General features: G+C 64.5%; 58 protein-coding genes, 3 tRNA genes and 1 pseudogene (1 of these 62 only partly in view). 20 read left to right on the top strand and 42 right to left on the bottom strand.

Going from position 1 to position 53229, the window contains the following annotated elements:
* Window positions 1-323, top strand: a pseudogene (locus C4301_RS00755) (S8 family peptidase); its annotated part reaches 109 nt to the left of the window's first position; the annotation flags it as partial.
* Window positions 324-461: 138 nt separating this feature from the next.
* Here C4301_RS00755 and phnE read toward each other — a convergent pair.
* From phnE to C4301_RS00740, 3 genes are read right to left on the bottom strand one after another with little or no spacing between them, the layout of a single operon-like run.
* Entirely contained in the window at window positions 462-2075 is a 1614-nt protein-coding gene (gene phnE, locus C4301_RS00750; protein WP_352413214.1) for a phosphonate ABC transporter, permease protein PhnE, read from the bottom strand.
* The gene (gene phnC / locus C4301_RS00745) at window positions 2072-2830 is read right to left on the bottom strand and encodes a phosphonate ABC transporter ATP-binding protein (RefSeq protein ID WP_352413213.1); all 759 of its coding nucleotides are present in this window, start codon (window positions 2828-2830) and stop codon (window positions 2072-2074) included. The genes phnE and phnC overlap by 4 nt, the downstream gene beginning before the upstream one ends.
* Before the next feature lie 54 nt (window positions 2831-2884).
* On the bottom strand, window positions 2885-3754 hold the full coding sequence (locus C4301_RS00740; protein WP_352413212.1) for a phosphate/phosphite/phosphonate ABC transporter substrate-binding protein: 870 nt from the start codon (window positions 3752-3754) through the stop codon (window positions 2885-2887).
* A 151-nt stretch (window positions 3755-3905) separates the two neighbouring features.
* On the opposite strand from C4301_RS00740, the gene C4301_RS00735 reads away from it, so the two are divergent.
* Complete coding sequence (locus tag C4301_RS00735; RefSeq protein WP_352413211.1) at window positions 3906-5009, top strand: trans-sulfuration enzyme family protein; 1104 nt, start codon at window positions 3906-3908, stop codon at window positions 5007-5009.
* Window positions 5010-5044: 35 nt separating this feature from the next.
* Here C4301_RS00735 and fba read toward each other — a convergent pair whose 3' ends face one another.
* Genes fba through glpX form a run of 7 tightly spaced genes read right to left on the bottom strand, consistent with a single transcriptional unit; the run spans window position 5045 to window position 11363 of the window.
* Window positions 5045-5968, bottom strand: coding sequence for a class II fructose-1,6-bisphosphate aldolase (gene fba, locus C4301_RS00730; RefSeq protein WP_352413210.1), 924 nt, complete (start codon window positions 5966-5968; stop codon window positions 5045-5047).
* On the bottom strand, window positions 5949-6623 hold the full coding sequence (gene rpe, locus C4301_RS00725; RefSeq protein ID WP_352413209.1) for a ribulose-phosphate 3-epimerase: 675 nt from the start codon (window positions 6621-6623) through the stop codon (window positions 5949-5951). The genes fba and rpe overlap by 20 nt, the downstream gene beginning before the upstream one ends.
* Window positions 6616-7581, bottom strand: coding sequence for a phosphoribulokinase (locus C4301_RS00720; protein ID WP_352413208.1), 966 nt, complete (start codon window positions 7579-7581; stop codon window positions 6616-6618). The genes rpe and C4301_RS00720 overlap by 8 nt, the downstream gene beginning before the upstream one ends.
* Window positions 7571-8473 (bottom strand): CbbX protein, encoded by a 903-nt coding sequence (cbbX, locus tag C4301_RS00715; protein WP_352413207.1) that lies wholly within the window; start codon window positions 8471-8473, stop codon window positions 7571-7573. The genes C4301_RS00720 and cbbX overlap by 11 nt, the downstream gene beginning before the upstream one ends.
* Window positions 8474-8476: 3 nt before the next feature.
* The gene (locus tag C4301_RS00710; RefSeq protein WP_352413206.1) at window positions 8477-8908 is read right to left on the bottom strand and encodes a ribulose bisphosphate carboxylase small subunit; all 432 of its coding nucleotides are present in this window, start codon (window positions 8906-8908) and stop codon (window positions 8477-8479) included.
* A gap of 13 nt (window positions 8909-8921) precedes the next feature.
* Window positions 8922-10361, bottom strand: coding sequence for a ribulose-bisphosphate carboxylase large subunit (locus tag C4301_RS00705; RefSeq protein ID WP_352413205.1), 1440 nt, complete (start codon window positions 10359-10361; stop codon window positions 8922-8924).
* An 18-nt stretch (window positions 10362-10379) separates the two neighbouring features.
* Window positions 10380-11363, bottom strand: coding sequence for a class II fructose-bisphosphatase (gene glpX, locus C4301_RS00700; protein WP_352413204.1), 984 nt, complete (start codon window positions 11361-11363; stop codon window positions 10380-10382).
* A gap of 64 nt (window positions 11364-11427) precedes the next feature.
* Here glpX and C4301_RS00695 point away from each other — a divergent pair, with 64 nt between their 5' ends.
* The gene (locus C4301_RS00695) at window positions 11428-12330 is read left to right on the top strand and encodes a LysR family transcriptional regulator (RefSeq protein WP_352413203.1); all 903 of its coding nucleotides are present in this window, start codon (window positions 11428-11430) and stop codon (window positions 12328-12330) included.
* A 45-nt stretch (window positions 12331-12375) separates the two neighbouring features.
* Here the strand turns inward: C4301_RS00695 and C4301_RS00690 are convergent, their stop codons facing one another.
* Genes C4301_RS00690 through C4301_RS00660 form a run of 7 tightly spaced genes read right to left on the bottom strand, consistent with a single transcriptional unit; the run spans window position 12376 to window position 15859 of the window.
* A complete protein-coding gene (locus C4301_RS00690; protein WP_352413202.1) occupies window positions 12376-12753 on the bottom strand; it encodes a phosphate-starvation-inducible PsiE family protein in 378 nt (125 codons plus the stop codon).
* A gap of 21 nt (window positions 12754-12774) precedes the next feature.
* Window positions 12775-13044, bottom strand: a complete 270-nt coding sequence (locus C4301_RS00685; RefSeq protein ID WP_352413201.1) for a hypothetical protein — start codon at window positions 13042-13044, stop codon at window positions 12775-12777.
* An 11-nt stretch (window positions 13045-13055) separates the two neighbouring features.
* Window positions 13056-13319 carry an annexin VII gene (locus C4301_RS00680; RefSeq protein WP_352413200.1) on the bottom strand — a complete coding sequence of 88 codons (264 nt, stop codon included), beginning with the start codon at window positions 13317-13319 and terminating at the stop codon, window positions 13056-13058.
* Complete coding sequence (locus tag C4301_RS00675; protein ID WP_352413199.1) at window positions 13313-13612, bottom strand: Dabb family protein; 300 nt, start codon at window positions 13610-13612, stop codon at window positions 13313-13315. Before C4301_RS00675 ends, C4301_RS00680 begins: the two co-directional genes overlap by 7 nt.
* The gene (locus tag C4301_RS00670; protein ID WP_352413198.1) at window positions 13597-14346 is read right to left on the bottom strand and encodes an HAD-IA family hydrolase; all 750 of its coding nucleotides are present in this window, start codon (window positions 14344-14346) and stop codon (window positions 13597-13599) included. Before C4301_RS00670 ends, C4301_RS00675 begins: the two co-directional genes overlap by 16 nt.
* The gene (locus C4301_RS00665) at window positions 14334-15143 is read right to left on the bottom strand and encodes a class II fructose-bisphosphate aldolase (protein WP_352413197.1); all 810 of its coding nucleotides are present in this window, start codon (window positions 15141-15143) and stop codon (window positions 14334-14336) included. Before C4301_RS00665 ends, C4301_RS00670 begins: the two co-directional genes overlap by 13 nt.
* Window positions 15143-15859 carry a 2-phosphosulfolactate phosphatase gene (locus C4301_RS00660; protein ID WP_352413231.1) on the bottom strand — a complete coding sequence of 239 codons (717 nt, stop codon included), beginning with the start codon at window positions 15857-15859 and terminating at the stop codon, window positions 15143-15145. Before C4301_RS00660 ends, C4301_RS00665 begins: the two co-directional genes overlap by 1 nt.
* A 143-nt stretch (window positions 15860-16002) precedes the next feature.
* Here C4301_RS00660 and lepA point away from each other — a divergent pair, with 143 nt between their 5' ends.
* The gene (lepA, locus tag C4301_RS00655; protein ID WP_352413196.1) at window positions 16003-17814 is read left to right on the top strand and encodes a translation elongation factor 4; all 1812 of its coding nucleotides are present in this window, start codon (window positions 16003-16005) and stop codon (window positions 17812-17814) included.
* Entirely contained in the window at window positions 17804-18757 is a 954-nt protein-coding gene (locus C4301_RS00650) for a sensor histidine kinase (protein WP_352413195.1), read from the top strand. The genes lepA and C4301_RS00650 overlap by 11 nt, the downstream gene beginning before the upstream one ends.
* On the opposite strand, the gene sdaAB is transcribed toward C4301_RS00650, so the two are convergent.
* On the bottom strand, window positions 18744-19409 hold the full coding sequence (gene sdaAB / locus C4301_RS00645) for an L-serine ammonia-lyase, iron-sulfur-dependent subunit beta (protein ID WP_352413194.1): 666 nt from the start codon (window positions 19407-19409) through the stop codon (window positions 18744-18746). The two genes, C4301_RS00650 and sdaAB, sit on opposite strands and share 14 nt — an antisense overlap.
* A 17-nt stretch (window positions 19410-19426) precedes the next feature.
* Here sdaAB and C4301_RS00640 point away from each other — a divergent pair, with 17 nt between their 5' ends.
* From C4301_RS00640 to C4301_RS00625, 4 genes are all read left to right on the top strand, one after another.
* On the top strand, window positions 19427-21328 hold the full coding sequence (locus C4301_RS00640) for a hypothetical protein (RefSeq protein ID WP_352413193.1): 1902 nt from the start codon (window positions 19427-19429) through the stop codon (window positions 21326-21328).
* Window positions 21325-22176: a dihydrodipicolinate synthase family protein gene (locus C4301_RS00635; RefSeq protein ID WP_352413192.1), complete on the top strand. Its 852-nt coding sequence runs from the start codon at window positions 21325-21327 to the stop codon at window positions 22174-22176. The genes C4301_RS00640 and C4301_RS00635 overlap by 4 nt, the downstream gene beginning before the upstream one ends.
* Window positions 22164-22817 (top strand): LEA type 2 family protein, encoded by a 654-nt coding sequence (locus C4301_RS00630; RefSeq protein WP_352413191.1) that lies wholly within the window; start codon window positions 22164-22166, stop codon window positions 22815-22817. The genes C4301_RS00635 and C4301_RS00630 overlap by 13 nt, the downstream gene beginning before the upstream one ends.
* Window positions 22818-22895: 78 nt before the next feature.
* Window positions 22896-24197 carry an acetyl ornithine aminotransferase family protein gene (locus tag C4301_RS00625; RefSeq protein ID WP_352413190.1) on the top strand — a complete coding sequence of 434 codons (1302 nt, stop codon included), beginning with the start codon at window positions 22896-22898 and terminating at the stop codon, window positions 24195-24197.
* Window positions 24198-24216: 19 nt separating this feature from the next.
* Here C4301_RS00625 and C4301_RS00620 read toward each other — a convergent pair whose 3' ends face one another.
* The 7 genes from C4301_RS00620 to C4301_RS00590 all read right to left on the bottom strand — a co-directional run bounded on the left by C4301_RS00620 (window position 24217) and on the right by C4301_RS00590 (window position 29011).
* A complete protein-coding gene (locus C4301_RS00620; RefSeq protein WP_352413189.1) occupies window positions 24217-25356 on the bottom strand; it encodes a BMP family ABC transporter substrate-binding protein in 1140 nt (379 codons plus the stop codon).
* Between the two features lie 4 nt (window positions 25357-25360).
* Window positions 25361-26197 carry an ABC transporter permease gene (locus C4301_RS00615; protein WP_352413188.1) on the bottom strand — a complete coding sequence of 279 codons (837 nt, stop codon included), beginning with the start codon at window positions 26195-26197 and terminating at the stop codon, window positions 25361-25363.
* A complete protein-coding gene (locus tag C4301_RS00610) occupies window positions 26197-27240 on the bottom strand; it encodes an ABC transporter permease (protein ID WP_352413187.1) in 1044 nt (347 codons plus the stop codon). The genes C4301_RS00615 and C4301_RS00610 overlap by 1 nt, the downstream gene beginning before the upstream one ends.
* Window positions 27237-28727: an ABC transporter ATP-binding protein gene (locus tag C4301_RS00605; protein WP_352413186.1), complete on the bottom strand. Its 1491-nt coding sequence runs from the start codon at window positions 28725-28727 to the stop codon at window positions 27237-27239. The genes C4301_RS00610 and C4301_RS00605 overlap by 4 nt, the downstream gene beginning before the upstream one ends.
* 17 nt (window positions 28728-28744) lie before the next feature.
* Window positions 28745-28820 (bottom strand) — tRNA-Arg (locus tag C4301_RS00600).
* Window positions 28821-28854: 34 nt separating this feature from the next.
* Window positions 28855-28930: transfer RNA gene (locus tag C4301_RS00595), tRNA-Gly, on the bottom strand.
* A 4-nt stretch (window positions 28931-28934) separates the two neighbouring features.
* Window positions 28935-29011 (bottom strand) — tRNA-Pro (locus tag C4301_RS00590).
* 82 nt (window positions 29012-29093) lie between these two features.
* Between C4301_RS00590 and tatA the strand changes: the two genes are divergently transcribed.
* Window positions 29094-29258 carry a twin-arginine translocase TatA/TatE family subunit gene (gene tatA / locus C4301_RS00585; RefSeq protein WP_352413185.1) on the top strand — a complete coding sequence of 55 codons (165 nt, stop codon included), beginning with the start codon at window positions 29094-29096 and terminating at the stop codon, window positions 29256-29258.
* A 94-nt stretch (window positions 29259-29352) separates the two neighbouring features.
* Here tatA and C4301_RS00580 read toward each other — a convergent pair whose 3' ends face one another.
* The 3 genes from C4301_RS00580 to hslV are packed head-to-tail and all read right to left on the bottom strand — an operon-like array spanning window position 29353 to window position 32209.
* Window positions 29353-30411 (bottom strand): tetratricopeptide repeat protein, encoded by a 1059-nt coding sequence (locus C4301_RS00580; protein ID WP_352413184.1) that lies wholly within the window; start codon window positions 30409-30411, stop codon window positions 29353-29355.
* 11 nt (window positions 30412-30422) lie between these two features.
* Complete coding sequence (locus C4301_RS00575) at window positions 30423-31673, bottom strand: ATP-dependent protease ATPase subunit HslU (RefSeq protein ID WP_352413183.1); 1251 nt, start codon at window positions 31671-31673, stop codon at window positions 30423-30425.
* A complete protein-coding gene (gene hslV, locus C4301_RS00570; RefSeq protein ID WP_352413182.1) occupies window positions 31670-32209 on the bottom strand; it encodes an ATP-dependent protease subunit HslV in 540 nt (179 codons plus the stop codon). The genes C4301_RS00575 and hslV overlap by 4 nt, the downstream gene beginning before the upstream one ends.
* Before the next feature lie 94 nt (window positions 32210-32303).
* Between hslV and C4301_RS00565 the strand changes: the two genes are divergently transcribed.
* The 4 genes from C4301_RS00565 to C4301_RS00550 are packed head-to-tail and all read left to right on the top strand — an operon-like array spanning window position 32304 to window position 35643.
* On the top strand, window positions 32304-33695 hold the full coding sequence (locus tag C4301_RS00565; RefSeq protein WP_352413181.1) for a sigma 54-interacting transcriptional regulator: 1392 nt from the start codon (window positions 32304-32306) through the stop codon (window positions 33693-33695).
* A 59-nt stretch (window positions 33696-33754) separates the two neighbouring features.
* Window positions 33755-34978: a vWA domain-containing protein gene (locus C4301_RS00560; RefSeq protein ID WP_352413180.1), complete on the top strand. Its 1224-nt coding sequence runs from the start codon at window positions 33755-33757 to the stop codon at window positions 34976-34978.
* On the top strand, window positions 34978-35142 hold the full coding sequence (locus tag C4301_RS00555) for a hypothetical protein (protein ID WP_352413179.1): 165 nt from the start codon (window positions 34978-34980) through the stop codon (window positions 35140-35142). The genes C4301_RS00560 and C4301_RS00555 overlap by 1 nt, the downstream gene beginning before the upstream one ends.
* Window positions 35143-35151: 9 nt before the next feature.
* Complete coding sequence (locus tag C4301_RS00550; protein ID WP_352413178.1) at window positions 35152-35643, top strand: hypothetical protein; 492 nt, start codon at window positions 35152-35154, stop codon at window positions 35641-35643.
* Window positions 35644-35778: 135 nt separating this feature from the next.
* Here the strand turns inward: C4301_RS00550 and C4301_RS00545 are convergent, their stop codons facing one another.
* Window positions 35779-35940, bottom strand: coding sequence for a nucleotidyltransferase domain-containing protein (locus tag C4301_RS00545; protein ID WP_352413177.1), 162 nt, complete (start codon window positions 35938-35940; stop codon window positions 35779-35781).
* A 399-nt stretch (window positions 35941-36339) separates the two neighbouring features.
* Here C4301_RS00545 and bshA point away from each other — a divergent pair, with 399 nt between their 5' ends.
* On the top strand, window positions 36340-37446 hold the full coding sequence (bshA, locus tag C4301_RS00540; RefSeq protein WP_352413176.1) for an N-acetyl-alpha-D-glucosaminyl L-malate synthase BshA: 1107 nt from the start codon (window positions 36340-36342) through the stop codon (window positions 37444-37446).
* A gap of 5 nt (window positions 37447-37451) precedes the next feature.
* Here bshA and lon read toward each other — a convergent pair whose 3' ends face one another.
* Window positions 37452-39869, bottom strand: coding sequence for an endopeptidase La (lon, locus tag C4301_RS00535; protein WP_352413175.1), 2418 nt, complete (start codon window positions 39867-39869; stop codon window positions 37452-37454).
* A gap of 121 nt (window positions 39870-39990) precedes the next feature.
* Here lon and C4301_RS00530 point away from each other — a divergent pair, with 121 nt between their 5' ends.
* Genes C4301_RS00530 through C4301_RS00515 form a run of 4 tightly spaced genes read left to right on the top strand, consistent with a single transcriptional unit; the run spans window position 39991 to window position 42943 of the window.
* Entirely contained in the window at window positions 39991-40803 is an 813-nt protein-coding gene (locus tag C4301_RS00530; protein WP_352413174.1) for a DUF1517 domain-containing protein, read from the top strand.
* Window positions 40804-40810: 7 nt separating this feature from the next.
* Window positions 40811-41746, top strand: a complete 936-nt coding sequence (locus C4301_RS00525; protein WP_352413173.1) for an alpha/beta hydrolase-fold protein — start codon at window positions 40811-40813, stop codon at window positions 41744-41746.
* Complete coding sequence (locus tag C4301_RS00520; RefSeq protein ID WP_352413172.1) at window positions 41743-42408, top strand: TerC family protein; 666 nt, start codon at window positions 41743-41745, stop codon at window positions 42406-42408. Before C4301_RS00525 ends, C4301_RS00520 begins: the two co-directional genes overlap by 4 nt.
* A complete protein-coding gene (locus C4301_RS00515) occupies window positions 42401-42943 on the top strand; it encodes a class I SAM-dependent methyltransferase (RefSeq protein WP_352413171.1) in 543 nt (180 codons plus the stop codon). The genes C4301_RS00520 and C4301_RS00515 overlap by 8 nt, the downstream gene beginning before the upstream one ends.
* A gap of 6 nt (window positions 42944-42949) precedes the next feature.
* Here the strand turns inward: C4301_RS00515 and C4301_RS00510 are convergent, their stop codons facing one another.
* Complete coding sequence (locus C4301_RS00510) at window positions 42950-44941, bottom strand: (Fe-S)-binding protein (protein ID WP_352413170.1); 1992 nt, start codon at window positions 44939-44941, stop codon at window positions 42950-42952.
* 84 nt (window positions 44942-45025) lie between these two features.
* On the opposite strand from C4301_RS00510, the gene C4301_RS00505 reads away from it, so the two are divergent.
* Window positions 45026-45235: a hypothetical protein gene (locus tag C4301_RS00505; RefSeq protein ID WP_352413169.1), complete on the top strand. Its 210-nt coding sequence runs from the start codon at window positions 45026-45028 to the stop codon at window positions 45233-45235.
* A gap of 18 nt (window positions 45236-45253) precedes the next feature.
* Here the strand turns inward: C4301_RS00505 and C4301_RS00500 are convergent, their stop codons facing one another.
* From C4301_RS00500 to C4301_RS00450, 11 genes are all read right to left on the bottom strand, one after another.
* Window positions 45254-45700, bottom strand: a complete 447-nt coding sequence (locus C4301_RS00500; RefSeq protein WP_352413168.1) for a divergent PAP2 family protein — start codon at window positions 45698-45700, stop codon at window positions 45254-45256.
* Window positions 45684-46529, bottom strand: a complete 846-nt coding sequence (locus tag C4301_RS00495; RefSeq protein ID WP_352413167.1) for a tetrahydrofolate dehydrogenase/cyclohydrolase catalytic domain-containing protein — start codon at window positions 46527-46529, stop codon at window positions 45684-45686. Before C4301_RS00495 ends, C4301_RS00500 begins: the two co-directional genes overlap by 17 nt.
* Window positions 46529-46981 carry a transcription antitermination factor NusB gene (gene nusB, locus C4301_RS00490; protein WP_352413166.1) on the bottom strand — a complete coding sequence of 151 codons (453 nt, stop codon included), beginning with the start codon at window positions 46979-46981 and terminating at the stop codon, window positions 46529-46531. Before nusB ends, C4301_RS00495 begins: the two co-directional genes overlap by 1 nt.
* Window positions 46971-47300: an Asp23/Gls24 family envelope stress response protein gene (locus C4301_RS00485; RefSeq protein WP_352413230.1), complete on the bottom strand. Its 330-nt coding sequence runs from the start codon at window positions 47298-47300 to the stop codon at window positions 46971-46973. Before C4301_RS00485 ends, nusB begins: the two co-directional genes overlap by 11 nt.
* Window positions 47301-47312: 12 nt before the next feature.
* A complete protein-coding gene (gene accC, locus C4301_RS00480) occupies window positions 47313-48650 on the bottom strand; it encodes an acetyl-CoA carboxylase biotin carboxylase subunit (protein WP_352413165.1) in 1338 nt (445 codons plus the stop codon).
* Window positions 48647-49141 (bottom strand): acetyl-CoA carboxylase biotin carboxyl carrier protein, encoded by a 495-nt coding sequence (accB, locus tag C4301_RS00475; RefSeq protein WP_352413164.1) that lies wholly within the window; start codon window positions 49139-49141, stop codon window positions 48647-48649. The genes accC and accB overlap by 4 nt, the downstream gene beginning before the upstream one ends.
* Before the next feature lie 116 nt (window positions 49142-49257).
* Window positions 49258-49818 carry an elongation factor P gene (gene efp / locus C4301_RS00470; RefSeq protein WP_352413163.1) on the bottom strand — a complete coding sequence of 187 codons (561 nt, stop codon included), beginning with the start codon at window positions 49816-49818 and terminating at the stop codon, window positions 49258-49260.
* On the bottom strand, window positions 49815-50717 hold the full coding sequence (locus tag C4301_RS00465; protein ID WP_352413162.1) for a DUF8754 domain-containing protein: 903 nt from the start codon (window positions 50715-50717) through the stop codon (window positions 49815-49817). The genes efp and C4301_RS00465 overlap by 4 nt, the downstream gene beginning before the upstream one ends.
* 6 nt (window positions 50718-50723) lie before the next feature.
* Window positions 50724-50885, bottom strand: a complete 162-nt coding sequence (locus C4301_RS00460) for a hypothetical protein (RefSeq protein WP_352413161.1) — start codon at window positions 50883-50885, stop codon at window positions 50724-50726.
* A 54-nt stretch (window positions 50886-50939) separates the two neighbouring features.
* Window positions 50940-51809 carry an agmatinase gene (speB, locus tag C4301_RS00455; protein ID WP_352413160.1) on the bottom strand — a complete coding sequence of 290 codons (870 nt, stop codon included), beginning with the start codon at window positions 51807-51809 and terminating at the stop codon, window positions 50940-50942.
* A 33-nt stretch (window positions 51810-51842) separates the two neighbouring features.
* A complete protein-coding gene (locus tag C4301_RS00450) occupies window positions 51843-53168 on the bottom strand; it encodes a M20/M25/M40 family metallo-hydrolase (RefSeq protein WP_352413159.1) in 1326 nt (441 codons plus the stop codon).
* Between the last annotated feature and the right edge of the window lie 61 nt (window positions 53169-53229).

Raw genomic sequence — 53229 nt, 5'->3', positions numbered from 1 at the left:
GGTACCCTGTGGCTGCGGCAGCGGGGAAGCAGGGACAGTACGGAAGCCCAGCCCACTACCCTGCCGCCTTCCCCTTGGCCGGGCTGGTGGCGGTGGGGGCCCTTGACCCCGCACCTGCCACCCCCTCTGGCTGGGCCCCAGCCCTCTATAGCACCCAGGGCGCCCATCTGGACCTATCCGCCCCAGGCACCAACCTCACCTGCCTCACCCCCGGAGGGGGGATGGGCAGCTGCACCGGGACCTCCTTCGCCACCCCCTTGGTGGCAGGGGCGATGGCGGTCTGGCTCTCGGCCGATCCCAGCCTGGACCCAGTCCAGCTGGAGGCCAAGCTCAAGTCCACGGCCAGGCCACTACCCTATTCCTCGAATGCAGTGGGAACGGGAATGCTGGACCTCTCTCTCCCTGACGCCGCCGGGGTTGCCACAGATGGTCAAACAAGCGCAAAAAGGGGGCCAGGGCGCTTAGACCATCCGGCTACGAAGCCAGGAGGAGGCAAAGTCAATCAAATTAACCACCACAACGATGGCGATGACCCCGATGATCATCTGGTCGTAATGCCCAGCGTCCATTGCCCCCTTGATAAAATAGCCGATGCCCCCAGCACCCACCAGGCCCAGCACCACGGAGACCCGGAAATTGATCTCAAATCTGTACAGGGTATAGGAGACGAAAAGGGGCAAAACCTGTGGCAAGATGGCCCATCGGAGCACATTGACCCCGGCGGCCCCTGTAGCCTCCAGCGCCTCTATGGGACCCCTATCTGCGTTTTCGATGGCCTCGGAGTACAGTTTACCCAGATCCGCAAGGGAATGAATCGCCATGGCCAGGACCCCCGCAAACGGCCCAAGCCCGACCGCAGCCACAAAGACCAAGGCCAGGATAAGGGTATCCACCCCCCGGTCCACATTGTAAAAAGCCCGCATTATTGCGAAAACCACGCGCATTGGAGCGCTTCCCCGTGTGAGATTCCGGGCGGCCAGGAAGCTGGTGGGCACGGCGCAGACCGCGGCCAAAAACGTGCCCACTAAAGCGATCTCCACCGTCAGAAGCATCTCGGAAAGAACGCTTTGCAAGGGGAATATCCCCGCCTCAGGATTGGCCAAGTTGGGAGGCCAAGCCTTGTCCACAAACTGGACCAAAAAGGGCCAACCCTTGGCCAGCTTCTGAAGTTTGAACTCTGTGGCCTCGAAAGCGGGCAAAAGGGTGGAAAGCACCCCCGTCAGGATCAGGGCGGCCTTGGGATCGCCCATCTCCCAAAGGGAGGGGCGGCGCAAGAGGACCAAGCCCCCCCCCAGCATCAGGCCCGAAAGGGCGAAGATGGCCAAGGCACCGTACTGCAGCTGGCTGGGTTGAAGAAGGCGGTACCCGGCCTCGGCGGCTTCCTGGGGAAGGCCGCCCTCGAGGTCCCGCAACGAAGCAATAGGCCTTAACAGGGGCTGGCCTAGCTCCTTGAGGACAGCGTTTTTCTCGGGAAGAGAGGCATTGTATTCGGCCACCAGCTTTTCCTCTGCCCCTGGGGGAGCGGGCAGAAGAAGTTTATAATACCCGACCATCTTGGGCAGGTAAAGGTGGCCTTGGGTATTCAGCCAGGAAAAAGCCAGACCCCCCAGCCCTACCGCCAAGACCAAGGACCACCACCCCCTTTGGAAAGGCCTAAGGAGGAAAACCCCCAGGCCTACCCCTACGGCGGTTACCCCTTCCATCAGGCCATAAAGGGGAACCAGCCGCACCAGCTGGGTGGGTTGGGCCTGGGCCAGGAGGCCCAGAAGGGCAAGGCCCCCTCCTCCCAGGATCCCCGACCAGGCCGCCCACTGGGGCCGAAGGGCCAAAAGCCAAACCAGCCCCCCCAAAACGGGCACCAGGGCAAGCCAAGGGAAAACGGGGACAAGGGCCAGGAGGGTGGGATCCAAGGCATCCCGGCTAAGGAACCCCAAAGCACGGCTAAAGGGAAAGGCGAAGAAGGCCACCCCAAGGCTGAGACCTCCCCCCAGGACCAGTCGGCGCATGGAGCCCCTGGCCGTCCCCAGGAGGACCGCCAACCCTATGCTCAGGAAAAAAACGCCCAGGGGGGTCATGCCCACGTCTCCTTGCGTTCGTACACCTCGTCCACCATCTCCTCGGTAAGCTCCTCCGGCCTGCCGTCAAAAACGATCCGGCCTTTACGGAAAGCCACAATCCGCCGGGCATACCTGCAGGCCAGCTCGAGGGTGTGAATGTTGATCACCACCGTAACGCCCAGGGTCTCGTTGAACCTCTTGAGCACCCGCATCACTTCCTCTGAGAGCACAGGGTCCAGGTTGGCCGCGGGCTCATCGGCCAGGATCAGCTCCGGCTCCTGGGCCATGGCCCGGGCGATGGCCACCCGCTGCTGCTGCCCGCCGGAAAGGGTATCCACCCTCGCGGTCTCTTTAGAGGAAAGGTCCAGCCGGGCGATCTCCCTGCGGGCAATCTGGTAGTCCTGATCCGTGTAAAGGCCAAGAAGCCCCCGCCAGGCGGGTAGATACCCCAGCCGACCGTGCAGGACATTGTCCAAGACGCTCAGCCGGGGAACCAGGTTAAACTGTTGGAAAATGAAGCCCACCCGGCGGCGGTACTTTTGGAGCTCCCGTTTGGGAAGGCGGGTGATATCGGTTCCGCGAACCAGCACATGGCCCCGGCTAGGGATGAGAAGGCCATTCAGCGTGCGCAAAAACGTGCTCTTTCCCGCGCCTGAACGCCCGATGATGGCTACGAAATCCCCCTCCGGAATGACCAGGCTGACCTCGGCCAGGGCCTGAAAGGGGCCTCGCGGGGTCTGGAACACATGGGAGAGGTTGCGCACCTCGATCATGGCGCCTCACAACGCCGGCCCCCTGGATTCCAGGGGACCGGGTGGCCTCCAGGCCTACTGGCCCGCGATTCTACGGGCTTCCCGCACCACATCGTAGTCGGAATCCTTCGCGGGGACCATGTAGTCTATTCGATACAGGTTGAAAAGCAGCTTGCTCTCAGGGGTGCGGATGCGCCGGATGGCTGCGGCAATGCCCTTGGTCAGGTTGGGGTACTTGGTCAGGAATTGTTTGGATACGGTAAACGTATCCCCGGGAATGGGCCTGGTGTAGAAAATGGCGGTAATCTGAGCGGCCTCCTCTGGCTTCAAGAACTGGGTCCACGCCCCCGACTTGTTCCGGTCGTCGTTGGCGAAGGTGGCCGCGGCGTCTACAGAGCGATTGAGGACGGCTAGAACCGCCGCATCGTGCTTCCCGGCGAAGATCTGCTTGGAGAAGAACTTATCGGGGTTGATCCCGCGGGAGATCAGTGCAGCCCGTGGAAAGACATAGCCCGCCGCTGAATTTTTATCCACCCAGGCGATGGTCTTGCCCTCGAGCTGCTCGATGCGCCTGATCCCCGAGTCTTTGCGTACGATGATGGCAGACCAGTAGTAGGGGCTGTTGCCCCGGACGCTCTTAAGGAGCACCTCGGCCCCTACATCCTGATGGGCGATGACATACCCATCCGGGGGGAAGAAAGCAAAGTCCAGGTTTCCTCCCCGCATGGCCTCGATCAGGCCCCGATACTCCGTGGGGATGAAGACCTCCACCTCTATCGTCCCCTTGAACTCCTTTTCTATATAGTCCGCGATCGCCTGGGCAGCCGGACGGAGCTGGTCGGAGTTCTGGGTGGGGTTAAAGCCGATGCGCACCTTGATGGGGGCCTGTGCCAAACCAAGGGATAGGCCCAGAAGGGCCAGGACAAAAAACAGAGGCTTCCGCATACCGCGCTCAGTCTATCGCCCTGGGTCTCCTCTGACAAGCCGGACCCCACGCCACCTGGGGTCCTGCTCCACCCCCCGATTGGATCCCCCGCCCACGGCCCCAGGACGGTTCGCCCTCTTTGGGCTGGCCCACGCTATGTAGAATTCATCCATGGCCAAACCCCCTGTGAAGCTCGAAACCTGGCTGGTTGTGGCGGGCAGACCCGAGGAGGCGGGGAGCCCCTTAAACCCTCCCATTGTTCCCGCCTCCAACTTCCTCCGGGGAGCGGGGCGGACCTACGCCCGGGAAGAGGGTAACCCTACCTGGGAGGCCTTTGAGACTGTGGTGGGAGGGTTAGAAGGCGGCCGGGCCCTGGCCTTTTCCTCCGGCATGGCGGCGGCGGCCGCAGTCTTCGGCCTTCTGCCCGAGGGTTCCCTGGTGGTCCTTCCCACAGACTGCTACCAAGGGGTGGTGAGTCTGGCCAAGGAGGGGGCCTCGAGGGGACGGTGGCGGCTTGTAAGGCTTCCTTTAGAAGACACGGCCGCCTGGCAAAGGGCAGCCCGCCAAGCGGACCTCCTCTGGCTCGAGAGCATCTCCAACCCCCTTTTGCAGGTCACCGACCTCGTGGCCATCGCTCAGGCCCCTAGGAAGGCCGGGGGGCTTCTCGCTGTGGACAACACCCTGGCCACCCCTTTGAACCTCCGACCCCTCGAGCTTGGGGCTGACCTCGTGCTCCACTCCGCCACCAAACTCCTGGGGGGGCATTCCGACCTGCTCCTCGGGGCCTTGGTGGCGAGGGATGCGGGGGTTTGGACCCGGCTGAAAAAAGCCCGAACGCTCCACGGGGCCACCCCAGGGGTTCTGGAAGCCTTTTTGGCCCTAAGGGGCCTCCGCACCCTGGCGGTACGCCTAGAACGAGCGGAGCGCACCGCAGCCTTCTTGGCGGAAAAACTGGCCGCCCATCCTCAGGTGGAGCGGGTTTTCTACCCTGGGCTTCCAAGTCATCCTAGCCACGAGGTGGCCCGCCGTCTTCTTAAGGGCTACGGCACGGTGGTCTCCTTTGTGGTGCGAGGGGGAGCAGGACAGGCCGAAGAGGCCCTCGCCCGGCTCCGGCTCATCCGCCACGCCACCAGCCTGGGCGGGGTGGAGTCTACCATGGAGCGCCGGGCCAGCGTGCCCGGCCAGGAGCACCTTCCTCCTGGCCTCCTCCGCCTGAGCGTGGGCCTGGAGGCTCCGGAGGACCTTTGGACAGAACTCGAGAAAGCCCTGGGTTAAGGAGGGGCCGCCTTGCTCCCAGAGGGGAAAACGCCTCAGGCCCGGCCCGCCGTCCCCATGAGGAGGAACTTTTCCCGGATGACCTCTTTGAGGTATTCCCGCCCCTTTCCGATGATCTTCCGAGGGTCAAACTCCTTGGGGTTTTGCGTCACCACCTCCCGGATGCCCAAGGTCATGGCCAGGCGGAGGTCGGTGTCGATGTTGATCTTAGCGATGCCGTTGGGAATGGCCTTTTTGATGTCCTCGTCGTGAATGCCCGTGGCCTCTTTGAGCTCGGCCCCCGTGGCCAGAAGCCTTTCCTTAAGCCATCCGGGCACCCCACTCGCCCCGTGGAGGACCAGGGGGATATGGACCCGTCTGGCGATCTCCTCCAGGCGTTTATGGTCTATATACGGCCTTCCCTTCCCCTTGTAGGCGCCGTGGCTCGTTCCGATGGCGATGGCCAGGTAGTCGACTCCTGTAAGCTCCACAAACCGCTCGGCCTCACCAGGGTCGGTCAGAAACGCCTCCGCTTCGGAAACCTGGATGTTGTCCTCGATGCCCTGGAGCCGGCCCAGCTCCGCCTCCACGCTCACCCCTACCGCGTGGGCGGCCTCCACGCACCTTTTCGTCTCGGCCACGTTCTCCTCAAAGGGGTGGTGGGAGGCATCGATCATTACGCTGGTGAAGCCCGCCCGGATGGCCTGCATCACCATCTTGAAGTCGGCCCCGTGGTCCAGGTGGAGGGCCACGGGCACCCTGACCCGGCTCGCCATGTCCTTGACCAAGTTGGCCAGGTTTTCCATCCCCGCATACTTCCTCGCCCCATCCGAGATCTGGATGAAGACCGGGGCCCGCATCTCCTCCGCCACCTCGAGGATGGCCTGGGTGATCTCGAGGTTGTTCGTATTGAAACTGGGAACGGCATACCCTTCCCGCCTCGCCTTGTCCAGGATTTCCTTACCCACGACCAAAGGCATGGACCACCTCCTTAAGCCGCTTCAGGTTTTCGGCCACCGGTCGCTCGTTGAACAGCGCACTGCCCGCCACCACCACGTCCGCCCCCCCCTGGAGGACCAAAGGGAGGGTCTTCTCGTTCACCCCCCCGTCCACCTCCACCAGGCAGGCCGGGTTCAGCCGGTCCCGCATCTCTTTAAGCGCCTTGAGTCGCGCGGTGGAAGAGGGGATGTACCTCTGCCCTCCGAACCCCGGGTTCACGCTCATGAGAAGGGCCAGGTCCAACTCAGGCAGGAGGGGCTCAAAAGCCTCCAGGGGTGTCCCAGGGTTAACGGCCAGCCCCGCCTTCTTCCCCAGCTCCCTGACCTGCTGAACCCCCCGGTGGGGGTGGTAGGTGGCCTCCACGTGGATGGTAATCCAGTCCGCCCCCGCCATGGCGAAGTCCTTGAGGTACCGCTCAGGCTCCACGATCATCAGGTGGACGTCCAGGGGCAAGGAGGTCACCCGGCGCACCGCCTCCACCACCAGAGGGCCGAAGGTGAGGTTGGGAACAAACCGCCCATCCATCACGTCCAGGTGGATCCAGTCCACCCCCGCCTCCTCCGCCTCGCGGATAGCCTCGCCCAGACGGGCAAAGTCCACGGTGAGGACGGAGGGGGCGAAGAGGGGTTTAGGCATAGTGAAGCACTCCCTTCTGGATGGCCAGCTCCCGCATCTTGACCAAATAATACGCGATGATGAGCTGGGTGAGGGCCAGGGGGTAACTCTGCCCGGCCTTGTCCCAGAAGGTGCCGATGTACTCTGGGTTGAACTGCTCCGCGTGAGGCCCCAGGTGTTCCCAGATGACCCGCTCCAGGGCCTGGGCCTTCTCCGCACTCACATTCCCAGTGATGTCCAAAACATCCGCGTTTTTGCGGGCCTCGAGACGGAGAAGAGCCTCCTCCTCGTCCGCCAGGTGGAGGACCTCCGTAAGGTCGAGCTTGGGCAGGGTGCGCCGAAGGGCGATGCGAACGTTGAGGGTACTGGGGTTTTCCGGATCATACCCTGGTGGGCGGTAGAAGCGGACCACGATGTCCGCATGCTCCTTCTGGGGCCAGATGAACGCCTGGGAGTCGGGCATACGGCGCTCGATGTCCGCCACCACTTGCTCCGGTGTGTAGCCCCGTTTGGCCACGTCCCGCCTGATCTTCCACTCCCGCCTCAGCTCCTCCTCAGGGTCCAGGTAAACCTTAAGGTGGTAACGGCTCCTGAGCTCGAGGGTATACAGGGTCAGGAGGCCCTCCAGAATCACCACTCGAGGGATCAGACGGCCCATCTCCTCCACCGCTTTGGGTGGGGGAATGTAGACTGGAGGGTCAAAAGTGCCCGTGGAATGGTTGTAAACGGGTTTCAGAATGGGCTCTCCCTGGGCCAGAAGCCGGACGTGCTGCTCCAGGATGTCCAGGTAGTTGCACTCCGGATTCAAAGGGGTAATGCCTAAGGCGGCCCGCTGCTTCCGGTCGTACTTATGGTAGTCGTCCACGCAGATCTGCGTGGTCCTTTCCACACCCAAAAGCCGGGCGATCCCACTGGAGATGGTGGTCTTCCCTGCTCCCGAGTCCCCGGCGATGCCCAGCATAAACGGCCTATTGGGCATGCTTTCCTCCTTCCTCCGGCAAGGGGGTGCGGAAGACGCTGCTTTGGTAGATGTCGTCCGCGGCAATGCGCCTTAGGTCCTCCGCTGAAACCTGGCCCCCCTTGGTAAAAAGCCGGTAGGCCTGCCGGAGCTTGAACCGGTCTATCGCGTTGCGGACGCTCCGAGCGTTGGCAAAACCAGGCAGGCGCATCCTCCTTTGCAAATACTCCCGGAAAGCCTGGAGCGCCGCCTCGTCCATCTCGTAGTTCTGAGCCTGGAGCATGAGTTTGGCGATTTCGATGAGTTCCTCCAGGGTGTAGTCGGGAAACTCGATGTGATGGGCGATCCGGGAGCGCATCCCTGGATTGAGCTGGAAGAACTGATCCATCCGGTCCTTGTACCCGGCCAGGATCACCACCAGGTCCTCCCTTTGGTTCTCCATGACCTGGAGGAGGATCTCGATCGTCTCCTGGCCGTAGTCCCGCTCGTTCTCCGCCCGGTAGAGGCTGTAGGCCTCGTCAATGAATAAAACCCCGCCCATGGCCCGCTTCAACACCTCCTTGGTCTTGGGAGCGGTGTGGCCGATGTACTGCCCCACCAGGTCATCCCGGCTGGCCACCACCAGGTGCTCCCTCCGGATGTACCCCAGGCGGTGCAAAATGGTAGCCATGCGCATGGCCACGGTGGTCTTCCCGGTACCCGGAGAACCGGTGAAAGCCATGTGGAGGACGGGCCTCTCCGCCACCAGACCCAGGGTTTGGCGCAGCCTCGAGACGACCAGGTAGGCAGCGATCTCCCGGATGCGCTGTTTTACCGGCCTAAGCCCCACAAGCTCCCGGTCCAGCCGGTCCAGGACCTCGGTGACCTGGCTTTCCTGCATGAGCTGGCTGAGGTCGGCCACGGGCGGGGTCATGGACTACTCCTCCTGGTAGCGTCGTCCGGAAGGCCTCATGGTCACGTAGGGCTCGAGGGTGTACCTGAGCCTCCGGCCGTCCGAGTAGAGCTGGCGGTGGAGCCGGAAACCGGGCTCCTCGGCCTTGGGCCGGTGGGCGATGAAGGAGACCCGTTGGGCCTGCCACATGGGCGAGGGGTCGTAGCCGTTGATCTTGATGTAGTGGTTGGGGAAGGCCTCCCGGCACTTCTGGAACTCGTACATGGCGGGCGCGGGGTCTTCCAGGTCAAACATGGGCAGGCCCCACATGTTCCAGTAGACGTTGTAGGGGCTCGGGTCGTCCGTATACTCGATAGAAACCGCCCAGCCGTTCTTAATGATGTACTCGATCTGAAGCCGAATCTCCTCGTCCGTTAGGTCAGGAAGGTAGGAAAAGGTCCCTTGGGTAATCCGCATCTTAGACCTCCTTTCATCTCGTGGGGGTGGGAAGGACATCCGGGGTGTCGGTGGAGGCGAAGTCAAAGGTCACCGCACCCCAGGTCTCCAGGGCCATGGCCAGGGCGGGGCTGTGCTGGGCCGCTTTTTTCAGGATCTCCGGGCCTTCCGCCAGGATGTCCCGGCCCTCGTTCCGGGCCTTGACCATGGCCTCCAGGGCCACCCGGTTCGCCGTGGCGCCCGCCTGAATGCCCATGGGGTGGCCAATGGTACCCCCGCCGAACTGCAAGACGACATCCTCCCCAAGGAGGTGCAAAAGGAGGTGCATCTGCCCCGCGTGGATACCCCCTGAGGCCACGGGCATCACCGCGGGCAGGTAGGCCCAGTCCTGCTCGAAGTAGATCCCCTTGACCGGGTCTGGGTAGTTGTGCTGTTCCCTCAGGATGGCATAGTACCCCTGGGTCAGGTTAGGGTCTCCCTCCAGTTTCCCCACGATCGTACCCGCATGGATATGGTCCACCCCCAGCATCCGCATCCACTTGGCCAGGACGCGGAAGTTGATCCCGTGGTTCTTCTGCCGGGTAAAGGTGGCGTGGCTGGCCCGGTGGAGGTGCAGGATCATGCCGTTTCTGTGGCACCAGTTGGAAACGCTCTGAAGCGCGGTGTATCCCATGGTAAGGTCCACCATGACGATGATGGAACCGATCTCCTTGGCGAACTCGAGGCGCTCATACACCTGCTCCATGTCCGGGGCGGTGACGTTCATGTAATGCCCCTTCCGTTCCCCGGTGGCCTCCTCCGCCTTCATCACCGCCTCCTGGGCGTAGAGGAAGCGGTCCCGCCAGCGCATGAAGGCCTGGGAGTTGATGTTCTCATCGTCCTTGGTGAAGTCCAGCCCCCCCGCAAGCGCCTCGTAGACCACCCGGCCGTAGTTCCGCCCCGAAAGGCCTAGCTTGGGCTTGACCGTGGCCCCAAGGAGAGGCCGGCCGTACTTGTTGAGCATGTCCCGCTCCACCGGGATGCCGTGGGGGGCCCCTTTGAAGGTCTTGAGGTAGGCCACCGGGATGCGGAGGTCCTCGAGGCGGAGCGCCCGGAGCGCCTTAAACCCGAAGACGTTCCCGATGATGCTGGAGGTCATGTTGGCGATGGAGCCCTCCTCAAAAAGGGCCAGGTCGTAAGCGATCCAGGCGAAGTACTGCTCGGGGTTCCCAGGGACAGGCTCCACCCGGTAAGCCTTGGCCCGGTACCGGTCCAGATAGGTGAGCCGGTCGGTCCAGACCACCGTCCAGGTGGCGGTGCTGGACTCTCCCGCCACCGCGGCCGCCGCCTCCTCCGGCTCCACCCCAGGCTGGGGCGTAACCCGGAAAAGGGCCAGGACGTCCGTATCCTTGGGTTCGTAATCGGGGTCGTAGTACCCCATCACCTTGTACTCCACCACGCCGCCCTTTTTGTAGATCTCCTTCTTGCTCGCCATATCTCCTCCCTCGCGGGCCTAGTAGGGCACCGCGCTGATGGCCCTAAGCTTCTCCATCCGGTGCCAGGCCTCCACCCGCCGCAAGGTGCGGGTCTCGCCCCGGAGGAGAAGGCTTTCCGTTCTGGCCAGCCCTCCCTCGTACCGGACCCCCTTTAAAAAGGGGCCATCCGTGATGCCGGTCGCCGCAAAATGGGTATCGTCCCAGGCGCAGAGCTCCTCGAGGGTATAGACCCTTTCGAGGCTGTACCCCGCGTGGATCAGATTCCACTTCTCCTCCTCACCCTGGGGGTCCAGGCGCATCTGCATCCCACCCCCCAGGGCCCGGACCGCCACCGCCGCGATCACCCCCTCTGGGGTCCCCCCGGTGCCCATGAGCACATCCACGCCGGTGCCGGGCAGGACCGCGGCCAAGGCACCCGCCACGTCCCCATCCGTTTGGAGCGTAATGCGGGCCCCGGCGGCACGGATCTCCTCGATAAGCGCCTGATGGCGGGGCTTATCCAAGACAAAGACCGTCAGCTCACGCACCGGCTTCCTCAAGGCCTTAGCGATTTCCTTTAAGTTTTCCGTGGGGCTACGGGCAAGATCAATCGCCTCCTTGGCCTCAGGGGGCACCACCAGCTTGGCCGCATAAAAGCCCGGCCCCGGGTTAAAAAGGGTGCCTTTGGGGGCAGCGGCGATCACGCTGATGGCCCCGGGCCGGCCTAAGGCCAGAAGCCGGGTCCCTTCCACCGGGTCCACCGCCAGGTCCATCTCCACCCCTCCCGTTCCCACCTCCTCACCGTTGTAGAGCATGGGGGCCTGGTCCTTTTCCCCCTCTCCAATGACCACCCGGCCCCGGAAGGGCACGGTGTTCAGAAGGAGGCGCATGGCCTCCACCGCCGCCCGGTCCCCCTCCTCCTTGTTGCCCAGCCCCACCCAGCGGGCCGCCGCCAAAGCGGCGGCTTCGGTGGCCCGCATCAGGTCCAAAGCCAGGTTGCGCGTGGGCGGTACCGTAGGCATGCCTCGAGGGTAGGGGGGATAACCCATTATTGCAATCATATGGGTAGGCATGTATCATAAGTTCATGTTTAAAGAGGGACGGATGCGGCTTCCTAATCCGGCTGCGCTCCGGGTCTTTGTGGCGGTGGTGGAAGAAGGTGGGGTGGGCCGGGCGGCGCTGAGCCTGGGCATCACCCAGCCCGCGGTAAGCCAGTACATCCGGGCTTTAGAGGAACAGGTGGGCCATCCCCTTTTTGAGCGCCGGGGGCGGAGCCTGGTCCTTTCCCGGGTGGGCGAAGCCCTTCTTCCGGAGGCCAGGCGGGTGGTACAGGCCCTGGAGGAGTTCCAGCTGGTGGCCCGGGCCTGGGACCGCCTGGAAACCGGCCAGGTGATGCTGGGGGCGGCCACCACCATGGCCACCTACGTGGTGCCCACCTTCCTCGCCCAGTTTCACCAGGCCCACCCTGGGGTGAGGGTGCACTTGGAAAGCGGGAGCTCAGAACGCCTGGCCGAACGGCTCCGGCTCGGGGAGCTGGAACTTGCCGTTCTGGAAGGGGTGGAGCACTGGGAGGGGTATGTGCGGCACCTCTTCTACGAGGATGAGCTGGTCCTTATCGTCCCCCCGGACCACCCCTGGGCGTCCTGGGAGGAGATCCCTCCGGAATGGCTGGCCCGGGAAAGCCTTGTGGTGCGCAAACCCGGATCCATGACCTGGCGGGTTCTGGAACGAGCCTTTGAGCAGGCGGGTTTAGAGATCACCCCCGCCTTCTACACGGACAACAATGAGGTGACCAAGCGCCTGGTCATGGCGGGCGCAGGGGTCGGGATCGTGAGCCGGGTGGTCATCCAGCCCAACCTGAAGGTGGGCAACCTCAAAGCCCTCCGCCTCGGCCCCCCGGTGGGAGAGTTGCGGCGCTACTTCTGGCTCACCCATCCCAAGACGCTTTCCAACCCCGCCGCGGAGGCCCTGGTCCAACTCATGCTCTAGCCCGGACCAGCCGGATGGCCCAGGCAAAGGCCAAAACGCTTACGGCTAGGACGAAAAGCTCAGCCAAACGTTTAAAAAGGCCGGGTCCTTGAGGTCGACCTTGTGCACCGACTCCGCGGTGATGACCAGCATCCGCCGCACGGCCGCGATGATACCGATCAGGAGAAAGGGCTCGGCCTGCAAGCCCCCCTCCCGGGCGAAACGGACCAGGGTATAGAGGATCTCGGCCAGCATCAAGGCCAGAAGAATCCGGTCCAGAAGCCCCACCGCGGCAGCCACATACCCTCTTTGTAGAAGAGCCCGTACCCCGTCCCACAGGGTGGATCCTAGAAGAAGAACCGCCCCCAAGGCGATGAGGAACCCCGCAAAGAGATAGATCGCCGTTTCCGTGGCTTGGAGTATTCGGTATGTATTCCGCCGCATGGGGTCAGTCTACCCGCAAAGCTAGTCCACGTCGTTGACAAAGTCAAACTCCCCGTTTTCCTCCAGGAACTTCTTCATCTCGTAAGGCGTACGAAGGGCAGAGGCTTCCGCCACGGGGCCCTCCATCCAGTGGGGCTGGGCCTGGGGGGGTGGGGTCTGGGCCCAGTAAAAGTAGTAGAGCGCCCAGTAGCCGTGCTCATCCTGGAGAATGACCGCATCCCCATACCCGTCCTCCAAGACCCTGACCGCCATCTTCCGCGCCTCCTGGTAGGGCATCTCGTCGTACTCCATCCTCCACCTCCTCACTTGGACTCGTTGATGAATACGGTATACCCGTTCCGCTCCAGCCATTTCACCTGGTCAAAGGGGTCCCGGAAGTCCGGCTCGGCCTTGGGCCCCTCCACGAAATCGGGCTCCTCCTCGGGGTCTGGGGCCTTCCGCCCGTAAAGGCCGAAGAAGAAGTACAGGGCATAATACCCCTCTTCCCGCTTCAGGATCAAAGCCTCCCCCATTCCGTCCACTAAAATCCGCTCCGCCTTTTCCTCCGCCTCCTTATAGCTCAGCACCCCTCCACCTCCACCAAAAAGTCCGTGGTCAGCCGGTCCTGGGCCATGGGCCGGAAGACCCGGTTGGCAAACTCCACGTGCAGGGGATGCTCCCGGTAGACCTCCACCACCTCAGGGCCGGAAAAAGCAACCGAAAGCCAGTACCGGTACCGGGCGTTCGGGGAAAGGGCCTCCCCAAAGCAAAGCCCCCTGACCCCCGGGATCTTGAGGAGAACGGAGCGGGCCTCCTCCACCATCCTCCTGACCTCCTCAGGGCTTGCCTCCGCATTGAAGAGGATCAGATGCTGGACCATCCTCTCACCTCCTCCAGATAGGCGAGGTCCACCACCTTCCTTTCCCCCTGTCCGGGCCCCCTGTAGACCAAAGCAGGGGCCTCGGGCTCACCTAGGTGCTCCAAAACCGCCTGGGCCTCAGAGAAGTCCTGATCCAGGGTGTAAAGGCTGGGGGTGATGAGGGTGGGTATGCCCACACCCCGGGCGGAAAGAAGGCCGTTTCGGGAGTCCTCCACCGCCAGGACCTCCTCTGGGGAAAGGCTTAGCCGCTCCAGGGCCAGGCGGTAGATGGCGGGATCGGGCTTCTTCCTGGGCACGATGCCCCCTGCCAGGATCAGGTTAAATCGGAGGCTCCAGCCCAGGCCCTCGAGGAAGGCCTCCACGTTCTCCGGACTGGTAGTGGTGGCAAGGCCCAAAGTGAGCCCTGCCTCCTCCGCCTCCCTAAGAAGCCTTAGGACCCCTGGCCGGAGGGGCAGACCCTCCCGCACGAACTGGGCGAAGAGCTCGTTTTTGCGCCGGTGGATGCGGGCGATCTCTTCATCCGAAAGCCGTGGGCAGGGGGGACAGGTTTCCAGGAAGTGCCGGATCCGCTCCCTACCTCCTGTGACCCAGAGGAGTTCCTTGTAGGTGGGCTGGTCCCAGAAGAAGGGAAGGCCCGCCTCCAAAAAGGCCTGGTTGAAGGCCGCCCGGTGGGCCTCCTCCGTCTCCGCCAGGGTGCCGTCCAGGTCGAAAAGGAGCGCCCTCAGCCCCACCATAACCTCATCCTCGAGGCCGCCAGGCGTTTGAGCGCCTCCTTGACCCCTGCCATAAGACCCAGGTAATCCTCCCCTGCCCCCCCTCGGAGCGCCCGGGCCGCCTCGAGGGCCAGCTCGGCATAGAGGTTGATCTTGCGAATGCCCCCCGCGATCAGGGCCCGGTATTCCTCTGGCCTAAGCCCCGAGGCCCCGTGAAGGACCAGAGGGACGGGGATTTGGGAAAGCTCCTTCAGTAGCAGAAGGTTAAGCCGGACGGGCCCCTTGTAAAGGCCGTGCCGGGTCCCGATGCTCACCGCTAAAGCATCCACCCCTGTGGCCTCGTAAAACCGCTGGGCCTCCTGGGGGTCGGTGTACTGGGGGGCCTCCTCTCCCCCTTTGCCCGGGCCGTACTGGCCAGGCACTACCCCCACCTCCCCCTCCACCCCCGCTCCATAGGCCCGGGCCAGCTGGACGGTGAGCTGGGTAAGCCGTATGTTCTCCTCCAGGGGCAAGTGGCTTCCGTCCAGCATCACCCCGGTAAAGCTCAAGCGGAGGGCCCGGGCCACCTCCTCGAGGCTCTCCCCATGGTCCAGGTGGAGGGCCACGGGAACGCGGACCGAGTCGGCCAGGTGGCGAAGCCCCGGGGCCAGGGCCCCCATGGGAGGCCCCCCCAGATGGGGGGCAACGCTCAGGATCACCGGAAGGTCTAGGCCCTCCGCCGCCTCTAAGACCGCCTCGGCCCACTCCAGGCCTACCACGTCAAACGCCCCCACCGCGCGCCCTTTGGGGGGAAGCACCTCCTGAAGCGGCTTCAGCATCACCCCCTCCCGAAGACCACACCCCCGTCCCGGTACCCGGTGCGCACCGGAACCGCCTTGTGAACGTCCACCTGGGCGCAAAGGACTACATCCTCCCCGAGGCCCACCCTGTCCAAAGCCTTTGCCGCCTCTGAGGCCTGGAGAACCGCCAGGGGGTCGTTTTCGGCAAGAAAGAGGGCGAGGTGGGCGGTCTCCCCTTCCGCCCGGAAACCCAGCTCCATAAGCCGCCTTCCGATGACCCCCGCGGTGTAGAGGTCGTCCAGCCCCATCTCCCCTTCCTTGCCCGCGCAGACCAGGGTCACCTCCTCCCCCAAAAGGGCGGCCTTCTCCGCCACCGCCCGGGCGTTTTGCAAGGAACCCAGAAGGAGCGCCTGGGCCGTCCGGGCCGCGTGGACGGCCCGGGTGCCGTTGGTGGTGGCCATGACCACCCGCCGGCCCCGGACCCGGAAAGCCTCTTGAGGGGAGTTTCCCAGGTCAAACCCTTCGGGCCTGAGCCCCCCCCTCTCCCCGGCCAGCACCTCTCCCGGAAGGCGGAGGGCCCGGGCCTGGTCCAGGCTCTTTGCAAGGACGAGGTCCAAGGCCCCGGCCTCGAGGAAGGCCCCTGCGGTGGTGGTGGCCCGGATGACATCGATGACCACCGCCACCCCCTCGTACGGTCCTTTAGGAAGGGGGTCCACGCGAAAAACCCGGTCTTTTAGGATGCGGTCTCCACCCATCACGCCCTACTCCAGGGTAAGGGGTGGATTTATTAAGTTCAATGCGCTCCTTCAGGCGTGAGCATAAAGCATATGTTAATAAAGCAGGCCGCGCCCGCCCCCCTCCCCCATCCGCGCCAAAACCGGGTACCCTAGTACAAGGCATGGACCCTCAGCGGATTCGCAACTTCTCCATCATCGCCCACGTGGACCACGGCAAGTCCACCCTGGCCGACCGCATCCTCCAGATGACCCATGCGGTCAGCGAGCGGGAGATGCGGGAACAGTTTCTGGACTCTTTGGAGCTGGAAAGGGAACGGGGCATCACCATCAAGGCCAGTGCGGTCCGGGTCTTTTACGAAGCGGAAGACAAGGAGACCTACGTCCTCAACCTGATCGACACCCCCGGGCACGTGGACTTCGCCTACGAGGTCTCCCGCGCCTTGGCGGCGGTGGAGGGGGTGCTTTTAGTGGTAGACGCAACCCAGGGGGTGGAGGCCCAGACCATCGCCAACTTCTATCTGGCCCTGGAACACAACCACGTGATCATCCCGGTCATCAACAAGATCGACCTTCCCAACGCCCGGCCCCTCGAGGTGGCCATGGAGGTGGAGGAGGTCTTGGGCCTCCCCGCGGACGAGGCCATCTTCGCCAGCGGAAAGACGGGGGAAGGGGTTAAAGAGATCCTCGAGGCCATCGTCCAGCGCATCCCCCCCCCAAAAGGGAATCCAGAGGCCCCCCTGAAGGCCTTGATCTTTGACTCCATCTACGATCCCTACCAGGGGGTGATCCCTTACCTCCGCCTCTTTGAGGGAAGGGTCAGGCCCGGGGACCGGATCCGCATCTGGTCCACGGGAAAAGAGTTTACCGTGGACCGGGTGGGGGTCTTCCGCCCTGGGGGGCTGGAGGCCACCGCTTTTCTCGAGGCGGGGGAGGTGGGGTGGCTCACCGCCGCCATCCGGGACATCCACGACGTCCAGGTGGGGGACACCCTGACCCTGGCCGACCGGCCCACGGACGCCCCCTACCCTGGCTTCCGCCCCGCCAAGCCCGTCGTCTTCGCGGGGCTTTACCCGGTGGACTCCGCCGAGTATGGCCGCCTCCGGGAGGCCTTGGAAAAGCTCAAGCTCAACGATGCCGCGCTCTTCTTTGAACCCGAGACCTCAGAGGCCTTAGGTTTTGGCTTCCGGTGCGGTTTCCTCGGGCTTTTGCACGCGGAGATCGTCCAGGAGAGGCTGGAGCGGGAGTTCGGCCTGGACCTCATCGCCACCGCCCCCAGCGTGGTCTACAAGGTGCGGCTTAAAAGCGGAGAGGAGGTGGAGATCCATAACCCCGCCGACCTCCCCGACCCCACCCGGATCGAGGAGATCCTCGAGCCCTATGTCCAGCTCACCCTCTACACCCCCGAGGAGTACGTGGGGGGGATCATGCAGCTCGTCCAGGAAAAGCGGGGACGGATGCAGGGCATGAACTACCTCCCAGGCCGACGGGTGGAGCTCGTGTACGAGGTTCCCTTCGGGGAAATCCTGTACGATTTTCACGATCGCCTGAAAAGCCTCTCCCGGGGGTACGCCTCCATGGATTACGAACAGATCGGCTACCGGCCGGGGGATCTGGTCAAGGTGACCCTACTGGTCCACGGGGAGCCGGTGGATGCCCTGGCCTTCGTGGCCCACCGGGAAAAGGCCTACTCGATCGCCCGGGCCCTGGTGGACAAGCTGGCGGAGGTCATCCCCAGGCAACAGTTTGAGGTGCCCATCCAGGCGGCCATCGGGGGCAAGGTCATCGCCCGGGCCACGGTGCGCGCCCTCAGAAAGGACGTCCTCGCCAAGTGCTACGGGGGGGATGTGAGTCGGAAGAAGAAGCTCCTGGAAAAGCAGAAGGAGGGCAAGAAGCGGCTCAAGGCCATCGGAAAGGTGGAGGTCCCCCAGGAGGCCTTTTTAGCCGTGCTCTCCGCGGGTCGGGATGAGTCTTAAGGCAAGGCTGGCCCTGGTCATCGCCCTGCTCGCCTTCCTCCCCAACCTGGTTCTGGCCCTCTTTGTGGGGGCGGCCTCCACGGCCTTTTGGACCTGGCTCCTCCTTCTGGCCCTTCTTTCCGCTTTGGTGGGGATCTTTCTCGCCCAGGCCCTCCTTCACCCCCTCGAGGAACTCACCCGGGCGGTGGCCCACCTCAAGGGCCGTCCCCCCGCAGAGCTTTCCCTCCCCCGGCCCAAGGCAGAGGTCCCAGGGGAGATCCAGCTTTTGAGGAAGCAGATAGAGGCCCTTTTAGAAAGGCTCAAAGCCCACGACCGGGAACGGGAGGCCTTCTACGCCGCCTTGGCCCACGACCTCAAGACCCCTCTTCTTTCCGCCATCCGGGTCCTGGCCTATCTCCAAAAGACCGATGCGCTTGGGAAGGAGGGCCGGCTAACCCTCCTTATGGAGCTGGAAAAGGAGCTTTCCCGGGCCTTGGGGCTTCTGGAAAACCTCCTCGCCTTAAGCCGCCTCGAGGCCCGCTCGGTAAGGACGGAGACCGTCAACCTCCGGCCCCTTTTGGAGGACCTCTCCCTCCGCTACCAGGATCAGATCCGGAAGCGAGGCCTGAGCCTCATCCTTTCCGGCTCGGGAACGGCCCGGGCGGATCGGTGGCTTCTGGAAAGGGCCCTGGTGAACCTCTTGGAAAACGCCCTCCGACATGCAAGAAGCCTGGTGGAGGTCCGCCTCCTCCCAGGGCGGGTGGAGGTGGAGGACGACGGGCCCGGCCTCGAGGCCCCCCTGGAAGCCCTGGTCCAGCCCTTTCTTTCCATCGGCGCCCATCGGGGCCAGGCGGGGCTCGGCCTCTACACCGTGGCCCAGGTGGCCCAGGCCCACGGGGGCAGGCTGGAAGCCTGCCGCGGAAGCCTGGGTGGAGCCTGCTTCCGGCTTGTTATCCCTCCATGACCGGGGGAAGCATCCGCACCCAAAGGATGTAGGAGAGGTAGGCCAGGTAGTCCAAAGCGGGTTTGGAAAGGGCCCGGTCCAGCTCAATGCTCATCATGGCCTCCGCACCCCGTTTCTTGCGGCTGACGGTGAGGTAGGCGATGTTGACCTCGTCGTCCGCGATGACCCGGGCCACCCGGGCCACCACCCCCGGGGTGTCCACGTTCTTCACCACCAGGGTGGGGGCCTGTCCGGTAATCCGGACCTCAAACCCCTCCAGGTCAAAGACCCGGACCACCCCACCCCCTAGGGAGCTCCCCGTGACCACCACCCGCTCCTTCTCCCCCTCCAAGGCAATGCGCACGGTGTTGGGGTGGACCTCCCCCAGCTCCACGTCCTTGAAGGCCACCTCGAGGCCCTCCTCCTGTGCGTACCTCAGGCTCTCCTTTAGCCTTGGATCGTCGGGCTTGAAGCCCAAGACCCCTGCCACCAGGGCCAGGTGGGTCCCGTGCCCCGCCCCCGTCTTGGCGAAGGAGCCATGGAGGCCGAACTCCGCCTTCAAGGGCTTCTCCCCGAGAAGATGCCGGGCCAGAAGGGCGATGCGGCAGGCCCCGGCGGTGTGGCTGGAGGAGGGCCCTATCATGACCGGTCCAATGATGTCCAAAAGACCCATGGTACTAGAATAAGCCCATGCGGCTTTTGCTTTTGCTTCTGGCCTTTTACGCCCTTGGCTTCGCCCAGACCCTCCTCCTCCCCAAGGAGGCCCAGGTGGGCCAGGAGGTCTTCCTGGAAGGAAAGGGGCTTCCCGCGGGGGAGTACCCTTTGGTGGTGGAAGGCCCCAAGGGGCTTCAGACCACCGTGCGGACCCAGGAAGGGGGCTTCCGCATCCCCTTTACCCCGGAGGCCCCGGGGTCGTACCGGGTCCGGCTCCTTCTGCCCGTAGGGGCGCTGGAGGGCCGTTTTGACGTCGTCCAACCCGGCCCTCCCCCGGAGCCCCAACTGACCGAGGAAGGCCTGGTCTACCGCGGTCTGCACCTGAGCCTGCCCAAGGCGGAGTGGAAAGGGCCCGTCCTCTGGGGGGACAAGGTCCTTTTGGCCGCGGGAAGCCTGGTCTTGGAGGTCCTCCCCACGGGCGAGGTGCGCTACCACTTCGCCCCAGGCCCAGTCCAGGCCCTGAGGCCGGGGGAGGTGGTCCTGCCAGGCGACCGGGTCCTTCCCATCCCCCTGCCCTTTATCCCCTTTTCCGGGGAGGAGAAGGACCTCGAGGCGCTCAAACCCCTCCTTATGGCCCTGAACCCCCCGAGGCCCTGGCCCTACTGGGCCTACTGGACCCAGGACCCCCTCGACCTCAGCGAAGAGGACCTCAAGGCCTACGGGGAGGACCTCTACCGGCGGGGCCACCGGCCGGAGCTTTTCTTTAGCCAGAAGCCCATTCAGGCCTGGAAGGAGGCGGCCTTGACCCACCTCAAGGACCGACCCGAGGCGGCCATCCGCCTGACCGAGGCCCTCCTCCGCTACACCCCCCTTTTCCCCGGCTCCCTCACCTTTTTTAAAACCGTGGCCCGGACGCTGGAGGCCCAAGGGCGGCCTGACCTCGCCCTAAGCATCCGGGAACGGACCAAGATGGTGAAGACCTGGGGGCTGCCCAGCCTCGAGGGCCTTCTGTTCTGGACAAAGGTCCTCTTTCTAAGCTACGGCGTGCTCTTTCTCTACCTCTTCCTGGCCTATCTTCCTGCACAAAAGGCCCACCTCGCCCCCATTGGAGGGTTCTTCCTGGGGTTTTTCCGCCATCCCCTGATCCGGCTTCGCCACCTCCACCTGGCCTACGCCACCTTTGGGGAGAAGCTGCTGATTTTCCTTCTTTTCCTCTTAGGCCTTTCGGGGCTGGTTCTGTACAGCCTGGACGCCAAGCTCCGCCCCCTCCTCACCGAAGGCCCCCTGGCCCAGGGCACCTTAAGGAGCGAGGAGGTGAGGGACTGGCTCGCCACCCGGCCCAAAACCCCCTTCACCGCAGCCCTCCTCGGCTACAGTCTCCTTCCGGAAAACCCCAAGGAGGCCAGCCGCCTTCTCCAAGAGGCCCCTCCCTTTCCCTTCGTCCTCGCCTTGGGCTCTGGGGAAAGCCTGGCCGAGGCCTACCGGAAAGCCCCTCTGATGGGGCCGGTGCGCTCGAGCCTCCACCTGGGGGAGGACGCCTGGGGGGCCCGGGAGCCGGCCCCCAGCCAGCGGACCCTCTACGGGATCTTGCTCCTGGCCGAACTCTTTTCCTTCCAGGACGACTTCCTTAAAAGCTTCGCGGCGCTTCCCCTTCCTTTTTCCCCTTTAGGCCGGGTCCTTTTGGGCCTTGCGGTCTTCCTCCTTCTCCTCTATCACCTTTTCACCTTCTTCCTCCCAAGGCCTAAAGGGCCCTTCTTTCCACCCTTCCTCCTCAAGGTCCTTGTCCCGGGAAGCCTGGCCTTCGCCTCCGGCTGGGGGGTGGTGCTTCTTTTGCTGGCCGCCTACGGGGCCTTGGTCTTTTCCCAGACCCCCTGGCCCCTCCTTGCGGCCTACGCCCTTCACGCCCTAAGCCTTCTTTTCAGCCGGAGGGGCGGATGATCCTGCCTCCCATCCCCACCCCATTCGACCGGAAAGGCCGGCTGGATACCGGGGCCTTCCGGGAGCTGGCCGGGGCTTTGGAACCCCTGGTGGACGGTCTTCTCATCTACGGTTCCAACGGAGAGGGGGTCCACCTCTTTCCTGAGGAAAGGCGGCTGGGCCTTTCCGCTTTAAACCCCCAAAAACCCTTTCTCGTGGGCCTGATGGAGGAAACCCTCCCCCAGGCGGAAAGGGCGCTGGAGGAAGCCAGGGAACGGGGAGCCATGGGCCTTCTGGTCACCCCGCCCCGGTACTACCATGCGAGCCTCGGGGAAAGGCTAATCGCCTACTACGAGGCCTTGGCCCAGCGGATGCCCATCTGGCTTTACCATGTCCCCCAAAACACCAAAGTGGACCTCCCCCTTGCCGCGGTGAAGGCCCTGGCCGTCCACAAGGGGGTGGTGGGGGTCAAGGACTCGAGCGGGGACTTAAGCCGCTTCGCCTTCTACCAGGCAGAAGGCCTCGCCCTTAGGGTCTACACCGGACACGCCCCCACCTTTTTGGGGGCCTTGGCCTTGGGAGCGGAAGGGGGCATTCTGGCCGCGGCCAACCTCGCCCCCAGGGCCTACCGAGCCCTCCTCCAAGCCTTCCGTGAGGGGCGGTTCACAGAGGCCCAGGCCCGGCAGAAAAGCCTCTACCCCCTGGGTAGCCTTCTCGCCCAAGGGGGGGTGCCCCTTCTTAAGCAGGCCCTGCGCCACCTCGGCCTCCCTGCGGGCTACCCCCGCCCCCCTTATCCCGCGGAAAGCCCCTTGTGGCCGAGGTTCCTTCCGGTTCTAGAAGGGCTTAAGGAGGAGGGATGGGTGCTTTAAGGGCCTTCCCTCTTACCCTCCTTCTTTCCGCCTGCGTTTTTCAGCTGCCCCGCCCTCCGGAGGTGGGCCTGGAAGGGGTGGAGGTCCTCGGCCTCTCCCTTTTAACGGAGCCCACGCTGCACCTACGCGTAGGCCTTCGCTTCCAAAACCCCAACCCCTATCCCCTGCCCCTCGAGGCGGTGGGGGCCAGCCTGGTTTTGGAAGGGCTGGAGGTGCCCTTGCCGCTTACCCTCCCCCCAGGACAGAGCACCGCCACCCTCCCTTTAGACCTGCCCGCCTCCCGGGCCTTGGAAGCGGGGAGGGCCCTCCTGAAAGGAGGGGCGCGGCTTCAGGTCAAAGCCCGGCTCCTCCAGCCGGTTGTCCTCCTAGACACCCGGGTCGCCTTCCCCTTACGCCCTCCGGAAGTGGAACTGAAAGGGGTGAACCTTGTTCTCAAAAACCCCAACCCCATCCCCTTGAAAGCCGAGGGGCGGTTGGCCCTTTTGGGCCAGAGCCTAGAGGTCCGGGCCGATCTTCCCGCCCTGGGCGAGGCCCGGCTACAGCTTTTGGGCTTCCGCCCGGGGCTGGAACGGGGAAGACGGCTGGAGCTCTGGCTCGAGGTCCCCGGGTTTCTCCGGTACGCTTTAGACCTGGAGCTTTAAACGGGGGCTAGGAATAAATATTCCCCTTCTTGGCGTAATTCTTCCCTTTGGTATACTTTAGGACGCAAAGGAGGCGGCATGCGTCAACCCTTTATCCGCACCTCCCTGCCTGGCCCCAAGGCCCAGGCGGCTTTGGCCCGCCAGGAGGGGGTCCTCTCCCCTTCTTACCTCCGGCCCTACCCCTTGGTTCCCGCCCAGGGGCACGGGGTCTATTTGGAGGATGTGGACGGAAATGTCTTTCTGGACTTCATGGCCGGAATCGCGGTGAACACCACCGGGTACGCCCACCCCAAGGTGGTGGAAGCGGTGGAGGCCCAGGCCCGGCGCTTCGCCCACGTCTGCTTCTCGGACTTCACCCACGAGCCCACCTTGAGCCTGGCGGAAAGGCTCGTGGGACGGCTCGGGGGCCGGTACCGGGTCTTCTTTGGAAACTCGGGGACAGAAGGGGTGGAAGCCGCGCTGAAACTCGTCCGCTACCACACCCGGCGGCCTTACGTCCTAGCCTTCACCGGCTCCTTCCACGGAAGGAGCCTGGGAAGCCTATCCCTCACCTCGAGCCAGGCCAAGTATCGGAAGGGCTTCGCCCCCCTCCTTCCCGGGGTGGTCCACATCCCCTTCCCCAACCCCTTCCGCCCTCCCCTGGGGGCAAGGCGGGAAGAGGTGGGGGAAAGGGTCCTGGAGTACCTCGATCACCTCTTCCGCACCACCTTGCCCCCTGAGGAGGTAGGCGCAATTTTCCTGGAGCCAATACAAGGAGAGGGGGGATACGTCCTTCCCCCTCGCGGTTTTTGGCCAGAACTCTGGCGCATGGCCAGGCGGCATGGCATCCTCCTGGTGGCGGACGAGGTTCAGACCGGAGCTGGGCGGACGGGCCGGTTCTTCGCCCTCGAGCACGAGGACCTCGAGGCGGACATCTACATCCTGGCCAAGGGTCTGGCCTCCGGCTACCCTTTGAGCGCGGTCTTGTTCCGGGAAGAGATCGCCAGCTGGCCCCCCGGGGCCCATGGGTCCACCTTCGGGGGGCAGGCGGTCTCCGCCGCCGCCGCTTGCGCCACCTTGGACCTTTTGGAAAGCGGCCTGATGGAAAACGCCGCTGGGGTGGGGGCCTTCCTCCTCGAGGAACTCAAAGGGATGCAGGCCCGCTTCCCCTTCCTGGGGGACGTGCGGGGAAGGGGCCTGATGATCGGGCTGGACTTTGGGAGTCCCGAGGAGGAACGGCCGGACCTCAGGGACAAGGCCGTCGCCCTTGCCTTCCAAAAGGGGCTCCTCACCCTCCCCGCGGGGCCAAGCACCTTGCGCATCGCTCCACCCCTTATCCTAACGAAGGAGGAAGCGGGGATCGGGCTTTCCATCCTGGAGGAAGTCTTTAAAGCCCTTTAAAGCCCCCAAGGGTCCTTCCTTACCTGGGCTCCCCTGGCCAGTCCCCCACCACCCCGGGCGCGGCCCATTCCATGGTGAGGAGGTCCTGGAGGCTTGCCTTCTTCCCTGCGGGAACCCGGACCACCCCCTTCCGGTCCTTGAGGGGCCCGGTGAAGGGGTCAAAGGTGGGGTTCTTTGCGCTCATGTCCTTCAGAAGGGCCATGACCCGGTCGTAGACCGGCACCTCCTTCCCCCCCACCCGCATCCTCGCTTGCTTCAGGAGGGGAAGGTGCTTAGGGTTGATGGGGACACCATAGTCCGCCCCCATCTCCACCGCCTTCTCCCTAAGAAGCCAGAAGTAGTCCACGTTCTGCAGGTTCTTACTGGTGTAGACCCCTTCTTTAACCTTCTTAAGGAAATCGATGTAGATGGCCTCCCAGTGGACCAGCTGTCCCGAGACCACGTGGTCGGGCGCGAACTTGAGCATAGGGGAGTAGTGGCTGAAGGAATCCTTCCCCTTGCGGGCCGCGGTCTGAACCACGGTGGGCGTGTCCTCGGTGAAGGCGAAGACATCCGCCCCCTGGCTCATCAGGGCTTCTGTGGCCTCTCGGGCCTTGGCCGGGTCAAACCAGGCGTTGATCCACTTTACATAGACCTCGGCCTTGGGGTTTACCGCCCGGACCCCCAGGGCAAAGGCGTTGATGTGCCGCTTCACCTCAGGGATGGGGAAGGCCCCCACGTACCCCACCTTTCCGGTCTTGGTCAAGGCCCCGGCCATCAGGCCGTTCAGGTAGTAGACCTGGTAGAAGTCCGCCATGTAGGTCATGACGTTGGGGGCGCGCTTAAACCCAGAGGCGTGGCCAAAGAGGACATCCGGGTGCTTTTTAGCCGCCTCCAAAACCCCGTCCATATACCCGAAGCTGGTGGCGAAGATCACCCGGCACCCCTCCCCCACCAACCGGTCGATGACCGGGACCACCTGCGCCTCGGGGACGCTTTCCACATACTTGGTCTCGAGCCACGGTAAAGCGGCCTCCGCCTTCTTCCGCGCCTGGTCGTGGGCATGGGTCCATCCGATATCCCCAATGGGGCCTATGTAGATGAAGCAGGCCTTAAGCTTATCCGTCTGGGCAAACCCCAGTCCAAGAACCAACAGGAGTCCGAAAACGATCTTTTTCATTCCCTCACCTCCCCCTCTCGTAAGGTAGGCCCAGAGCCCTAGGAGCCCGCCCCCGGCCTGACAAGGCCAAAACCAGGATAACAAGCGCATAGGGCATGGCGGCAAATGCCTCAGAAGGGATAGGCACGCTCCCCTGGAAACGGAACTGGAGGAAGAAGAGGAGGCCAAAAAACCAAGCCCCCAAAACCGCCCGCAAGGGGTGCCACCCCACGAAGATGACCAGGGCCACCGCCACCCAGCCCAGCCCAGCGGTGAGCCCATCCGCCCAGGAAGGGCGGTAGGCCAAGGAAAGGTCCGCCCCCGCCAGGCCAATGAGCCCACCCCCCAGGCCCAGGGCCAGGTACCTCAGCCCCGTCACGCTCCCGCCAAAAAGGTCCACCGCCTTGGGGTTCTCCCCTACGCTTCTCAGGTAAAGGCCAAGCCGGGTCTTGTATAAGAGGAGGTAAAGAAACCCCGCCAACGCCACGGCAAGAAGGGCAAAACCCTCCTCCCGCGCAGGGGAAAGAAGGGGCAACCCTTCGTAGCGTTTGCCAATAAGCCCCGCCGCCCCCACCCCGGCCATGGCCAAGGCCAGGCCGGCCACAAAGGCGTTGGCCCGGAGGGTCACGGTGACCAAACCGAGGAAAAGCCCCATGGCCACCCCCACGCCCACGGCGACCAAGGCCGCCACAAAGGGGCTTCCCGTGGCCTGGGCCACGGCAAAGGCGGCCAGGGCGGAAAGGGCCATCATCCCCTCCACCCCCAGGTTCACCACCCCCGCCCGCTCGCCCAGAAGCGCACCCAGGGTGGCCAAAAGCAAGGGGGTTCCGAAGTAGACCGACCGCAGGAAGACCTCCTCCATCATCGCCTCCACCGGTACTGGCTCAGCCGGTCTGCAACCACCAAAGCGAGAAGGGTGAGCCCCGCCACCACGTCCACCAGCCTAAAGGGCACCGAGTAAGCCAGCTTAAGGGTGTCCCCGGTAGCCAGGATCAAGCCCATCAGGGGGGCGGTGAAGAGGGTCAAGGCCGGGTGGCCCCGGGCAAGCCAGGCCACGATGACCGCGGTAAACCCATAGCCCAAGGAGATCTGGGCGGGCTCCATCAGGCGGTGGTGGATGCCCGCCACCTCCCCCACCCCGGCCATCCCGGCAAGCCCACCGGAAACCAGGGCCAAAACGAAAAGAAGCCGCCCCTCTTTGAGCCCCAGGTAGCGGGCAGCCAAGGGGTTCCCACCCAGGATGCGGAGCTCAAACCCCAAAGGGGTGAAAAAGAGCAGGATCTGAAGCCCCAAGGCAAGAACCACCCCCAGAAGCAGCGTGGGCCAGTGAACGAGGCCTCCGGCCAGGGTGGGCAGCTCCGCCCAAGGGGGGAAAGGATCAGTGTAGAGAAAGCCCCGGACCGTCTGCCCCTTCCAAGGACCCGAGACGAGGTAGAGGACCAGGTACTGGGCCAAGTAGTTCAGCATCAACGTGGTCAGGACCTCGTTCACCCCCCTTCTCGCCCGGAGCCAGGCGGCCAGGAAGGCCCAGACCCCTCCCAGAAGACCCCCCAGGAGGAACATCAGGGGCAGAGTCCAGGGCCCCGGGGGGAGGAAAAGGGCCACCGCCCCTGCTCCCACCGCCCCCAGAAGGAGCTGGCCCTCGGCCCCTATGTTGAAAAACCCTGTACGGAAGGCCAAGGTTAGACCACTACCGACCAGGAGGAAAGGGATGGTCCGGCGCAGGACCTCAGCCCGGCCTATAGGTTCTTCCAGCGTTTCCAAAACCGCTTTTAGGGCTTGGTCCGGACCCAGTCCATAAAGAAGAAGGATGGGCCAGAGGAGGCTCAGGGCCCCAAGGAGCCCCAGAAGAAGGAATAGGACCTGCTTCAAGGGAGGGGGGTTGGGGTCCTTTTCGATCCTCATGCCACCCCCTCGGTCATCATCCGGCCGATCCGCTCCACCGTGACTTCCGCCCGGGGCAAAGGCCCCACCAGCCGTCCGTGGAACAAGGCGGCCACGCGGTGGGAAAGGGCCAGGATCTCGTCCAGGTCCTCGCTAAAAAGGAGGACGGCCAGCCCCGCCTTGGCCCTTTGCAAAAGAAGACGGTGGACCTCCCCCGTGGCCGCAGCGTCCAGGCCGTACGTGGGGTGAAGGGCCAAAAGAATCCTCGCCCCCTCCAGCTCCCGGGCCAGGATGGCTTTTTGGATATTCCCCCCGGAAAGGAGGCGGATGGGGGCCCAAAGCCCGGGGGCCCGGATGGTGTAGGCCTGGACCTTTTCCCGCGCCCAGGCCTCGAGGGCCCTTCGGTCCAGAAGGCCCAAGCGGGCAAAGCGCCGGTAGCTCCTCAGGGCAAGGTTTTCCACCAGGCTCATCCCGGGCACAATGCCCTCCACCCGCTCCTCCGGAACATGGGCCACCCCCCGGGCGAAAAGGGCCATGGGGTCCATGACCAGGGGCTCCCCGAAGACCTCCACCCGACCCTTAAAGGGCCTAAGCCCTGCCAAGGCCTCCACCAGCTCCTTCTGCCCGCTCCCCGAAACCCCTGCCACGCCTAGGATCTCCCCCTCCTTCAAGACAAAGGAGACCCCCTCGAGGGGAAAACCGAACCGGGGAACCCTCAGCGCCTCCACCCGAAGGAGGACCCTTTCCCCCGGAGGAGCGGCCGCGGGAAGGGGTTTTACCTCCCGGCCCACCATGGCCCGGACCAGGCTTTGTTTCAGCTCCTCCCGGGGGAGACGGGCCATCTCCTCCCGGTCCAGCCGGGCCACCACCTCCCCCTGACGCAGAAGGGTGATCCGATCCGCCACCTGGAGGACCTCCTCCAACTTGTGGCTGATGAAGACCACCCCTAAGCCCTGGGCCTTTAAAAGCTGGAGCTTTTCGAAAAGCTCCTGGGCCTCCCTGGGGGTGAGGACGCTCGTGGGCTCATCCAAAAGGAGGACTCTGGCCCTTTGCAAAAGGGCGCGCACGATCTCCACCCGCTGCTTCTCCCCTGCGGAAAGCGCGTGAACGGGGGCCTCGAGGTCTAGGGGAAAGGGGCTTTCCTGAAGTCGCTCCTTTAAAAGGGTGAAAAGCCGTCGCCTCGGAAGCCAAAAGGGAAGGCGGAGGCCAAGGGCCAGGTTCTCCGCCACCGTGTGGCTTTCCACCAGCTCGGGATGCTGGGGAACAAGGGCCAGGCCAAGCGCTTGCGCCCTCCGCGGGGAAAGGATCCGCACCGGCTGGCCGTCCACCTCTATCTCCCCCCCGTCGGGCGTGTAAAACCCATACAGGATGTTGATCAGGGTGGTTTTGCCCGCCCCGTTCTCCCCTAAAAGGGCATGGACCTCCCCATACCGGATCCACAAGTCCACCCCCTTGAGGGCCTGGACCTGCTCGAAGCGCTTTTCCAAGCCGCGAATCCGTATCCCCATAGCAGATTCAAAAAATCTGGCGGGCCCGGAGGGATTCGAACCCCCGACCTACCGCTTAGAAGGCGGCTGCTCTGTCCACTGAGCTACGGGCCCAAACAGAAGGGGGCGGCCGAGGCCGCCCCGGGGTTGGAGCGGGAGACGGGACTCGAACCCGCGACCCTCGGCTTGGAAGGCCGATGCTCTACCAACTGAGCTACTCCCGCGAGATGGTCGGGGCGACTGGATTTGAACCAGCGACCCCCTGCTCCCAAAGCAGGTGCGCTACCGGCCTGCGCTACGCCCCGGGGCCACGGGCAGGCCCAGAAGCTAAACTACCACGCCGGATAAGGAAGGGTCAACCTGGCAGGCTTAGTGTATACTCTAGCCATGCGCCTAGGACCGCTGGAGCTTCTTCTGATTGTTCTGGTTATCCTCCTCCTTTTCGGAGCGAGGAAGCTGCCCGAGCTGGCCCGCGGGATCGGGCAGTCGGCCCGGGAGTTCAAGAAGGGCCTCTCCGAGGGGGAGGAAAAAAAGGAGGAGCCCAAGGCCTAGCATAATTTGAGGGGGATTACAGCCCCCTCGCGCTCCCCCGTTTTTTTAAAACGCCGTTCCCTGGGCTAAAGTCCAGGAAGCAGCGCACAAGCTCCTAGAGGTTTCGGTTTACACAGTCTTCCGCCTCCTTGAAGCCCGGTTTCAACTTCAGGGCCTCCTGGCACTGATACCGCGCCCCCGCCTTATCCCCAAGGCGCTCGTTGGCCAGGCCAAGGTAGAAGCGGTACTCGGGGTTTTGCTTTTCCATCTGGACCGCGACCGTGAGTCGGCTTCTGGCCTTCTGAGCCTCCCCGAGCTCCATATAGACCCGGCCTGCGTAGGCGTAGGCGGCGGGGTAGCGCACCGGGGCCAGGGCAATGGTCTGTTCGAAGGCCACCCCCGCCTCCTTCCACCGCCTTAAGGCAAAGTAGGCCTGGCCCAGGGTGTACCAGGCCTCGGCGTTCCCCGGCCTCATCTGAACCGCTTCCTCGAGGACCTTGGCCGCCTCCTCCGCCTGGTTCTTTAAAAGGAGCAAGGAGGCGTACCGCACCCGCAAGGAGACATCCTGGGGGGCCTTGGCCAGGGCCTTCTTATACTCCTGAAGGGCTTCATCCGCCTTCCCCTGGGCCAGGTACACCTCGGCTAAAGTGGAACGGACCTCGGGGGCATCCTCCAAAACCAGGCTCAGCTTCAGGCTCTCCACCGCCTTGTCGTACTGGCCCAAGAAGGCGTAGACCACCCCCCGCTGGGCGTGGAGGGGGGGATACTTGGGATTGACCTTCTCCCCGTCCTTCAAGGCGGTCAGGGCCATCTCCAGATAGCCCTGCGCCCGCGCCCTGTCCTCGGTGGCGCGGGCCAAGGCCACATAGGCCTCGGCCAGGACCATATACCCCCCAATGTAGGTGGCGTTGCGCGCCACCAGGGTTTTGGCGTTCTCCAAGGCGGGGTTCAAAAGCCCGAGCTTAAGCTGGGTCCGGGCCAGCCAGTAGAGGGCCTCGGGGCTGCTGGGGTTTCTCTTCAGCGCCTCTTCAAACTTGGGTAAGGCCTTGTCGTAAAGCCCTAGCCGGTAGAGCTGGACCCCCACCTGTACGGGATCGGAAGCCTTGGGGGGCGGGGTCTGGGCCAGACCAAGCGCCCCCATCCAAACCGCCACCAAAAGGAATATGCTCCGCATCTTTGCCTCCTTTACAGGATATACCGGGAAAGGTCCGGCGAGGAAAGCACGCCTTTCAGCCTTTCCTCTACGTAAGCCCGGGTGATCTCCACCCGTCCGAGCTCCGTTTGGAAGCTCACCTCCTCCAGAACCCGCTCCAAAACCGTGGAAAGCCGTCTAGCCCCGATGTCCTCGAGCTCCTGGTTGGCCCGGTGGGCGGCCTCGGCAATGGCCTTTATGGCGTCCTCGTGAAAGACGAGCTCCGTCCCATCCACCCGGAGGAGCTCGGTGTACTGCTTGAGGAGGGAGTTTTCCGGCTCGGTGAGGATGCGGAAAAAGTCCTCCGGGCCCAAAGGGGAAAGCTCCACCCGGATGGGAAACCGGCCCTGGAGCTCGGGGATGAGATCCGAGGGTTTGGCCACGTGGAAAGCCCCTGCGGCGATGAAGAGGACGTGCTCGGTGGAGATGGGGCCTAAGCGGGTGGAGACCACCGTCCCTTCCACGATGGGCAGGAGGTCCCGCTGCACCCCTTCCCCCGAGACGTCGGGGCCCACCCCGCCCTGGCGGCGGGCGATCTTGTCGATCTCATCGATGAAGACGATCCCCTCCTCCTGGGCCCTCCGCCGGGCCTCCTCCTTGAGCTCCTCCTTGTCGATGAGGCGCTCCGCGTGCTGGTTTCGCAGGACCTCCCGGGCCTCCCGGACCGTCATCCGCTTCCGGACGGGCCTTTTGGGAAGGAGGCCCTTGAGCATCTCGGCCATACCCGAAAACTGTTCCCCCCCCAGGACCCCCATGAAGGGCACCTGGGCCTCCTCCTCCACCTGGACCTCCACAAAAGCCCCATCCAGGCGGCCGGAGGCGACTTCGAAGGGGGAGACCCGAAGCAAGGTGGCGAGCTCCTCCTCCGCCAAGCGGGTGGCCTTCTCCTCGACCTTCTTCTTCATCTCCTCGAGGACCAGCTGGTGGCTCGCCTCCGCCAGGTCCCGGACGATGCTGTCCACGTCCCGGCCCACATACCCCACCTCGGTGAACTTGGTGGCCTCCACCTTGACGAAAGGCGCCCCGGCCAGCCGGGCCAGGCGGCGGGCGATCTCCGTCTTCCCCACCCCTGTGGGCCCGATCATGAGGATGTTCTTGGGCACCACCTCCCGGGCCACCTCGGGGGGAAGGCGCTTCCTGCGGTAACGGTTGCGGAGGGCCACGGCCACCGCCCGCTTGGCCTCCTCCTGGCCCACGATGTGCTTGGAGAGCTCACGGACGATCTCGCCTGGGGTCAGGTTCACGCACCACCTCCCAGGGTGAGGACGGTGGCGGTGCCGGAGGTGTAGAGGTCGATCTCGGCAGCAATGCGCAAGGCCTCCTCCGCGATCTCCCGAGCGGAAAGGTCGGTGTGGCGAAGAAGCGCCTTGGCCGCGGCCAAGGCGTAGCCCCCCCCCGAGCCCACCGCCAACACGGGCTCGTCCGGGGCGATGACCTCGCCGTTTCCCGAGATCAAAAGGAGGGTTTCCTGGTCCGCGGCGATGAGGAGGGCCTCGAGGTGGCGGAGGACGCGGTCCGTACGCCAGAGCTTGGCCGTTTCCACCGCCGCCCTCAAAAGCTGCCCCTTGGCCTCCTTGAGCGCCGCCTCAAACTTGTCCAAGAGGGTGATGGAATCCGCCACGCTCCCCGCGAAACCCACCAGGACCCCCTGGCCCACCTCGAGCCTTCGCACCTTGACCGCCCTCGTCTTCAAAATGGTCTGGCCGAAGGTCACCTGGCCATCCCCGGCGATGGCGGTCATGCCGCTTTTTCGCACCGCCACGATGGTCGTCCCATGCATCACCGCTTAGCCTATCGCAAAGGCATGAGAGCCGCGTGTGGCAAAACCTAATTTACGCCACACCCAACCGAGCGAAAAAGCCTAAACTGAGGCCATGCGGGCCAAGACCTTGGGCGAACTTAAGCGGACCTACCCCCTGGACAAACTCAGAAGAAGCGTGAAGGACGAGGCCCGGGAGAACCTCATCCGGAAGCTCAAGGAGGGGAGGCCCCTCTTCCCCGGAATCCACGGTTACGAGGAAACCGTCCTCCCCGCCCTCATCCACGCCATCCTCGCCCGGCACAACTTCATCCTCCTGGGCACCCGGGGCCAGGCGAAAAGCCGCATCCTTAGGGGCCTCGTAAACCTCCTGGACGAGGAGATCCCCGCCCTCCCCACCGAGCTTCGCGACAACCCCTTAAGGCCCATCTCCGAAGAAGGAAAAAGGCTTCTGGAGGAGGCGGGCGAGGACACCCCCATCGTCTGGGTGGACCGGGAGGAGCGGTACATCGAGAAGCTCGCCACCCCCGACACCACGGTGGCGGACCTCCTGGGGGATATGGACCCCATCAAGGCGGCCCGGAGGGGCACTGCCCTTTCCGACCTCGAGGCCATTCACTTCGGCCTCTTACCCCGGGCGAACCGGGGGATCTTCGCGGTGAACGAGCTGCCCGACCTGGCCCCCAAGGTCCAGGTGGCCCTTTTCAACATCCTCCAGGAGGGGGATGTCCAGATCCGGGGCTACCCGGTGCGGATGGAGCTGGACGTCTGGCTCGTCTTCACCGCCAACCCCCAGGACTACACCGCCCGGGGAAAGATCGTCACGCCCCTAAAGGACCGCATCGGAAGCGAGATCCGCACCCACTACCCAAGGACGCTGGAAGAGGGGGTGCGGATCACCCGCCAGGAGGCCTTCACCCCTGAGGGGGTGCGGGTGCCCGAGTTCATCCTCAAAGCGGTGGAAGGGGTGGCCTTTGCCGCCCGGGAGGACCGTCGGGTGGACCAGACCGCCGGGGTTTCCCAGCGGCTTTCCATCAGCCTCCTCGAGCTGGTGGCCGCAAGCGCGGAGGCCCGCGGCCTGAGGCTCAATGCCCCCAAGGTAGCCCGGCCTTTGGACCTCTACGGGGCCCTTCCCGCCATCACGGGGAAGCTGGAACTGGAATACGAGGGCGAGCTCCAAGGCGCCGAGAAGGTGGCCAGAGACCTGGTGCAAAAGGCCTTCGGCCTGGCCCTTGGGGAGTACCTGAAGACGCTCAACACCGCCCCTATTCTGTCCTACTTTGAAGAGGGCAACCTCCTCACCCTTCCCGAAGACCCCCAGCTGGCCCTGGAGGAGGCCGGGCGGGTTCCTGGGCTTCTGGGCGAGGCGCGGAAGCTGGCCCAGACCGAGGCGGAACTCGTCCCTGCGGCGGAGTTCATCCTGGAGGGCCTGGTGGGCCGGAGAAAGCTCGCCCGGGGGGAGGCGAGCTACCAGGCTGCGGAGCGCACGAGGGGGTATGGCAACTAGCCTTACGCGGGCCTCTTTGGGTTCGCAGGCCAAAGGGGTCCTCCAAAGGGGGTGGGTGCGTGAAAGCTGTACGGTATAGCCAGTACCAAGGCGGCCTGGAGGATCTCTCCCCGGAGGAGATCCTGAGCCTCCTGGAGGACTTCCTCCTCGATTCGGGGTTTTCCGACCCCTTCCAGCGCCACGACCCGGACCCGGATCGCCAACCCAGCCTAGAAGATCTCTACGATGCCCTCCTCCAGGCCCTGCTCAAAAACGACCTCGTCCCCGAGGACTGGCTCCGGGAGGCCCGCTTCGCAAACCGGAAGGAGGAGACCCGGCTCTACCGGGCCATCCAGCAGATGATCGAGAGGCTCAAGGAGGCGGGCTACCTCCGCCTCCCAGGGGAAGACCCCACCCAGCCCGCACCAGGCGGATCCAAGGGGGAGGCCCAAGAAGCCCGGTTTGAACTGACGGAAAAAGCCGCGGACTTCCTCGGCCTGAGAAGCCTCCGGGAGCTCCTAGGGGCCTTGGGCCGGAACGCCCCCGGTCTCCACCCCACCCCCCAGTACGCCCCGGGGGTGGAAAGCGCTGGGGAGACCAAGCCCTTTGAATGGGGGGATACGCCGAGGCTCAACCCGGTAGAGACCCTGAAAAAAGCCCTCCCCAAGGGGCTTTCCAACCTTACCGAGGAGGATCTGGTGGTGGAGCTGTCCGAGTACACCGCCGCCATGAACACCGTGGTCCTCTTGGACTGCTCCCACTCCATGATCCTGTACGGGGAGGACCGGTTCACCCCGGCCAAAAGGGTGGCTTTGGCTCTGGCCCACCTCATCCGCACCCAGTACCCCGGGGACCAGGTGCGCTTCGTCCTCTTTCACGATACTGCGGAAGAGATCCCTCTGGCCCGGCTTCCCATGGCCCAGGTGGGGCCATACCACACCAACACCAAGGCGGGGCTGGAGCTTGCCCGCACGCTCCTGAGAAAGATGGGCGGAGAGATGCGCCAGATCATCCTCATCACCGACGGAAAACCCTCCGCCATCACCCTCCCCAGCGGGGAGGTCTACAAAAACGCCTGGGGCCTGGACCCCTTGATCCTGGCCGAAACGCTGAAGGAGGCCACCCAGGCCAGAAAGGAAAGGATTCCCATCCACACCTTCATGCTCGCCCGCGAGCCCGCACTGCTGGCCTTTGTGAAAAAGCTCAGCCAGCTCACCCGGGGCAAGGCCTACCTCACCCACCCCGGCAACATCGGAAGGTACCTCCTTCTGGACTTCCTGAACAACAAGGTGCGGAGGAACTGATGCGCGCCCTTAGGATGAGCCTGATTCTGGAGCACCTCTTTCGCCTGATCAAGCCCACTCTACCCACTCCTCCCCCCGCCCTGGTGCGAAAGGTCCAGGGGGTCCAGCTGCCCCTGAGCCTCGAGGTGGCCTACCACCCTGCCCGGTGCACAAAAGGGGTATAGAATGGCGCCATGCAGCTTATCCTGCTCCTCATCCCGTGGCTTTTTGGGCTGGGCCTAGCCCAGTCCTGGCGCCTCGCCCAGTCCCAAAGCACCATCCGCACCACCACCCTGCACGAAGGGAGCGCCTGGCGGTACACCTTAAGCCCGGTGGGAGAAGAAGCCAAGGCCCTTTGGGAGGAGCTATCCAGCCAGTACCAGGCCCTGCTTAGGGCGGGGCACCGGGTGGATCTCGGCCGGTGGCGGCTCTACTTCCTAGGGGGAAGTCTCCGCTTCGAACCCCACTGCCCCAAGGCCACCCTCCCCTGCTTTACCCTAGCGGGGGTGGCCTATGAGCCCCTTCGCCTCGGGGGCTTTTTCCATGAGCTGGACACCCTTTTAGGCCGTGCCCTCTCCGAAGCGCAAAAGAAGCCCAGGGCCAGCCTTACCCTCATCCGCTTGGTACGCCTCGAGTTGGAAGAGGGCAGGATCAAAGCGGTCAAACCCTTCGGATGGAAGCCCTAGGGCCAAAGCTCAACCCCACCCTCCCGCATGGCCCCCAGCACGGGCCCCCTCCTCGGTGGAGGCGTGGACCCCGAGGCCCAATACCTCCAGAACCCTCCAGGCTAGGGCGTAGGCCTCGGCGTCCGGCACAGGGGCCTAGAGGAGGAACAGGTCCACGTTGCTGAAGGCGGTAGCCCGACCCTGGGCCGAGGATCCAAAGAGAACCGCCCTTGAACGAGACCGGGCTGGCTCGGAAAGCCTAGCCTCAAGGAGGGGGATGAGCTCATCCCGCATCCATCCTGGATAGAAGACCCTCATCGAACTCAAGGAGGGCCTCTGCATAGCCAACCAAAGCTTCCGCCTCCTTACGGACGTACCGTCCAAACGGTGCCCCGCTGGGGTGCGCATCCGGATACCCAGGGCCAAGACCCCTTCCAAAAGCGCTTCCGGTCCTTCGAAACGAGCTCGAGCCCCTGAAGCCGATCGGCAACTGGCCCACACCCCTCGGGCGCGCGAAAACCGCCTCCACTGCCTTTTCCGCTGCCTGCTAGACCGAGAAAGCGGCCTCGTAAAAGCCCCTCGAGGTCCCCGGGCGCGCAGGAGATCCCGCCTAGCCTGGGCCATCCAGTCCCGGCTCCGCTCCACAGGAGCAGGGGAAACGGCCAGGAGGCCCTCTGGTAGACTGAAGGGGTGTCTTTATGGCGCTGGGAGGGCGGCTTGAAGTTGGGCCTCGTGGCCTACCCCGGCCTCGGGGGAAGTGGGATCGTGGCCACAGAGCTTGCGGAAAGGCTTGCCCGCCTGGGGCATGAGGTCTACCTCTTCGCCACGGAACGCCCCTTCCGGCTTCCCAAGGAAAGCCCCGTGCGCTTCATCGAAGTCCCCCTCCCCTACTACCCGGTCTTCCCCGCCCCTCTGTACACCCTCTCCTTGGCAGGGACGCTGGAAAGCGAGGCTGGAAGGCTCGGACTGGACCTGGTCCACACCCACTACGCCGTCCCCCATGCGGCGGCAGCATACCTGGCCTTTGAGGACCGGCTTCCTTTGGTCCACACCCTCCATGGGACGGACGTGAACCTCCTGGGAATGGACCCCGCCTTCCGCCCCCCCACCGCCCGGGCACTGCAGAAGGGGATGACGACCGCCGTCTCCCAGGCCTTGGCCTGCCAGGCCGAGAGGGCCTTTGGGGTGCGGCCCAGGGTCATCCACAACGCCGTGGACCCGGAACGCTTCTACCCTCGTCCGGAGCGGAAGGGGGTTTATGCCGAGGAGGGGGAGTTCCTTCTGGTGCACGCCTCCAACTTCCGACCCATCAAGCGGGTGCCGGACCTCGTGCGGGCCTTTGCCAAGGTGCGCAAGAGGGCGAAGGCCAGGCTCCTCCTTTTGGGCAAGGGGCCGGAGCTTCCCGAGGTCCGTCGGGTGGCCAAGGAGCTCGAGGTGGAGGCCTGGGTCACCTTCCATCCCCCCACGCCCCATCCGGAGGAGGTCCTAGGAGCAGCGGACCTTTTCCTTCTGGCTTCGGAGGAGGAGTCCTTCGGGCAGGCGGCCCTGGAGGCGTTGGCCTCGGGCGTCCCCGTGGTGGCCACCCGGGTGGGCGGGGTGCCCGAACTCATAAGCCCCGAGGTGGGCAGGCTGGTGGAACTTGGCAACCTCGAGGGCTTCGCGGAAGCGGTTTTAGACCTCCTTTTCCACCCCCGGCTTCAGGAAATGAAAAAGCGGGCGCGGCAGCTGGCCATCGCCCGCTTCCATCCTGACCGGATTACAAAAGCCTATCTGGAGGTCTACCAGGAAGCCCTCGAGAGGCTTCCACACAGGCCCGCCTCCTGATGCCCCTAGGCGTGGGCCACCGCCTCCCGCTTTTTGCGCCGGGCCGGCCGCGCGGTCTTGGCCCGGGCCTCCAGGGCTTTAAGCCCCCCCACCAGGGCCAGGTCCAGCACCTGGTCCAGATGCTCCACGAAGTGGAAGGTCATGTTCTGCCTCAAGGGCTTGGGAATGTCCGCAAGATCAGGCTCGTTCAGCTTGGGAAGGATGACCTCCCGGATCCCGGCCCGCCTCGCCCCCAGGACCTTCTCCTTCACCCCGCCGATGGGCAGGACCCGGCCCGTAAGGGTGATCTCCCCCGTCATGGCCACGTCATGCCGAACGGGAACCTCGGTGAGGGCAGAGACCAGGGCGCTCACAATGGCCACCCCTGCCGAGGGCCCCTCCTTGGGGATGGCCCCTGCGGGGACGTGGATGTGGATGTCTGAGTCCTCAAACCTCTTCAGGGGAATCCCAAAGCGGTCTGCGTTTTTCTTGGCGTAGGAGAGCGCGGCCCGGGCGGACTCCTTCATCACATCCCCCAGCTGGCCGGTGAGGATGAGGTTGCCCTTTCCGGGCATCACGGAGACCTCCACGAACATGATGTCCCCGCCCACCGGGGTGTAGTACATCCCTGTGGCCACCCCCACCTGGGGCTCCCGGGCCTCCGTCTCGGGGAGGAAGCGGGGCTTGCCAAGATAGCGCTCCAGATCCCTCTCCGTGATGCGGACCCGGCTCTTACCTTCCTCGAGGATCTGCCGGGCGGCCTTGCGCAGCAAAGCCCCGATCTCCCGTTCCAGCTGCCTGACCCCAGCCTCCCGGGTATAGTGGGTGATCAGGCGCATCAGGGCGGCCTCGGTGACCACCACCTGGGCCTCGCCAAGCCCCGTCTCCTTAAGCTGCCGGGGCAGGAGGTAACGCTTGGCGATCTCCAGCTTCTCCTGCTCGATGTAGCTGGTGAACTCAATGGCCTCCATCCGGTCCATGAGGGGGGCAGGGATGTTTTGGGGGAAGTTGGCGGTGCAGATGAACATGACCTCGGAGAGGTCAAAGGGCACCCCCAGGTAGTGGTCCACGAACTCCTTGTTCTGGGCGGGGTCCAAGACCTCCAAAAGGGCCGCCGCCGGGTCCCCCTGGTAGGAGATGCCGAGCTTGTCCACCTCGTCCAGAAGGAAGACGGGGTTCTTGGTCCCCGCCTGGCGCAGGCCCTGGATGATCCGGCCCGGCATGGCCCCGATGTAGGTGCGCCGGTGGCCCCTTATGTCCGACTCATCCCGCACGCCCCCCAGGGAGATGCGGACGTATTTCCGGCCTAGGGCCTCGGCGATGGAGCGGGCGATGGAGGTCTTCCCCACCCCGGGCGGACCCACGAAGAGCAGGATGGGCCCCTTGTTCACCTCCTCCTGCGGGATCTCCCCACGCTTGGCCCGCTCGGCCTTGAGCTTGCGGACCGCCAGGTACTCCAAGACGCGGTCCTTGACCCTCTCCAAGCCGTAGTGGTCACGCTCCAGGATCTCCTTGGCCCTTTCTAGGTCCAGGTTGTCCTCGGTGCGGGTGTTCCAAGGGAGATGAACGATCCAGTCCAGGTAGGTGCGGATCACGCTGGCCTCCGCGGAGTCGGGGTGCATGCGGGCAAAGCGGTTGAGCTCGCGTTCCACCTCCTGGCGCACCACAGGGGGGAGCTCGAGGGCTTCGATCTTTTGGCGGAACTCCTCCACCTCCTGCTCCCCTTCCTCCCCGTGGAGCTCCCGCTGGATGGCCTTCATCTGTTCCCTAAGGAAGTACTCCCGCTGGTTGCGGTCGATCTCCTCCTTGACCTGCTGCTGGATGCGGCGCTGGGTCTCGATAAGCTCCAGCTCCGCCTCCAAAAGGACCAGGACCCGCCTCAGCCTCTCCGCTACGTTTGGGGTCTCGAGGATACGCTGTTTGTCCTCCAGGCGGAAGTCCATGTGGAAGGCGATGTGATCGGCCAGCTGGGAAGGGTCCTCGAGGTTGAGGATGAACTGAGCCACCTCCGGGGTAACGTACTTCCCCTCCTTCAGGAGGGCTTGGAACTTCTCCTTCACCTCCCGGACGAGGGCCCTCACCTCCACCTCGGACCCGGTCTCGTCGGGAAGAACCTCGGCGACGGCCTCCAGGCGATCCCCCAGGTCCAGATACTCCTTCACCCGCACCCGGGCAAAGGCCTGGACCAGGACCTGGACGGAACCGTCCGGGTTCTTGCGCATCTTCAGGATGTTGCAGGCCGTGCCCACCGTGAAGAGGTCGGAGGGCTTGGGAACCTCCACCTCCTTGTCCTTCTGGCTCACGATGAGCAAAACCCGCTCCCGGCCCAGGGCCTCGTCGATGGCGCGTATGGAGATGGGCCGGCCCGCGTCGATGGGCATCACCATCGTGGGGTAGATGACCGAACCGCGGACCGGGCAGACGGGAAGGGTTCCGGGAAGCATGGCTGACCTCCTTTGGCTTGTGTTCAGGGTTCCTTCGTCCATAGCCTTAGCCTATCTATATCAAGTTTAATGCACAATTCCATTTAAATCAACCCCGGCCTCAGATGGTATCCTATGCCCGATGCGCCTCATCCTTCTCCTTCTCCTTCTCTCCATTGGTCTGGCCCAAAAAAGCGGGGGTGGGGTTGGGGGCAGGGTGGCCCCAAGGCCCGTTCCGGCTCCCATCCATCCCAGCCCCGCCCCTAGCTTCCCCCTGCCCGTCTCCCCCTACCCCCCGGTCTACGTCTTCCCGGGCGGAGGAGGGGGAGGGTCCGTCCTCCTGCCCGCCCTCGTCTTCTTGGGGCTTCTGGCGGTGGGGGTGGCCATGGTCCACGGCCTCAAGAAGGCCGCCCCCGAAGAGGAAACCAGCGCGGCCCGGCTCAGGCTTGCTCTTCTCATGGGCGAGGAGCTCAAACGGAGGCTACGCACCCTGGCCGAAGGGGCGGACACGACCACGCCGGAGGGTCTGGCCGCCCTTTTGGACGAAGCGGTGGTCCTCCTCCTGCGGGAGGCCCCCGCCTGGCGGTGGGCGGAGTACGAGACGCGCTCTTTAGGGGCCTCCGAGGCTTTCGAAAGCTGGATGGCGGAGGAGCGAAGCCTCTTCCAGGAGACCTTCCGCCACTTCCAGGGGGAGAGGAGCGAGGCGCCCTACACCCCCCGCCTCGAGGCCGGGGGAAGGTACCTGGTGGTGAGCCTGATCGCCCTCCGCTACGGGGCCTTCCCACCCCCTGTCCCCCTTTCCCGGGAAGCGGTCAAGGAACGCCTCCTGGCCTTCGCCGCCACCACCTCGGCCACCCTCCTCGGGGCCTATTTGGCCTGGACCCCGGAGAAGGAGGGGGAGGCTCTGACGGAAGAGGAGCTCCTTGCCCTCTACCCAAGGCTTTACCCCATCTAGGAGGAGTATGGTCCATATCCAAAAAAGGTATGTCACCTTTATCCCCCCGGAAGGGGCGCTTTATCTGATCGGCGACTTCACCGACTGGGAGCGAAACCCCATTCCCCTAAAAGGCCCTGTCACCCTTGAGTTCCCGGAAGGGGCCTATGTGGAATACGCCTTCATGGACGAGAAGGGCCGCCCCTTCCCTGACCCGGACAACCCCGAGCGGGCGGATAACCCCTGGTGGACTTACCCCCGGGCCATCCGGCTTCCCGGCCATCGGTTTGAGCCCCCCCCAGAGCCCAAGGAGGAACCCAGGGTGGACCGGAACCGTTTGGGGGAAAGGCGCTTCTATGTGGCCGAGACCGGCCCAAGCCCTCAGGCCACGGTGGTGGCCCAGGACGGGGTGGCCTTCTACCGGACCGCGGGGCTACACAAGGTGGCTCAGGCCCTTCTGGAAAGAGGGGAGATCCCTCCCGTGCGCCTTCTTTTCGTGGAGCCCTTGGACCGAAACGTGGAGTACCGGTTCTCCGAGCGCTACGAGGAGGAGTTCCACCGCCTCTTGGCCGAGGCGGAAAGGGCGTACGGCCCCCTTGGGGAGACGGTCTTGGCGGGGGCCTCTTTGGGCGGACTTTTCTCCTTGTGGCAGGCCCTGAGGCACCCAGACCGTTTCCCCAAGGTCCTGGCCCTCTCCCCCGCCTTAAAGGCCCAGCCGGGCGGTCGGGACACCTACCAAGACCCCGAGTGGCTCACAGAGCGCTACCAGGAGGCGGAAAGGCTTCCCCGGATCTACCTCGAGGTGGGCCTGTTGGAGTGGCTTCTGGCTCCCAACCGCCGCTTCGCCGCGGTCCTGGCGGACAAGAAAGCCCCCCACGCCTACCGGGAAAGGCCCTCGGGGCACAACTGGGTCACCTGGAAGCAGGCCCTAGCCCCCGGCCTCCGCTTTCTTCTGGGACGATGAGCGAGGCCCTTCTGGTCATTCTGTCCATCGTGGCCCTGGAGGCCCTTCTTTCTGGGGACAACGCCTTGGTCTTGGCGGTCATGGTCAAACCCCTCCCGCCCCACCTGAGGGCGCGGGCCCTCCTTTACGGCCTCGTGGGGGCGTACGCCCTGAGGGGTCTAGCGTTGGTCTTTGCCTTTTGGCTTCTGCAGCTCTGGTGGATGGAGGTCCTGGGAGGGGTTTACCTCGTCTACCTGATGCTCCGCCACTTCCAAGGAGGAAGCAAGGAGGCCCCCAGCCTGACCGCGCGGGACTTTGTCCGGTTGGTGATCCTCATCAACCTGGTGGACCTGGCCTTTGCCATCGACTCCATTCTGGTGGTGGTGGCCTTTTCCAAGGACCTGGTCTTGGTCTTCCTGGGGGTGGCGCTGGGCATCCTTCTCATCCGCCTCGCCGCTGGGAGGCTGGTCCGGCTCATGGAAGCCTACCCTGCTTTGGAGAAGGTGGCCTATGCCCTGGTGGGTTGGGCAGGGGTGAAGCTTCTTCTGGAGGGCTGGGCCACGTTTTCCGAACTCAGCCACCACCCCGAGTGGGCCCTCTCCCTCCCCAAGGCCGTCTTCTGGGGGGTGACGCTGGGGATCCTCCTTTTGGGAAGCCTCCTCGCAGTGCGCAGGCATGCCTAGAGACTGGGAAATGGTTTACCAGGCGGCGCAAAAAGACCGGCCACCCGCCTTTGTGGTCCGGGCCTACGCGCCCTTCCTTCCAAAGGGGGCGGTCTTAGACCTGGCGGGGGGTCTGGGACGAAACGCCCGCCCCCTTCTGGCCAGGGGGCATCGGGTGGTCTTGGTGGAAAAAAGCCGGGAGGCCCTCAGGCGTCTTTCGGGGGTTTCGGGGCTTGACCTCCTGGAGCTGGACCTCGAGGCGGAAGGGGCCCTTTCCCGCCTGCCCCGGGGTCCCTTTGCGGGGATCGTCTTGAGCTACTACGTCAACCGCCCCCTCCTCCAGGCCCTTCCCCCTCTTCTCGCCCCCGGGGGGCTTCTTTTGGTGGAAGGGTTCACCCGCCTCGAGGCCCAAAGGCGGGGCAGGGGGGAAAGCCCCTTTTACTGGGAGGAGCTGGAGGTTCTAACCCCGCCTAAAGGCCTTTGCCTCCGGGCCTTTGGGGAAGGGTGGATGGCCGGGGGGTACCGGGCCTGGGCCGTCTACACCAGACCAGGCTGAAGGCGCTCAGGCCTCCAGGGCCTCGAGGACCAGCTCCGCCACGTCCTTAACCTCCGGGGGCTTTTCGTCCTGGACCACTTCCACATTCATCATGGCCATGCAGAAGGGGCAGCCTGTGGCGATGACCTCCGCCCCGGTAGCCCGCAGCTCCTTGTATCGGTTTTCGGAAACCCGCATCGCCCCCGGTTCCTCCTCCTTCCAGAACTGGGCCCCTCCGGCCCCACAGCAAAAGCTCTTCTCCCGGGCCCTGGGGGGCTCGGTGAGCTGGAAGCCCGCCCGGAGCACCTCCCTCGGGGCCTCGTAGACCCCGTTGTGCCGGCCCAGGTAACAGGGGTCGTGGAAGACCACCGCCTTGGCCTCGGGGCGGAGCTTAAGCCGTCCAGAGCGGATGAGCTCGGCCAGAAACTCCGTGTGGTGGACCACCCGGTACGCCCCGCCAAAGTCCTTGTACTCGTTGCCAAGGGTATGGAAGCAGTGGGGGCAGGTGGTGACGATCCGCTTGGGGGCCACCGCGTTCAGCGTCTCTACATTCTCCGTGGCCAGCTGGAAGAAGAGGTACTCGTTCCCTGCGCGCCGGGCAGCGTCCCCTGTGCACTTCTCCTTGGTCCCCAAAACCGCCCAGTCTACCCCAGCCCGGTTCAGAAGCTCGGCCATGGCCCGGGCGATCCTCTGGGCCCGGGGGTCATAGCTCGGGGCGCAGCCCACCCAGTAGAGGACCTCTGGATGCGGCTTCTCGGCCACGGTGGGAACCTCGAGGCCCTCCGCCCAGTCCAGCCGCTTGGCCTGTCCGATCCCCCAGGGGTTGCCGGAACGCTCCATGCCCCGGAAAGCGTTGTTGAGCTCCTGGGGGAACTCCCCCTCCATGAGCACCCTGGCCCGGCGCACGTCCAGGATGTGGAGCATAGGCTCGTTCCCCACGGGGCAGACCTCCACACAGGCCATGCAGGTGGTGCAGGCCCAGAGCGCCTCCTCGTTCAGGGCGAAGTCCATAAGGGGCCGGGGGCTTGGTTGGCCTTGGGCAAACCCCGGGAGGATCCCGTTCAGCTCATACCGCTCGGAGATCAAAATGGCGGCGGGGCTCAAGGCCTTTCCGGTCACGTAGGCGGGGCAGGCCTCCTGGCAGCGGTTGCACATGATGCAGCTATAGGCATCCAAAAGGCGCTTGAAGCTGAGATCCTCCAGCCGCTCCGCCCCGAAGCGTTCGGCCTCCTCCTCAACCTCTTCAAAGCGAATGGGCAGGAGTGCCCCCGGCTTCTCCTTGTAAAGCGCCAGGTTGATGGGGGCCAGGAAGAGGTGGATGTGCTTGGACCGGGGGAAATAGGGGATGAAAAGGAGGATGGACCCCAACGCCCCCCACCAGAAGAGGTGTTCCAAGCGCACAAGGGTCTCTGGGGGAAGGCCGGAGAGCCAGACCGAAACGGCGCTCGCCACGGGTTGGAAGGGGTCCGGGCCCTCCTGGGCCAAGGCGCTGGCCTTGGAGAGAAGGCGGCTTCCCACGTGGAAGGTAATGAACCCCCCCACGATGGCCGAGTCCCGGGGAATGCCCTTGCGGACCCGCTCGTGGAGAGGAACCTTGGGGTTCCAGGTGAAGTCCTTAGGCGCGATCAGGTACCGCCTGGCCATCAGGCCCAGAATGCCCACCAAAATGCCGAAGGTGAGGAGATCCGCCAAAAGGTTAAAGGGGTCCCAAAGCCCCCCTTGGGTGTGAAGGGGGAAGTACCCTTCCAGAAGGTCCACGAGGTTAACCAGGAGGTAATAGACGAAGCCGTAAAAGACCAGGGCGTGGAGGAAGGAGACCCAAGGGCGGCGTTTGAACACCGTCTTCTGGGTAAGGACCAGCCAGAGGGCCCGGCCCACCCGTACAGGAAGGCGGTCCAACCGGTTCTCCGGCTTCCCCCGCCGGATGGCCCGGTACACCCGGTAAAACCCCTGGCCTCCAAGGTACAAGGAGGCCAGGGCCAAAAGAAAGAAGAGCACCTTCTCGAACAAGCTCAACATGGGCGCACCTCACATAAACTTATACTCAGTATAAGGGCTGTTCCTGGCTTGCCAAGCCCCCCAAGGGGGGCGTAGCCTTTGGGAGTGGAAGCAGCGGGGCTCGCGGCCATCCTCTTCTTCGGCCTCCTCAACACCTGGGCCCTTTGGATCTACCAAAGGGCCCTCCTCCCGTGGCAGGGGGGGAGCCTGATCCTCAGCCTGGTCCTTTACCATCTCTCTCCCGTCTTAGGGCTTCTGGCCTTTTGGCTGCTGGAAGGCGGCCTCCTCCTTAAAGCCTACCGCAAGGGGGGGTAGGAGGCCTGGGTACAGGCCTCACCAGAAGCGGGAGACCCCCCAGGCGAAAGCCGCGCCCAGAAGGGCTCCCACGGCCACCTCGAGGTAGGTGTGCCCCAGGAGCACCTTCAGAGGCTCGGGCCTTGGCCCCTTGTTGAGAAGGTCTTGAAGATCCTCCACCAGTTCGTTCAAAAGCTTGGCGTGCATCCCGGCAGCCCGGCGGATGCCCGTGGCGTCGTACATGACGATGAGGGCGAAGACCGTCGCCACGGCGAAAACCGAGGAGTCAAACCCCTCCCGGATGCCCACCGCCACGGCCAGGGCGCTCACTGTGGCCGAGTGGGAGGAGGGCATCCCTCCGGTCTCCAAAAACCGCTCCCACTGGAGGCGGCCCTCGAGGAAGTAGTAGATAAAAAGCTTCAGGGTCTGGGCCAAGAGGTTCGCCAGTAAGGCGGTCCAGAAGACGGGGTTAGCGAGGAGCTCCATTCCGCCTCAGAAGGGCCGCTTTCAAGGTGTTGGCCATGAGCATGGCCACGGTCATGGGCCCCACCCCCCCGGGAACCGGGGTGAGGGCCGAGGCCACCTCCGCCACCTTGGGGTGGACATCCCCCAGAAGCCGATCCTCGACCCGGGTCACCCCCACGTCCACCACCACCGCCCCCTCTTGGACCATCTCCGGACGCACGAAATGGGGTCGGCCCACGGCGGCGATGAGGATCTCCGCCCGGCGGGTGACCTCAGGGAGGCGGGCCGTCTTGGAATGGGCCACGGTGACCGTGGCGTCCTCCCTTAAAAGAAGGCCCGCCAGGGGCTTGCCCACGATGTTGGAGCGGCCGAGAATCACCACCTCCTTGCCTTTCAGATCCACCTTGTAGTGCTTGAGAAGCCGGATGATCCCCAAGGGGGTGCAGGGGAAAAGCCCCTCCCCTCCACTCCAAAGCCGCCCCACATTCACCGGATGAAAGCCGTCCACGTCCTTCAGAGGATGAATGGCCTCCAAGACCCGCTCCGCCCGGATGTGGGAAGGCAGGGGAAGCTGCACCAGTAGGCCATCCAGCTCCTTCTCCTCGTTCAAAATCCGGATTCGCTCCAAAAGGACCTCCTCGGGAAGGGCCTCGGGATAGACCTCCACCTCGCTTCTAAAGCCCAGCTCCCGCGCCTTTTTGGCCTTCAAGCGAACATAGGACACGCTCGCAGGATCCTCTCCAAGACGGATGACTTTCAAATAGGGAACGAAGTCCAAGGCGGAAAGCCTCGTGCGGATCTCCTGGTAGACCGCCTCCGCCACGGGGCCGCCCTTCCAGATCTCGGCCATCACTCCTCCTTGGGCGCGGCGCTGAGCTCCCCCGCCTCTACCCGGCGGAGGACACGGGCCAAAACACCGTTCACAAAACTGCCCGAATGCTCCCCCCCGTACCGCTTGGCAATCTTTACCGCCACTTCGATAAGGGGAGCAAAAGGGGTGGGCTCAAAGAGCATCTCGTAGGTGGCCAGGCGCAAGACGGTGAGGTCGGTCTTGGCCATCTGGCCGAAGTCCCATCCCTGGACCGTCTCCTCGAGGATGCGGTCCACCTCTCCTTGGCGCCGGGTGTACCCCTCTAGAAGCCGCCTGGCGAAGGCGATCCCCTCCTCGTCCAGCGCCTCGCCGTAGGCCTCCTCCTCCTGGCTTTCCGAAAGGGCGTGCTGGAAGGCCTCCCAGAGGGGAACCCCTCCCTGGGTGTGGGCAAAAAGCGCTTTGAAGGCGAGTTCCCGCGCCCTACGCAGCATGGTCCTCGCGGTACTCCACCTGGGCCACGGTAAGGTTGACCGCTCCCACCCGCTCCCCTGTGGCCACGAACAAGGCCTCCGCCACGGCCTTTTGCACCTCCTGGGCCAAGGCGGGAATGGGGCGGCCGTAGTCCACAGAAAGGACCAGGTCCACCAAAAGCCCCTCCGGCCCCCGTTCCACCCGGACGGGCTTCGAGCGCTTGAAAAGCTCGCCCAGGGTCTTGGCGCCGGGGGCGATGAGCCGCACCCCCTCGAGGCCCTCCAAAGCCTGGGCCACGATGGCCCCCAAAGCCCCCTCGGTGATCTCGTAGTCCACCATCACGCCCTTAGTCTACAGCTCCATCCTTCGGGCCACGAAGTTGGTGTAGACCGCCCCCCGGCGGAAGAAGGCGTTCTGAAGAACCCTCTGATGGAAAGGGATGGTGGTCTTGAGGCCTGGACCCTCGATCACCGTCTCGGAAAGGGCCCGTTCCATCCGCCGTATGGCCTCCTCCCGGCTCGGGGCCCAGGCGATGATCTTGGCGATGAGGGAGTCGTAATGGGGGGGGATCGGGTAGCCCGCGTAAAGGTGGGAGTCCACCCGGACCCCCGGCCCCCCGGGAAAAAGAAGGGTCTCCACCTTCCCGATGGCGGGCCTGAAGCCCTTTTCCGGGTCCTCCGCGTTCACCCGCACCTCAATGGCATGCCCCCGGGGAAGGATCTCCTCCTGCTTGAGCCAAAGCCTCTCCCCCAGGGCGATGCGGAACTGGGCCTGGACCAGATCCACCCCGGTGATCATCTCCGTAACGGGATGCTCCACCTGGATGCGGGTGTTCATCTCTATGAAATAGAAGTTTCCCTCCTTGTCCACCAAGAATTCCAAGGTGCCCGCGGAGACGTACCCCACGTGCTTGGCCAGGCGGACCGCGGCCTCGGCGATGGCCTTGCGCACCTCAAAGGGCAAGACGCTCGGCGCCTCTTCCAAAAGCTTCTGGTGACGGCGCTGGATGGAGCAGTCCCGCTCCCAGAGGTGGACCACCTCCTCCCCATCCCCTAGGACCTGGATCTCGATGTGCTTGGGCTCCTCAATGTACTTTTCCAGGTAGATGGCCGGGTTGCCGAAGGCGGCCCGGGCCTCCTCCTGGGCCTGCTGGACCGCGCGCTCCAGATCCTCCTCCGTGTGGACGAGGCGCATCCCCCGCCCCCCGCCCCCGGCGGAGGCCTTGAGGATCACGGGGTAGCCGATCTCCCGGGCCGCCTGCTTGGCCTCCTCCACGCTATTCAGCTCGTCGGTCCCGGGCACGGTGGGCACCCCCGCCTCCCGGGCCACCCGCCTGGCCGTGGCCTTGTCCCCCAAAGCCCGCATGTTCTCCGGGGTGGGGCCGATGAAGACCAGGCCGTGCTCCCGGACCATCTCGGCGAAGGTGGGATTTTCCGAGAGGAACCCATACCCGGGATGGATGGCGTCCGCACCGGTCACGATGGCTGCGGAGAGGATGTTGGGGATGTTCAGGTAGCTCTGCCCCGAGGGGGGAGGGCCGATGCAGATGGCCTCGTCGGCCATGAGGACGGGCAGGCTCCTCTCATCCGCCGTGGAGTGGACGACCACGGTCTTGAGGCCCAGCTCCTTGGCCGCCCGGATGACCCGTAAGGCGATCTCCCCCCGGTTGGCGATGAGGACCTTCTTCATACCGGCTCAATCAGGAAAAGGGGCTGGCCGTACTCCACCGGCTCGCCGTTTTGCACCAGGATCTTCCGGACGATCCCGGAGACCTCGGACTCGATCTCGTTCATGAGCTTCATGGCCTCGATGATGCAGAGGACCTGGCCCTTTTCCACCCGGTCCCCTTCCTGGACATAAGGGGGGGCGTCCGGGGCGGGGGCACGGTAGAAGGTCCCCACGATGGGGGCCTTGACCTCCACACAGTTTTTGCACTCCTTTTCGGAGGAAGGGGCCTCCTCCCTAGGGGCCGAGGAGGGCCCTAAGGGGGGGGCTTGGACGGGAGGCGCTGGGACGGAGACCGGCTGGGCAGGGGGCAGCTGGACCGGGGGCACCGGGGCCAAGGCCACCTCCCTTCCCCGTCTGACGGTGAGTTTGTAGTCCGGGGTCTCGAGGGTGAGCTCGGCCACGTCGTGCTCGGTGAGGGCTTGAAGAATCTGCCTTAGCTCCTTCGCGTTCATAAAACCTCCTGCGCAAAGGATAGCCTACACCGAAATCCGTCATACCCTTGCTTGAACCCGGTCAACGCCTTGCCCGACCACCCCACCCCGGCTGGGGTGGGGCAGAGGACGACCCCTCAACCCTGGGCCCGGCCCACGTACTCCCCGGTCCGGGTGTCCACCCTGACCACCTCCCCCGCCTCCACGAAGAGGGGGACCTGGATGACCGCCCCAGTCTCGAGGGTGGCGGGCTTGGAACCGCCGGAGACCGTATCCCCCCGCACCCCAGGGGGGGTATCCACGATCCTCAGCTCCACCACCGTGGGCAGGGTGATCTTGAGGGGCCGGCCCTCATACATATCCCCCAGAACCGTCATCCCCTCCTTGAGGAAGCGGGCGGCTTCCACCCTACCCCTTGGCACGTGAAACTGCTCGTAGGTCTCCAGGTCCATAAAGACGAGGTCCTCCCCCTCCGGATAAAGGTACTGCAGCTCCCGGGTTTCCACGTAGATGTCCTTCAGCCTCTCCCCGGAGTTGAAGGTCCTTTCCACCGTGGCCCCGGTCTCGAGGTTCTTGAACTTGGCCACCACCTTGGCCCCACCCCGGCCGAGCTTCTGATGCTGGTACTCCACGCACTCCCAAAGCCCCCCGTCCATCTCCACCTTGGTGCCCGGCCTCAAGTCCGTCACGCTGATCATGCTTCCTCCTTTAACTCAAGCACCTGGGGCCGAAGCCCTAAGCGTTCAATATACCCCAGGTACTCCCCTTCCGAGAGGGGGTGCTTCCCTGCCAGAGCCACCAGCAGGGCCTCCATCACGTTCGTTCCAAAGCTCCGCCCCTCGATCCGGGGGGTGGTGGTGATGAGGCGGCCCACCCGCCTGGACCTCAAGAAGGCCAGATCCTCCGCCGTGGTGGTGTTGGTCAGCACGCTCCGCCCCCCCATGTCCAGGGGCATATGCCGCCGAATGTAGTGCCAATCCCCCGCCACCAAATCCGCCCAGAGGTAGTACCGGCCCCGCCAGTCCGGAAGGCTCCTCTCCTGCCTCTCCCCCGTGGGGTAAAGCCAGGCGAAGGGAAGCTTGGTAAGAAGGGGCAGGAGGAGGTGGGCGAGCTTCTGCAGAAGGGAAAGGGAGTAAAGGGGGATGGGCAGGCCGAGGCCGAAGATAAAATCCCCGTAAAGCGCCTGGGCGCCCACCTCCGCCAGAGCCTCGGCAAGGCCGAACCGGTCCACGGCGGAAGGGATAAGGACCTTGGTCCTTTTCCAGTCTATTTGGTCTGAAAGCAGGTGGACCGCCCGACGCTCCAGGGTGTGCTTGAGGCCGCTTCCGTCCACCACCGGGGTCTTCTTCGCCGCCTGGGCGAGCTTCAAGGCATCCCGGAAGGCGTACCGCCTTCCCCCAGCCCAGACAAAAAGGTCAATCCCCCCCAGGCCGATGGCATCCACCCGTCCGTCCAGCTCCTGGATGAGGGCGATGGCCCGCTTTAAATCCCCGTCCGTCCCCCGCCTTTCCAGGAGGACGCGCTCGCCCAGAAGCTCCACCTCGGCCCTGGCGTCCCGGCGGCTCGAGCCCAGAGAAACGCTGACCACGTGCTTCACAAAAAACTATTCTACCGCGAGGGAAAGGAGAAAAAACCCAAGGGCGGCCGCAAGGGCCCAAGCGGAAACCCGTGCCTGCCCCAGGATCCGGGCCAAAATGGCCAGGAGCAAAGCCCCGAAGGCGAAACTCAAAAGAAGGGCTTTTTTGTTTGCAAAAACCCGTTCCACAGGGGGAATATACCAAAAGGCCCGCGCCGCAACCGAACCGGGGTGGGGCCCGGCCTACCCCCTCTCGAGCCAGCCCGCCTGGAGCCCCTTGAGCCCGATGGCGTGGTAGACGAGCTGGGCCGCGGTCATCTCCGCATGGAACTGACCGTTTGGGGAAAGCTCCACGAAGTCCATCCCCACCACCTCCTTCTTTTCAAAGACCGCGGCCAGGAGGTTCACCGCCTCCCGGTAGGTGAGGCCATCCGGCAAGGGGGTGCCCACGCTGGGCATCACCGAGGGGTCCAAGGCATCGAAGTCAAAGCTCACATAGACCCGCTCCCCCAAGGCTGAGAGGATCTCCCGCAGGGGAAGCCCCTCCTTGCGGATCCGGTGGGCAGGGAAAAAGCCCAGCCCCCTTTCCCGGATCAAGGCCAAAGACTCCCGGGAGACCGCCCGGAGGCCCACCTGGACCACGGAAAACCCCTCCTGGACCAGGCGGTAAAAGGGGCTGGCGTGGGAGTAGACCGAGCCCTGCCACTCGGGGTAGAGGTCGGCATGGGCATCGATGTGGAGGAGGGAGAAGGGGCCCAGGGCCTCCCGGTGGGCCTGGACCAAGGGGTAGGTGATGGAATGGTCCCCCCCCAGGGCCACGAGGAATTTCTTTGCCTTTAGGTGGGCAAGCGCCGCCTCCCGGATGAGGCGGTGGCTTTCCTCGGCGCTTCCCGCCACCCAGGGGACCGCCTCCGCCGCATGGATGCCCACCTCGCTGGGATCGCACAAGAGCTCGAGGTGGAAGGGCTCGAGCTCCTGGCTCGCCTCCAGAATGGCCGCCGGCCCCCGTCTCGCCCCGGGCAAAAAGGAGAGGGAGAGGTCGTAGGGCACCGGCAAAACCACCACCCGGGCCTCCTCGTACGGCGTGTCCTTTTCTCCAAAGATGGGGCGCATGGGGAAGAGTGTAGCAAAAAAAGGGGAGGGGGATTAGCGCCCTAGGAAGAACCGTTCCAAAACCCTTAGGATGGCCAAACTCCCCCGCTCAAAATCCCGCACGCGGATGTGCTCGTTGGGGCTGTGCACCCGGCTTCCCGGGTACCCCACCCCAAGGCCCACTGCGGGGGCCTTTAGATGGTGGAGAAAGGGGTGCATGGGCCCCGAGCCCGCCATGTTGGGGTAGAGGATGGGCTTCACCCCATAGACCTCCTCCAAGGCCCGGCGCACCAGGGCGAAGAAGGGATGGGTTAGGTCAGAGCGGGCCGGCCGTTCCCCCGCCTCTAGGGGAACAACCTCTAGGTCATGGAAGCCCTGGGCCTCGAGGTGGCGTTTTAAGAGGGTTAGGACCTCCTCCGGCTCCTGGTCCGGCACCAGGCGGAAGTCCAGCTTGGCGAAGGCCGAAGCGGGCAAAACCGTCTTGCTCCCCGCCCCTTGGTATCCCCCGTGGAGGCCGTTGATGTTCAGGCAGGGTTCGGTCAGAAGCTTCTTATAAAACTCCGCCCCCTGGACCCCCCCCAGGAAGCCCTGAACCCCAAAGGCCCGCCTAAGCGCCTCCGACTCGTCGGGAATCCCCTCCAAGGCCTCTTGCTCCGCCGGGGTCAAGGGCCTGACCCGGTCGTAAAACCCCGGGATCAGGACCCGCCCCTCCTCGCTTCGCAGGGAGGCAAGGGCCCGGCTTAAGCGGTAAAGGGGGTTTTCCACCACCGCCCCGTAGGAGGAATGGAGGTCGTACGCCGCCGTTTTGGCCCTGAGCTGCACCGCCAAGATGCCCTTCAGCCCCGCATAGGCCACGGGCCGGTCCTGGGCGTCCACCCCCCCGGACTCCCAAAAAATGGCCTCCGCCCGGAGCCGGTCAGCAAAACTGGCCACAAAGCTCTCGAGATGGGGACTTCCCACCTCCTCCTCCCCCTCCACCACAAAGGCCACCCGGGGGAGGAAGCCGTGGGCCTCTTTAAAGAGGGCCAGGGCCATGACCCGGGCCACGAACTCCCCCTTGTCGTCGCTGCTGCCCCGGCCGTACCAGGCCCCCTGCCGCTCCTCCAAACGGAAGGGATCGCTCTCCCAAAGCTCAAGGGGGTCTGGGGGCTGGACATCGTAGTGGTTATAGAAAAGAAGCCTCTTCTCCCCCTCCCCGCCCTCCGCGAAAACCACGGGGGCCCCATAGCCAAAGACGACCTCTACCCTGAGCCCCAGGGCCTCCAAACTCTCCGCCACCGCCCGGGCCCCCTCCTCCAATCCCCTCCCCTCCGCCGAGACGGTGGGAATGGCCACCAAGCGGGCAAGGAGGTCTCTCGCCTGGTCTAAAAAGGGTCTCATGGTACACTGAGTCTACTATGGTGGAACCTGCCCTGGTTCTTTACGGAACCACCTATGAGAA

It is taken from the genome of Thermus sp. (assembly GCF_040290245.1).
Lineage (GTDB): Bacteria > Deinococcota > Deinococci > Deinococcales > Thermaceae > Thermus_A.
Note: the sequence above shows the minus strand (reverse complement) of the source record. Positions and strands in the feature narration are given on the sequence as shown.

Coding starts and splice junctions, on each gene's coding strand:
- phnE (WP_352413214.1), bottom strand. CDS start 2,075: ATGACCCCCCTGGGCGTTTTTTTCCTGAGCATAGGGTTGGCGGTCCTC.
- phnC (WP_352413213.1), bottom strand. CDS start 2,830: ATGATCGAGGTGCGCAACCTCTCCCATGTGTTCCAGACCCCGCGAGGC.
- C4301_RS00740 (WP_352413212.1), bottom strand. CDS start 3,754: ATGCGGAAGCCTCTGTTTTTTGTCCTGGCCCTTCTGGGCCTATCCCTT.
- C4301_RS00735 (WP_352413211.1), top strand. CDS start 3,906: ATGGCCAAACCCCCTGTGAAGCTCGAAACCTGGCTGGTTGTGGCGGGC.
- fba (WP_352413210.1), bottom strand. CDS start 5,968: ATGCCTTTGGTCGTGGGTAAGGAAATCCTGGACAAGGCGAGGCGGGAA.
- rpe (WP_352413209.1), bottom strand. CDS start 6,623: ATGCCTAAACCCCTCTTCGCCCCCTCCGTCCTCACCGTGGACTTTGCC.
- C4301_RS00720 (WP_352413208.1), bottom strand. CDS start 7,581: ATGCCCAATAGGCCGTTTATGCTGGGCATCGCCGGGGACTCGGGAGCA.
- cbbX (WP_352413207.1), bottom strand. CDS start 8,473: ATGACCCCGCCCGTGGCCGACCTCAGCCAGCTCATGCAGGAAAGCCAG.
- C4301_RS00710 (WP_352413206.1), bottom strand. CDS start 8,908: ATGCGGATTACCCAAGGGACCTTTTCCTACCTTCCTGACCTAACGGAC.
- C4301_RS00705 (WP_352413205.1), bottom strand. CDS start 10,361: ATGGCGAGCAAGAAGGAGATCTACAAAAAGGGCGGCGTGGTGGAGTAC.
- glpX (WP_352413204.1), bottom strand. CDS start 11,363: ATGCCTACGGTACCGCCCACGCGCAACCTGGCTTTGGACCTGATGCGG.
- C4301_RS00695 (WP_352413203.1), top strand. CDS start 11,428: ATGTTTAAAGAGGGACGGATGCGGCTTCCTAATCCGGCTGCGCTCCGG.
- C4301_RS00690 (WP_352413202.1), bottom strand. CDS start 12,753: ATGCGGCGGAATACATACCGAATACTCCAAGCCACGGAAACGGCGATC.
- C4301_RS00685 (WP_352413201.1), bottom strand. CDS start 13,044: ATGGAGTACGACGAGATGCCCTACCAGGAGGCGCGGAAGATGGCGGTC.
- C4301_RS00675 (WP_352413199.1), bottom strand. CDS start 13,612: ATGGTCCAGCATCTGATCCTCTTCAATGCGGAGGCAAGCCCTGAGGAG.
- C4301_RS00670 (WP_352413198.1), bottom strand. CDS start 14,346: ATGGTGGGGCTGAGGGCGCTCCTTTTCGACCTGGACGGCACCCTGGCG.
- C4301_RS00665 (WP_352413197.1), bottom strand. CDS start 15,143: ATGCTGAAGCCGCTTCAGGAGGTGCTTCCCCCCAAAGGGCGCGCGGTG.
- C4301_RS00660 (WP_352413231.1), bottom strand. CDS start 15,859: ATGGGTGGAGACCGCATCCTAAAAGACCGGGTTTTTCGCGTGGACCCC.
- lepA (WP_352413196.1), top strand. CDS start 16,003: ATGGACCCTCAGCGGATTCGCAACTTCTCCATCATCGCCCACGTGGAC.
- C4301_RS00650 (WP_352413195.1), top strand. CDS start 17,804: ATGAGTCTTAAGGCAAGGCTGGCCCTGGTCATCGCCCTGCTCGCCTTC.
- sdaAB (WP_352413194.1), bottom strand. CDS start 19,409: ATGGGTCTTTTGGACATCATTGGACCGGTCATGATAGGGCCCTCCTCC.
- C4301_RS00640 (WP_352413193.1), top strand. CDS start 19,427: ATGCGGCTTTTGCTTTTGCTTCTGGCCTTTTACGCCCTTGGCTTCGCC.
- C4301_RS00635 (WP_352413192.1), top strand. CDS start 21,325: ATGATCCTGCCTCCCATCCCCACCCCATTCGACCGGAAAGGCCGGCTG.
- C4301_RS00630 (WP_352413191.1), top strand. CDS start 22,164: ATGGGTGCTTTAAGGGCCTTCCCTCTTACCCTCCTTCTTTCCGCCTGC.
- C4301_RS00625 (WP_352413190.1), top strand. CDS start 22,896: ATGCGTCAACCCTTTATCCGCACCTCCCTGCCTGGCCCCAAGGCCCAG.
- C4301_RS00620 (WP_352413189.1), bottom strand. CDS start 25,356: ATGAAAAAGATCGTTTTCGGACTCCTGTTGGTTCTTGGACTGGGGTTT.
- C4301_RS00615 (WP_352413188.1), bottom strand. CDS start 26,197: ATGGAGGAGGTCTTCCTGCGGTCGGTCTACTTCGGAACCCCCTTGCTT.
- C4301_RS00610 (WP_352413187.1), bottom strand. CDS start 27,240: ATGAGGATCGAAAAGGACCCCAACCCCCCTCCCTTGAAGCAGGTCCTA.
- C4301_RS00605 (WP_352413186.1), bottom strand. CDS start 28,727: ATGGGGATACGGATTCGCGGCTTGGAAAAGCGCTTCGAGCAGGTCCAG.
- tatA (WP_352413185.1), top strand. CDS start 29,094: ATGCGCCTAGGACCGCTGGAGCTTCTTCTGATTGTTCTGGTTATCCTC.
- C4301_RS00580 (WP_352413184.1), bottom strand. CDS start 30,411: ATGCGGAGCATATTCCTTTTGGTGGCGGTTTGGATGGGGGCGCTTGGT.
- hslV (WP_352413182.1), bottom strand. CDS start 32,209: ATGCATGGGACGACCATCGTGGCGGTGCGAAAAAGCGGCATGACCGCC.
- C4301_RS00565 (WP_352413181.1), top strand. CDS start 32,304: ATGCGGGCCAAGACCTTGGGCGAACTTAAGCGGACCTACCCCCTGGAC.
- C4301_RS00555 (WP_352413179.1), top strand. CDS start 34,978: ATGCGCGCCCTTAGGATGAGCCTGATTCTGGAGCACCTCTTTCGCCTG.
- C4301_RS00550 (WP_352413178.1), top strand. CDS start 35,152: ATGCAGCTTATCCTGCTCCTCATCCCGTGGCTTTTTGGGCTGGGCCTA.
- C4301_RS00545 (WP_352413177.1), bottom strand. CDS start 35,940: ATGAGGGTCTTCTATCCAGGATGGATGCGGGATGAGCTCATCCCCCTC.
- lon (WP_352413175.1), bottom strand. CDS start 39,869: ATGCTTCCCGGAACCCTTCCCGTCTGCCCGGTCCGCGGTTCGGTCATC.
- C4301_RS00530 (WP_352413174.1), top strand. CDS start 39,991: ATGCGCCTCATCCTTCTCCTTCTCCTTCTCTCCATTGGTCTGGCCCAA.
- C4301_RS00525 (WP_352413173.1), top strand. CDS start 40,811: ATGGTCCATATCCAAAAAAGGTATGTCACCTTTATCCCCCCGGAAGGG.
- C4301_RS00520 (WP_352413172.1), top strand. CDS start 41,743: ATGAGCGAGGCCCTTCTGGTCATTCTGTCCATCGTGGCCCTGGAGGCC.
- C4301_RS00515 (WP_352413171.1), top strand. CDS start 42,401: ATGCCTAGAGACTGGGAAATGGTTTACCAGGCGGCGCAAAAAGACCGG.
- C4301_RS00510 (WP_352413170.1), bottom strand. CDS start 44,941: ATGTTGAGCTTGTTCGAGAAGGTGCTCTTCTTTCTTTTGGCCCTGGCC.
- C4301_RS00500 (WP_352413168.1), bottom strand. CDS start 45,700: ATGGAGCTCCTCGCTAACCCCGTCTTCTGGACCGCCTTACTGGCGAAC.
- C4301_RS00495 (WP_352413167.1), bottom strand. CDS start 46,529: ATGGCCGAGATCTGGAAGGGCGGCCCCGTGGCGGAGGCGGTCTACCAG.
- nusB (WP_352413166.1), bottom strand. CDS start 46,981: ATGCTGCGTAGGGCGCGGGAACTCGCCTTCAAAGCGCTTTTTGCCCAC.
- C4301_RS00485 (WP_352413230.1), bottom strand. CDS start 47,300: ATGGTGGACTACGAGATCACCGAGGGGGCTTTGGGGGCCATCGTGGCC.
- accC (WP_352413165.1), bottom strand. CDS start 48,650: ATGAAGAAGGTCCTCATCGCCAACCGGGGGGAGATCGCCTTACGGGTC.
- accB (WP_352413164.1), bottom strand. CDS start 49,141: ATGAACGCGAAGGAGCTAAGGCAGATTCTTCAAGCCCTCACCGAGCAC.
- efp (WP_352413163.1), bottom strand. CDS start 49,818: ATGATCAGCGTGACGGACTTGAGGCCGGGCACCAAGGTGGAGATGGAC.
- speB (WP_352413160.1), bottom strand. CDS start 51,809: ATGCGCCCCATCTTTGGAGAAAAGGACACGCCGTACGAGGAGGCCCGG.
- C4301_RS00450 (WP_352413159.1), bottom strand. CDS start 53,168: ATGAGACCCTTTTTAGACCAGGCGAGAGACCTCCTTGCCCGCTTGGTG.